This window comes from Luteimonas sp. RIT-PG2_3, assembly GCF_054902115.1.
Window position 1 is genome coordinate 57,672 of the sequence record NZ_JBUBPF010000005.1, and the last position, 56,558, is coordinate 114,229.

Genomic DNA, 56,558 nt, shown 5'->3' on the forward strand with positions numbered 1-56,558 from the left:
GCCCAGCACTGCAAAGCCCTGCTTGCCGTAGCGCGAATGCAGGGCCTCGAGGCCTTCGAACTGGGGCGTGAATCCGCACTTGCTCGCGGTGTTGACCACCAGCAGCACATCGCCGGCATAGGCCTGTTTCAGGTTGACCACCTGCTTGCCCGCCAGCGGCCGGAAGCTGCGGTCGAGCAGATCCTGCGCCGGAGACACCGTCGGCAGCGCTGCGAGGACGACAGCCAGAACAGCGCAAATCACTGATTTCACTTGGATTCTCCTGAAATAAGGGGGCCCTGCTTCCCCCCTGCCATCAGTTGGGTCAGGCGGATGCACAAAGGCGTTGACACCTACTGTTTAGGTGTTATAGTTACATACAACACCTACTGACCAACGCAGGATGTTCGCATGAACCGCAAACTCCACAACACGATAGCGGCTTTCTCGGTCACCGGCGTGATGTTCTTCGTCGGCCTGATGGCCGCGCAACCGATCCTCCCGATGGTCGATGCCAACGGCGAATCCGGCACCGCGGACAGCGTGACGTTCACGCCTGCCCACCTGCCGATCCAGGTCACGGTCCGCGACCCCGCCGCCGTCAACGCCCGCGTCCAGTCCCGGGTCGAGCGTTTCGAGGACGAGGTCGCCAAGGCCGGCTCGACCAGCCAGGCGATCGCCCTGACCGCAGGCTTCATCGCCACCGTCGCCGTCGACGCCGCGGTGGCCGGCGCGCTGCTAGAAGCACGCCAGTCCGACACCGACGCCGAAGAAGCCAAGGCCTCGGCCAGGGCCTCGGCGGCCGCCCGCGCACGCGCGGTCCGCAGCAGCATCGCGGTCCCCTACTTCTCTTTTGCACGCGGATCACAGCGCGGTGCCCGGAGCTGAGCCCATGGTCAATATCCAGTGGAGCGATGGCGCTCCCATCTATCGTCAACTGAAGGAAAGGGTGATCGCGATGATGCTCGATGGCGTCCTCAAACCCGGCGATGCCCTGCCGTCCGTGCGCCAGGTGGCCGCCGATTACCAACTCAATCCCATCACCGTCTCGCGGGCCTACCAGGAACTGGCCGACGAGGCACTTGTCGAGAAAAGAAGGGGCCTTGGCATGTTCGTGACCGATGAAGCGTCGAAGAAGCTGCTCTCCAACGAGCGCGAGCGCTTCCTCAAGGAAGAGTGGCCGATGGTCATCGAGCGCATCCAGCGCCTGGGCCTGTCCGCTAACGAGTTGCTGGGACCGGTCAAGCAGGGAGGTGTGTCATGACCCCGGTCGTCGAGATTCCGCAGGTCGTCAATGCCCGCGGCCTGCGCAAGGTCTACAAGAACAAGGTCGCCCTCGACGGCACCAGCTTCGGCATCGAGCCGGGCCGGATCGTCGGCCTGATCGGCCCCAACGGCGCTGGCAAGACCACCGTGCTGAAGGCGGTCCTGGGACTGATCCCGTTCGAAGGCGACCTCAAGGTGCTGGAACGCGATCCGCGTACCGAACGCGACGCGCTGATGAACGATGTCTGCTTTATCGCCGATGTCGCGGTGCTGCCGCGCTGGATGCGGGTCAAGGATGCGATCGACTTCGTCGCCGGCGTGCATCCACGCTTCAACCGCGCCAAGTGCGAGCGTTTCCTCGCCAATACCCAGCTCAAGCCCGGGCAGCGCGTGCGCGAAATGTCCAAGGGCATGATCGTGCAGCTGCACCTGGCCCTGGTCATGGCGATCGACGCCCGCCTGCTGGTGCTCGACGAGCCCACGCTTGGCCTGGACATCCTGTACCGCAAGCAGTTCTACCAGCGCCTCCTCGAGGATTACTTCGACGAGCAGAAGACGATCATCATCACCACCCACCAGGTCGAGGAGATCGAGCACATCCTGACCGACGTGCTGTTCATCCGCGACGGCAAGATCGCACTCGACGCCACCATGGACCAGCTGGGCGAGCGCTTCGTCGAAGTGCTGGTCAATGCCGACCAGACCGATGCCGCGCGCAGCCTCAACCCCATCGACGAACGCGCCCTGCCCTTCGGCAAGACCGTGATGCTGTTCGATGGCGTTTCGCACTCCGCGGTCTCGGGATATGGAGAGACCCGCACACCCGGCCTGGCCGACCTGTTCGTCGCGACGATGAAAGGAACCTACGCATGAACACTTCCTCCAACGGCGCGTCCTTCGGCGACGACGCCGCGGCACCGGTCGCCTCGCAGGCCGCCACGATCCACAAGACCCATCGCTTCCGCCTGCTGCTGCAACGCGAATTCTGGGAACACAAGGGTGGTTTCCTGTGGGCGCCGCTCGTCGCCGGCGGCATCTCGCTGCTGCTGACGTTGATGGTGATCGTCATCGGCGTGATCGCGATGCGCAAGGCGATCGGCAGCGGCGAGATCAAGCTCGACGACAACATCACCATCAACGGCCTGGACCTGGGCGCGCTGGTCAACCAGCTCAAGCCCGAGGACATGGCCCAGCTCTCCGACGGCATCAACCTGAGCGTGATGTCGGCTTCGATCTGGCCCTTCATCGTGCTGGTGTTCGTGATGTTCTTCTATTGCCTGGGCGCCCTGTTCGACGAGCGCAAGGACCGCAGCGTGCTGTTCTGGAAGTCGCTGCCGGTCTCCGATACCGAGACCGTACTGTCCAAGGTCGCAAGTGCAGTGCTGGTGGCGCCGTTGCTGGCCACGCTGGCCTCCGTGCTGACCATGTTCTGCTTCCTGGTGCTGATCAGCGTGGTCGTGCTGGTGCATGGCGGCAACCCGTTCACCCTGCTGTGGGCCAACAGCCATCCGCTGACGCTGGCCGCGCAGTATCTGATGGCGATCCCGGTCTATGCCCTGTGGGCGATGCCGACCGTCGGCTGGCTGCTGATGTGCTCGGCCTGGGCCAAGAGCAAGCCCTTCCTGTGGGCGGTGATGATCCCGGTGTTCGCCGGCATCTTCGTGGCCTGGTTCCAGGTGATGGGCGTGTTCGACCTCGACAGCTGGTGGTTCTGGAAGAACATCGTGCTGCGCCTGCTCGGCAGCGTGGTGCCGATCACCTGGATGGATATCGACCACATGCAGCAGGCGGGCCTGGAAACGCCCGGTGCGCTCCGCGATCTGGTCCATCCCGCCAACGTCTACCGCAACCTGACCAGCCCGGACCTGTGGATCGGCGTGGCCGCCGGCGCGGCGATGATCTTCGCCGCCATCCGCCTCCGCCGCTGGCGCGACGAGGGGTGAGCGAACGCGCTTGGTCGATGCCCTATCGGCATCGACCGCGTTCGCGAACGCCCGGCCATGGGTGAGGTTGTGGCGCCTGCGAAGCACTGCTTCGCGCCACAGACGAACGCACCGCGCGCTGCGCGGGGCTGGGCGGCCGGGCCGGACCATCCGAAGCCGGTACTCCCACGCCAGGAACGGCATCGCACAATGATCCCGGCGCGGCAAATGTCGGCACTGCCGCGCGGCGTCTAGAACACCAAGCCATGAATGGTTCGGCCAGACCATCCGAACCCGGCCACACCGCACCACCGCCCGCATCGCGACAGGATCCAGGCACAGTAAACCGCAGTTCCGCAGCGCAACCCCCGACAGCCCCAGCACCGCCCCATCCCAAGGATCCGGCCATGCACCGCAACCCTCGCGCGCTCATCGGCATGCTCCCCACCCTCCTGCTCTGCGCCGCACTGGCCACGCCCGCCTTCGCCCAGGACGCCCCCAGCTCTGGAGACAACGCACGCAATGCAAGCGCCCAGGCCTTCCAGGACCACATCGCCTATGTCGCGACGTTCGCGATGCTTCGCCTGATCGAAGCCTGCGCCGCGATGGACCCGGATTACCTGCCCCGGGCCGCCAGTGCCTACTTCCGCTTCGTCAACACGCACCAGGACGCGATCGAACGCGGACGCCTGCTGACGCTGTCGGTGCTGGCCGCCGACGACACCCTGCCGTCATACCGCGACCGCGTGCTGGCATCGCGCCTCGGACCGTTCGAATCGGGTACTGCCGAGCGCCGCCAGGCCATGTGCGGCGGCGCGCTGGCGATGCTGACCGGGGAACGCGTCCCGACCGGCGAATGGCCTCCCGCCGATTGAGGAGCGAGGGCCTTGCGGCCCGGCCTGCATCGCGGTTGCGGCGGCGTCCGTTGAACGCTCCCGCGTTTAAACCCTGCCGCCACCAGCGGCATCGAACCCCTGGATTGCCACCGATGAAGGAACCCCTATGACACGCATGTCCCTGCTCCTCTCCCCGCTGCTGTTGCTGGTCGCCGGCACCGCCCTCGCCGACGAAAAGCAATGCGCGCATTCCGCGCCGAAGTCGCTGCAACTCGACTACACCGGTGTCCGCACCGTCGCGTTCTCGATCGGCGGCAACAAGCTCAAGCTCGATGCTGCGCCCGGCGCGCGCGCTACCGTGGCGGGACGCGCCTGCGCATCCAGCGCCAACCTGCTGGACCAGCTGGTCCTGAGCCAGGAAAAGCGCGGCGACAAGCTCATCGTCACCGCCGCACGCACCAACGCCACCAGCTCGTGGTTCGGCAACAACTACGCCTACATGACGCTCAACGCCACGGTCCCCGCCAATGTCGCGGTCGAGATGTCGGTCGGCTCCGGCGACACCTGGATCACCGGCATCGCGTCGCTGCATGCGACCGTCGGCTCGGGCGACCTCGAAGCCAGCCGCATCCGCGGCGCCGCCAGCGTCAGCGTCGGCTCCGGCGATGCCAGCTTCAACGATGTCGGCAGCCTTGATGTGCGCTCGGTGGGATCGGGCGATGTCAACGCCAGCAACGTACGCGGCGCGGTCAAGGTGGGCAGCATCGGTTCGGGCGATTTCGAGCTCGATGGCGCTGCCGGCAACGTCGACATCGCCTCGATCGGGTCCGGCGACGCCGATCTCAAGCGCGTCACCGGCCACGTCACCCTGGGCTCGGTCGGATCCGGCGACTTCAGCGTCGACGGCGTGTCCGGCAACCTGACCGTACGTTCGTCGGGCAGCGGTTCGATCCACCACAATGGCGTCAAGGGCACGGTTGACATTCCACGCAAGCGCTGACTGATCAGGCACGGGCTGATGCGCACCGCCTGGCCGCACAGTCAACGATCAGGCGTTGACGCGGCAGGGACTGAGGGGCAACGCGGCGGCCGTGCCGCAATGCCAGCACGACACCCGCCACGGGCACGACCAGCACACCGGCGTCATCGGCCCCGTATCCAGCACCCTCTCCCCGCTCGGGGAGAGGGCGCGATTCAAGCGTCAGCCGCCGCCAACGCCGCCACCGGCCTGGATGCCGCCGCGCGTCAGCGCCGCCGGATCGAGCAGCTTCTTCAGTTCCGCAGCCTCCAGGCCGCTGTCTTCCAGTGCGATGTCCAGCACCGGACGGTTCTCCTTGTAGGCGCGCTTGGCGATCGCCGCGGCCTTTTCATAACCGATCACCGGATTCAACGCGGTCACCAGGATCGGGTTGCGATCCAGCGCGGCACTGATGTTGTCCTTGCGTACCTGCAGCCCGGCGATCGCGCTGTCGGCGAGCAGGCGCGACACGTTGGACAGCAACTGGATCGACTCCAGCAGGTTGGCCGCGATCAGCGGCAGCGTGACGTTCAACTGGAAGTTGCCGGTCTGCCCGGCCACCGTAATCGCGGTGTGGTGCCCGATCACCTGCGCGGCCACCATCACCGTGGCTTCCGGGATCACCGGATTGACCTTGCCCGGCATGATCGAACTGCCCGGCTGCAGTGCCGGCAGCTCGATCTCGCCCAGTCCGGCCAGCGGACCGGCATTCATCCAGCGCAGGTCGTTGGCGATCTTCATCAGTGCGACCGCGAGCGTATTGAGATGCCCCGACAGCTCGACGGCATCGTCCTGGGTGGCGATGCCCTCGAACTTGTCCTGCGCCGAATCGAACGTGGTACGGGTCAGCGTCGATAGCGCGCGGCTGACCTTCTTGCCGAACTGCGGATGCGCGTTGATGCCGGTCCCGATCGCGGTGCCGCCGATCGGCAGCCTGCGCAGGCGCTTGAGGCCATCGCTGATGCGCTGCTCGGCCGATGCCAGCTGCGACGACCAGGCACCGAACTCCTGGCCGAACGTCAGCGGCATCGCATCCATCAGATGGGTGCGTCCGGTCTTGACGACCTTGTCCAGCGACTTCGCGCGCTTGTCGATCGTGCGCCGCAGGTGCTTGAGCGCCGGCAGCAGATCCTCGACCACGGCCAGTTGCGCCGAGACGCGGATCGCGGTCGGCACCACGTCGTTCGAGCTCTGGCCCAGGTTGACGTGGTCGTTGGGATGGATGCGGCGGGTCTTGGTGGAGGCCAGCGTGGCGATGACCTCGTTGGCATTCATGTTCGACGAGGTGCCCGAGCCGGTCTGGTAGATGTCGATCGGGAACTGCAGGTCATGGACGCCGTCGGCCACCTTCAGCGCGGCGGCATGGATCGCCTGGGCGCTGGCGGCGGGCAGCAGCCCGAGATCGGCGTTGACCGACGCGGCCGCGGCCTTGATCAGGCCCAGTGCGCGGATGAAGCCGCGCGGCATCGGCCTGCCGGAGATCGGGAAATTCTGCACCGCCCGCTGGGTCTGGGCGCCCCAGAGCGCTTCGCTGGGGACCTGCAGCTCGCCCATGCTGTCGTGTTCGGTGCGGAAGGCGGGGGATGACGCAGACTTGCTCATGGATCATGGCTCCGTGGGAAAGGTTTCACGGCTGGCGAAGTCGCTGGCTGACACCGCCAAGGATACGCGAGCCACGAAGTCGCGATCCGCAGCCCGTCGCGCTGATCTCCCGGCGATCCACACCTCATGGCCGCTAGGGCCTAAAATGGTCGGCCCCGCCTGATGCCCCCGACCCCGCCCATGTCCGACGCCGCCCTGCTTGCCCTGTCCCCGCTCGATGGCCGCTATGCCGGCAAGGTCGATGCCCTGCGCCCGATCTTCTCCGAGTACGGACTGATCCGCGCGCGCGTCAAGGTCGAGATCGAGTGGCTGCTCGCACTGGCCGCGGAACCGGGCATCGCCGAACTGGCACCGTTCGACGCCGCACAGCAGGCCACGCTGCAGGCCCTGGCCGAGGATTTTTCGGTCGCCGACGCGGCCCGCGTCAAGGCTATCGAGCGCACCACCAATCATGACGTCAAGGCGGTCGAGTACTTCATCAAGGAGAAGCTCAAGGACGACGCGACGCTGGCACCGGCGCTGGAGTTCGTGCATTTCGCCTGCACCAGCGAGGACATCAACAACCTGTCTTACGCGCTGATGCTCAGCCAGGCGCGCCAGCAGGTGCTGCTGCCGTCGCTGGACAGCCTGATCCAGTCGCTGAAGGCGCTGGCCCATGCCCATGCCGGACTGCCGATGCTGTCGCGCACCCATGGCCAGACCGCCTCGCCGACCACCGTCGGCAAGGAAATCGCCAACGTCGTCGCGCGCCTGCAGCGCCAGGGCGAGCAACTGGCCGCCGTGGCCCTGACCGGCAAGATCAACGGCGCGGTCGGCAACTACAACGCGCACGTGGTGTCCTACCCGGACGTCGACTGGCCGGCGTTCGCCCGGCACTTCGTCGAATCGCTGGGCATCGAGTTCAACCCCTACACCACCCAGATCGAACCGCATGACTGCGTTGCTGAAATCAGCGACGTGCAGAAGCGCATCAATACGATCGGCCTGGACCTGTGCCGCGACATCTGGGGCTACATCTCGCTGGGCTATTTCAAGCAGGCGCTGAAGGACGGCGAAGTGGGCAGCTCGACGATGCCGCACAAGGTCAACCCGATCGACTTCGAGAACGCAGAGGGCAACTTCGGCATCGCCAATGCGCTGTTCGAGCATTTCGCCGCCAAGCTGCCGGTCAGCCGCTGGCAGCGCGACCTGACCGACTCGACCGTGCTGCGCGCGCTCGGCACCGCGTTCGGCCATACCCTGATCAGCCTCGATGCGCTGCAGCGCGGCCTCGGCAAGCTCAGCGTCAACCCGGTACGGCTGGCCGAAGACCTCGACGCGTCCTGGGAAGTGCTGGCCGAAGCCGTGCAGACCGTGATGCGTCGCCATGGCCTGCCCAACCCCTACGAGCAGCTCAAGGCCCTGACCCGCGGCCAGGGCATCACCGCCGACTCGATGCAGGCGTTCGTCGAGACGCTGGACCTGCCCGAGACCGACAAGCAGCGCCTGCGCGACCTGCTGCCGGGCGGCTATGTCGGACTGGCGGCCACGCTGGCGCGCGCGATCTGAGTGCGCCGGCCCGGGCTGACGGTGTGGGCCCGACGGTATTGGCATGATGGCCTGAGTCCGGTGCACCGACGCCGCCCACCGATGCGCCCCACCTCGCCAACCATGCAACCGCTCCTCAACATCGACGTCCCCGACCTGGCCCGCGCCGAACGCTTCTATTGCGACGCGTTCGGCCTGCGTCCGGGACGACGACTCGGCGAGCAGGCGCTGGAACTGCTCGGCGCCGCGGTGCCGATCTACCTGCTCGAACAGGCCCCCGGTCGCCAGGCGGCCGGCCCAGCCGGCAGCACGACCGGGCTGCGCGACTACCAGCGACACCGGATGCCGATGCATTGCGACCTCGTCGTCGATGACCTCGAGCAGGCACTGGCGCGAGCGATCGCGGCCGGCGCGCAGGCCGAAGGCGACATCCGCGACGAGGCCTGGGGCCGGATCGTGCAGATGGCCGACCCGTTCGGCCATGGCTGGTGCCTGCTGTCGTTCACTGCCGCCGGTTACGACGCGATCGCCCTTCCTCCGCATTGATGCCGATCAGTGTCGGCCGCACTCCCTTCTTGTAGGCTGCCCCGCATGAAAACCCTCCCGTTCGAAATCGACGCCACTGCCCACCTGCCGCTGGGCTTGCCGCCGGCGAACTTCCTGCGCGATTACTGGCAGAAGCGCCCGCTGCTGATCCGCAACGCCTTCCCGGGCTTCGTCTCGCCAATCAGCCCCGAGGACCTGGCCGGCCTGTCGTGCGAGGACGGCACGCTGGGACGGCTGATCGCGCACGACCGCGGCAGCGATGCATGGAGCGTCAGCCAGGGGCCTTTCGCCGAAGACATCTTCCCGGGACTGGGCGACCGCGACTGGACGCTGCTGGTGCAGGACGTCGACAAGTGGGATGCCGATGTCGCCGCGTTGCTGCGCCATTTCGCGTTCCTGCCGCGCTGGCGCATGGACGACATCATGATCAGCTTCGCCGCGACCGGTGGCTCGGTCGGCGCCCATATCGACCAGTACGACGTCTTCCTGCTGCAGGGCCAGGGCCAGCGCCGCTGGCAGATCGATGCCTCGGCTGCGATGGGCCGTGGCGAACCGTCGATCGGGTTCCGCAACGACGTCGAGCTCAAGCTGTTGAGCCAGTTCACGCCGACCCACGAATGGGTCCTCGATCCGGGCGACATGCTGTACCTGCCGCCGGGCGTCCCGCACCACGGCATCGCCGAGAACCCCTGCCTGACGTTCTCGTTCGGCATGCGCGCCCCGTCCGCCGCCGAACTGATGGGCGACTACATCGACACCCTCGCCGCCGAGGCCGACGACGCCATCCGTTATGCCGACCCCGACCTGGTGCCGGCCCGCGACAGCAACGAGATCGATGCCGCGGCGATGGAGCGCGTGGTCCAGGCCCTGAACGTGCTGCGCATGAACGACCCAGACCGCCTCGGCGACTGGTTCGGCCGCTTCATCACCGTCTACCGCAGCGCCGGGTTCGCGACGCCGGGCGAAGAATGCCGGTCGCGCATCGAAGTCGAATGGGACCTGCAGCAGCCCGATGTCGTGCTGCAGCGGCATCCATTCTCGCGCATGGCCTGGCGCCGTGCGGCCAAGGGCGCGCGCTTGTATGTCTCGGGACAGGACTATCCACTGTCGGCGCGCGATGCGCAGAAGATCGCGGCCCTCGACCAGCTCGATGGCCCGGTCTACGCCAGCCTGTCCGCCGCCGGTCGCGACGTCGTGATCGCGCTGTACGAGCGCGGCCACTATCAATTGCACCTCGACGCCGACGATGCCGGCGACACGGACGACGACGCCGGCTGAGCCGCCACGACGGGAACGCCGCAATGGGAGGGTCGATGATGGAAGAGATGGCAGGACCACGACGGGTGGTCGATCACGCCCAGGCGCTCGAGGCCAGCCTCACGGTCGTTGCCGGTGCGCGTCGCCAGGTGTGGATCCGCAGCGCAGCGCTCGATCCCGGCCTGTTCGACAGCCCGGCCTTCATCGAAGCGATGCGCGGTTTCGCCACCGGCCGCCCTGGCCGGGAGGTCTGGATCCTGCTGCACGATGCCGCCAGCGTCGAACGTGCGCAGGCACCGCTGCTGGCGCTGGCACAGCGCCTGCCCAGCATCTTCACGCTCCGCGAGGTCGTCGAGGCCGGTGATCGCGGCGATACCAGCGCTTGCATCGTCAACGACGCTGGCGACTACTACCGGCGTCCGCTGTCACAGCGGCTGGAGGGTGAGGCCGGCAGCGATCTGCGAGCCCGCGCGCAGCGCCTGATCGCCGCATTCGCGCCGGTCTGGGAACGTTCACGTCCCTGCACCGAGTTCCGGGCGCTGGGCCTGTGAGGCCAGCGACACCGCGTCCGTTGGCCTGAGAGGAGCCACGTATCGCGATCAGGCCTCTGGCCTGAGACGGCTACGCTTGGCGATCAGGCCTTTGGCCTGAGAGAGGCTGCTCTTGGCGATCAGGCCTTTGGCCTGATCGCGGGGACGCAAGGCCTGTCCTGCACACCAGCGGGGCGTTCGCGGCCCTGCGACGATGGTCGCAGGCGGGAACATCGACTATTTCACCCCCGAAGGGTGCTTTGCCCAGATGCCTCCGGCTATACTGTGCAGCGCGTCAACCCCTTATTTCTCGCGCCTGATTTTCTTTCCGTATCAGGTGTTTGCCCCTTACTTCGAGCCCAATACGCCAGACGTGGACAGTCTTCTGAAGCAGTTTGCGCAGTCCTCCCAACTCGGTGCCAATGCCGCATACATCGAGGACCTGTACGAGCAGTACCTGGTCAATCCCGACAGTGTCGATCCCAAATGGCAGACCTGGTTCGACAGCCTGAAAGGGCGCGAAGCCGGTGACGTGCCGCATTCGGCGGTCATTTCCGCCGTTGCCGATGCCGGCAAGCGTGCCGCGCGCGGCCTTGCGGTCGGCCACAGCGACAGCAGCGATGAGCGCGAGCGCCATATCGGCCGCCTGATCACCGCCTATCGCTCGCGCGGCCACCTGGGTGCGAAGCTCGATCCGCTCGGCCTGGTGCCGCCGATCAACCCGCCGGACCTGGACCTGGCGTTCCACAGCCTGTCCGAGTCGGACCTGGACGCCGAGTTCAGCACCGGCGGCGTGGCCGGCCAGCCGCGGATGAAGCTGCGCGACCTGCTCGCCCGGCTGCGTGCGACCTACGCCGGCGCGATCGGCGCCGAGTTCATGCACATCCCGGACTTCGAGCAGCGCCAGTGGATCTACCAGCGCCTCGAAGCCGCCGGTGGCAACTACACCCGCAGCGCCGATGAGCAGCGCCGGATCCTCGAGCGCCTCAGCGCCGCCGAGGGCCTCGAGCGCTACCTGCATACCAAGTACGTCGGCCAGAAGCGCTTCTCGCTGGAAGGCGGCGACGCCCTGATCCCGCTGCTCGACGACACCATCCGTCGCGCCGGCGAAGACGGCGTCAAGGACATCGTCATCGGCATGGCCCACCGCGGCCGCCTGAACGTGCTGATCAACACCCTCGGCAAGAACCCGCGCAAGCTGTTCGACGAGTTCGAGGGCAAGTTCGAGCACCATGGCGACGACGCCGCGCACACCGGCGACGTCAAGTACCACATGGGCTTCAGCGCCGACATCCAGACCCCCGGCGGCCCGATCCACCTGGCGCTGGCGTTCAACCCGTCGCACCTGGAAATCGTCAACCCGGTCGTCGCCGGCAGCGTGCGTTCGCGCCAGCACCGTCGCGGCGACAAGGCCCGCAAGCTGGTCGTCCCGGTGCTACTGCACGGCGACGCCGCGTTCGCCGGCCAGGGCGTCAACATGGAGTTGTTCCAGATGTCGCAGGCCCGCGGTTTCGCGGTCGGCGGCACCATCCATGTCGTCATCAACAACCAGGTCGGCTTCACCACCAGCGAACGCCAGGACGCGCGCTCCACGCTGTACTGCACCGACGTCGCCAAGATGGTCGGCGCACCGGTGTTGCACGTGAACGCCGATGATCCGGACGCGGTCGTGTTCTGCGCCGAGATGGCCTACGACTTCCGCCAGAAGTTCGGCCGCGACGTCGTCATCGACCTGGTCTGCTACCGCCGCCACGGCCACAACGAGGCCGACGAACCGGCGGCGACGCAGCCGCTGATGTACCAGACGATCCGCAAGCACAAGACCCCGCGCGAGCTGTACGCCGACAGGCTGGTCGCCGCCGGCACGCTGACTGCCGACGACGCCAAGGCGATCGTCGACGGCTACCGCAACAAGCTCGACGCCGGCGAAGTCACCACCGAGCTTGCCGACAGCAAGCCCGACGACTACGACCTGACGATCGACTGGGATCCGTACCTGTCGGGCAGCATCGACGATGCCGTCGACACCACCGTCAAGCTGGACACCCTGGGCGCGCTGGCCGATCGCATCACCACGATCCCCAACAGCATCACCCTGCATCCGCGCGTGGCCAAGATCTACGAGGACCGCCGCAAGATGGTCGCCGGCGAGCTGCCGGCCGACTGGGGCTTCGCCGAGAACCTGGCCTACGCCAGCCTGCTCAACGAAGGCGACCGCCTGCGCCTGGTCGGCCAGGACAGCGGCCGCGGCACGTTCTTCCACCGCCATGCGGTGCTGCACGACCAGAACAGCGACGCGGACTACATCCCGCTGCAGCAGTTGGTGGAGAACCCCGAAGACGCGACCATCATCGACTCGCTGCTCAGCGAAGAAGCGGTGATGGCGTTCGAGTACGGCTATTCGACGTCCGAACCGGGCACGCTGGATATCTGGGAAGGCCAGTTCGGCGATTTCGCCAATGGCGCCCAGGTCGTCATCGACCAGTTCCTGTCGTCGGGCGAGGCCAAGTGGCAGCGCCTGTGCGGTCTGGCGCTGTTCCTGCCGCATGGTTACGAAGGCCAGGGCCCCGAGCATAGCTCGGCGCGCCTCGAGCGTTTCCTGCAGCTGAGCGCCCTGTCGAACTGGCAGGTCTGCGTGCCGACCACGCCGGCACAGGCCTATCACATGATCCGCCGGCAGATGCGGATGAAGACCCGCAAGCCGCTGGTGGTCATGACGCCCAAGTCGCTGCTTCGCCACAAGCTGGCGACCTCGACGCTGGACGAACTGGCCAACGGCAGCTTCCAGCACCTGATCGGCGATGCCGCCGCGGAAGTCAAGAACGTCAAGCGCGTCGTCGCCTGCTCCGGCAAGGTCTACTACGACCTGCTCGAGCAGCAGACCGCACTGGGCAAGCACGACGTCGCGTTGCTGCGCGTCGAGCAGCTGTACCCGTTCCCGCGCGAACTGCTGGCCGCCGAGCTCAAGCGCTTCGGCAAGGCCACCGACCTGGTCTGGTGCCAGGAAGAGCCGCAGAACCAGGGCGCCTGGTACCAGATCAAGCACCACCTGGAAGCCTGCCTGGCCGACGGCCAGACGCTCAGCTACGCCGGTCGGGGTCGCTCGCCCTCCCCGGCGGTCGGTCATCTCAACGATCACGTGATCGAGCAGAAGCAGTTGATCGCCGACGCCCTGGTCAACCCGCTGATCGGCAAGACCGTCGCCGAGTAAGCAGATCCGCAGCCTCCGCTCCGAACCATCCATCGCCCAATACTGCTGTCCAGGAAGCCACCCATGGCCACTGAAATCAAAGTCCCCGTCCTGCCCGAATCCGTCTCCGACGCCACCATCGCCACCTGGCACAAGAAGCCCGGCGACGCGGTCAAGCGCGACGAGAACATCGTCGACCTCGAGACCGACAAGGTCGTGCTGGAAGTGCCGTCCACCGTCGACGGCGTGCTGAAGGAAATCCGCTTCGAGGAAGGCGCCACGGTCAACAGCCAGCAGGTCATCGCGGTGATCGAGGAAGGCGCGGCCGCGGCCGCCGCCCCCGCTGAGAAGGCCCAGGAGCCGGCTGCCGGCGCGCAGGAAGTCCAGCCCAAGGCGGAAGCCGCCAAGGCCGCTGCCGCCGCACCGAGCTCGACCACGCCTGCACCGGTCTCCGGTACCGACGCCCTGCCCCCGGGCGCGCGTTTCACCGCCGTCAGCCAGAGCATCGACCCGTCCAAGGTCGAAGGCACCGGCCGTCGCGGCGCCGTGACCAAGGAAGACCTGGTCAACTACGCCAGCGGCAAGACCGCCGGCGTCAGCGGTGGCGCACGTCCGGAAGAGCGCGTGCCGATGACGCGCATCCGCAAGCGCATCGCCGAGCGCCTGATGCAGTCGAAGAACTCGATCGCGATGCTGACTTCGTTCAACGAAGTCAACCTGTCCAACGTGATGGCGCTGCGCAAGCAGCTCGGCGACCAGTTCCAGAAGGACACCGGCATCAAGCTCGGCTTCATGAGCTTCTTCGCCAAGGCCGCCTCCAACGCGCTGCAGCGCTACCCGGTGATCAACGCCTCGGTTGATGGCGAGGACATCATCTATCACGGCTACGCCGACATCTCGGTGGCGATCTCGACCGATCGCGGCCTGGTGACCCCGGTGCTGCGCAATGTCGAGCGCATGAGCTTCGGCGAGATCGAACAGGGCATCGCCGACTTCGCCAAGGCTTCGCGCGAAGGCGGACTGAAGCTGGAAGACCTGCAGGGCGGCACCTTCACGATCACCAACGGCGGCACCTTCGGTTCGCTGCTGTCGACGCCGATCGTCAATCCGCCGCAGAGCGCGATCCTGGGCATGCACACCATCAAGGAGCGCCCGATCGTCGAGAACGGCCAGGTCATCGCCGCGCCGATGATGTACATCGCGCTGAGCTACGACCACCGCATCATCGACGGCAAGGACGCGGTGCAGTTCCTGGTCGACATCAAGAACCAGCTCGAGAACCCGGGACGGATGCTGCTCGGCCTGTAAGGCCCAGCCGCATCGGGAACCGGGGATCGGGATATCGCCAGGGCCAGACCCTGGCAGTTCCCAAGGCCGCGATTCCCGCTTCTTCTCCCCATTGCCTGTGAGCGAATGAAATGAGCGAACAATACGACGTCGTCGTCATCGGAGCCGGCCCCGCCGGCTATCACGCCGCGATCCGCGCCGCGCAGCTGGGCAAGAAGGTCGCCTGCATCGACGCCGCGCTGGGCAAGGACGGCAAGCCCGCACTGGGCGGCACCTGCCTGCGCGTGGGCTGCATTCCGTCCAAGGCACTGCTGGATTCCTCGCACCAGTACCATAACCTGACCCACCAGTTCGAACAGCACGGCATCAGCGTCAAGGACGCGAAGATCGATGTCGGCACCATGATCGGCCGCAAGGATGCCATCGTGAAGCAGTTCACCGGCGGCATCGCGCAACTGTTCAAGGCCAACAAGATCACGCCGTACTACGGCTTCGGACAACTGCAGCCGGGCAACATCGTCACGGTGAAGCAGCACGACGGCAGCGAAGTAGAGCTCAAGGGCGCCAACGTCATCCTTGCCGCGGGTTCGGATTCGATCGAGCTGCCGTTCGCGAAGTTCGACGGCGATACCATCGTCGACAACGTCGGCGGTCTGGACTTCACCGAAGTGCCCAAGCGCCTGGTCGTGATCGGCGCCGGCGTCATCGGTCTCGAGCTCGGCAGCGTCTGGAAGCGCCTCGGCGCCGAAGTCACGATCCTCGAGGCCCTGCCGGACTTCCTGGCCGTAGCCGACGCCGAAGTGTCGAAGGTCGCCGCGCGCGAGTTCAAGAAACAGGGCCTCGACATCCGTCTCGGCGCCAAGGTCTCCAAGACCGAAGTCACCGGCAAGGGCAAGAAAAAGGAAGTCGTCGTCACCTACACGGACAAGGGTGGCGAGCAGACGCTGACGGTCGACAAGCTGCTGGTTGCCGTGGGCCGCCGCGCCGCGAGCAAGGGCCTGCTGGCCGATGGCACCGGCGTGAAGCTCAACGAGCGCGGTCAGGTCGAGGTCGACGCGCATTGCCACACCGGCGTCGATGGCGTCTGGGCGATCGGCGACTGCGTGCGCGGCCCGATGCTGGCACACAAGGGTTTCGAAGAAGGCATTGCGGTCGCCGAGCTGATCGCCGGCCTGCCCGGCCACGTCAACTTCGACACCATTCCGTGGGTCATCTACACCTCGCCGGAAATCGCGTGGGTCGGCAAGACCGAACAGCAGCTCAAGGAAGAAGGCGTGCCCTACAAGGCCGGCTCCTTCCCGTTCGCCGCGGTGGGTCGCGCCGTCGCGATGGCCGAGCCGACAGGCTTCGTGAAAGTGATAGCACATGCCGAGACCGATCTCGTGCTGGGTATGCACCTGGTCGGTGCCAACGTGTCGGAACTGGTGCACGAAGGCGTGCTGACCATGGAGTTCAAGGGCTCCGCAGACGACCTCGCCCGCATCTGCCACGCACACCCCTCGCTGTCCGAAGCCGTGCACGATGCGGCAATGGCGGTCGACAAGCGCGCGATCCACAAGGCCAACTGACTGTTGGCCTGCGCGAAGGCTCCGCCCCGGCGGAGCCTTTTGCGTTTTGGAGATCCGCATCCAGGCACGCTGTACCGTCCGCCTCCTTCCCTCCCAACTGCCACGCCCCACCCGCTCCCGGATCCCCACTGCGAGACACGCATGTCACCCGAGCCGATGCCATCCCATCTCTCCGCCACGCTGTACATCGTTGCCGGCGCGATGTTCGTGGTCGGCGCGTTCGCCAGTGATCGCATCGCCTTCAGTGGCGTCGGGATCGCCTTCATCGCCCTTGGCGTCACGATGCTCGTCCGCCAGCGCCGCAAGTGAGTGATTCCTGATCCGTCCCGTCCAGAGGTGTACGCACCCATGAAATCGATCTGCGTCTACTGCGGCTCCAACGCCGGCAACAAGCCCATCTACACCGACCGCGTGTTCGCGCTTGGCGACCGCATCGCCAAGGAAGGACTGCGACTGGTCTATGGCGGCGGCAACGTCGGCCTGATGGGCGTGGTGGCCAATGCCGTGCTCGATGGCGGCGGCCAGGTCACCGGCGTGATCCCCAAGCAGCTGGCCGACTGGGAAGTCGCGCACCGTGGGCTGACCGAACTGGAGATCGTCGGTTCGATGCATGAGCGCAAGTCGCGGATGTTCGACCTGTCCGACGCCTTCGTCGCCCTGCCCGGCGGCTTCGGCACGATGGAGGAGATCTTCGAGATGCTGACCTGGCGTCAGCTCGGCATCGGCAACAAGCCCTGCGCCTTCCTCGACATCGATGGCTTCTACGAACCGCTGATCGGCATGATCGATCGCATGGTCGACGAGCGCTTCCTGCATCCCGACCAGCGCGCCGACCTCTGGTATGGCAGCGACATCGATGCGATGTTCGCCTGGATGCGGGCCTACCAGCCCGCGCAGGCGAGTAAATGGATTGATGAAAAACGCAGGACCGCGTTGCGTTGAGGGGCGTGAACTCCAAGGCGCGTGGCGACGCGTTCATCACCTCGGGCATTCACTCGATGCCTGGCGATGCCGCCCGCGTGATCCAACGTCATCAGAGGACACCATGACCAGCCTTCCGGCACAGTTCCAGGCCCTGCGCATCCACAACGATGCCGACGGTTATCGCAGCGGCATCGAAACGCTGTCGATCGACGACCTCTCGCCGGGCGAGATCGTCATCAAGACGTCGTTCTCGTCGGTGAACTACAAGGACGCCCTGGCCGGCACCGGCAAGGGGCGGATCCTGCGCGACTATCCGCTGGTCGGCGGCATCGATGTCGCCGGACACGTGGTGACATCGACGGACCCGGCCTTCAAGGAAGGCGACGCCGTGCTGATCACCGGTTGCGCGCTCAGCGAGCTGCGCGACGGTGGCTACAGCGAGTACGCCCGGCTCGAAGCCAAATGGGCCGTCCGGCTGCCGGCCGGTCTGAGTCTGCGCGACAGCATGATCCTCGGCACTGCCGGCTTCACCGCCGCGCTGGCCCTGTTGCGCATGCAGGAGAACCGGCAGACGCCGGCGCATGGCCCGATCGCGGTTACCGGCGCCACCGGTGGCGTCGGCTCGCTGGCCGTGGACATCTTCAGCAGCGCCGGCTATGCGGTGCATGCGATCAGCGGCAAACCCGAACACGCCGACTACCTGACCGCGATCGGCGCCAGCCAGGTCCTGGGCCGGGAGGCCCTCGCGACCACCCGCCCGCTGGAAACGCCACGTTTTGGCGGCGGCCTCGACAACGTCGGCGGCGCGATGCTGGTCAGCCTGCTTGCGCAGACCCGGCCGTATGGCAACGTCGTCAGCGCCGGCCTGGCCGCGAGCGCGGACCTGCCGGGCTCGGTGATGCCCTTCATCCTGCGCGGCGTGTCGCTGATCGGCGTCGCCTCCTCGGGAACCGCACGCGACCTCCGCGACCGCGTCTGGCAGCAGCTGGCCAGCGACTGGAAACCGCGCCATCTCGACCGGATCTGCACCCGGGAAGTCACCCTCGCCGGCCTGCCAGGCGTCTTCGACGAGATGCTGGACGGCCGCTCGCTCGGCAGGACACTGGTCACGTTTTAGAACCTGTTCACGATCTTGCTGCGCTTGCCATCTGGCACGCGTGCGGTGCTCGAAATGCTCATGTACCCGCACGTACACTGCGCTTTCTGCGCTCCACCACGCGCCACCTGACTGCGCTCGCGACAGATCGTGAACAGGTTCTCAGCCGAGCCTGCTGCGCAATCGCACGGGCAGTGGCTACAATCGTGGCGCATTCACAGGGGCATGGCATGGCGCGCATTCTGATCGTCGACGACTCCCCGTCCCAATTGCTGGGTATCCGTCGCATCGTCGAAAAAATGGGCCACCAGGCCCTGACCGCCGAGGATGGCGCCGCCGGCGTCGAGGCCGCACGCCGGGAACTGCCCGATCTGATCCTGATGGACGTGGTGATGCCGAACCTCAACGGCTTCCAGGCCACGCGCTCGATCACCCGCGACCCCGCCACCAAGCACATCCCGGTCGTCCTGGTCACGACCAAGGACCAGGACACCGACCGCGTCTGGGGCCTGCGCCAGGGCGCCAAGGCCTACCTGACCAAGCCTTTCAGCGAAACCGAACTGGCCGAAGCCATCCTCGCGACGATGGGTGTCAGCGATCCGGGGGATCCCGCGCCGGGCGAATGAGGTTGTTGTGGGGTGTGGGGTTGACGGCGTCGTGGGCTTGAGGGTGTTGGACGCCGTTTGCGCGTTCGCGTGATTCGAGGGCGCCGGGTCTAGACCCGGCCCACGTGGCTTCCGCAGGGATGCCCGCGTATGGAGTCAGACGTCCTGCGGCGCGAGTTCGCGCAGCTTGCCTTCGTGCAGTTCCAGCACGCGATCCAGCCGGCGCGCCAGACGGCGGTCGTGCGTCACCAGCACCAGGCTCGTGCGCTGTTCGCGATTGAGCTCCAGCATCAGTTCGAACACCGTGGACGCAGTCTTCTCGTCGAGGTTGCCGGTCGGTTCATCGCCGAGCACGCAAGCGGGTTGATTCACCAGCGCACGTGCCACGGCCGCCCGCTGGCGTTCGCCGCCGGACAGTTCGCCGGGCTTGTGTTCGAGGCGATGGCCAAGCCCCACCGATTCCAGCAACGCCTGCGCCCGGTCGCTGGCATCCTTGACCGACTTGCGATCCATCGCCGACAGGCCGGCATGCAGCAGTTCCAGCCCGGCGCGATACACGGCCCAGAACGGCAGTCCGATGGTGCCCATGACGCCGGAGCCGACTTCGATACCCAGGGGGTCCGCATCGCGCTGCAGCAGCAGCGGCAGCATCACGTTCTCGAGTGCAGTGAATTCCGGCAGCAGGTGATGGAACTGATAGACGAACCCCAGTGCCTGGTTGCGCAGGCGTCCGCGCGCGGCGTTCGACAACGCGCTCATCTGGTGTCCGGAGACGTAGACCTCGCCCGAGCTGGGCGTATCCAGCCCGCCCAGCAGGTGCAGCAGCGTGCTCTTGCCGGCACCCGATGCGCCCAGGATCGCGACCGTCTCGCCGGGATGGACCGCGAAATCGAGGCCGTCGAACACCTGCGTCCGCAGCGAGCCCTCGGCGTAGACCTTGCCCAGCGCCTCGGCGCGGATCACCGCACCATCGTTGCGGACCACGGGCTCGGGAGCGCGCTGCCAGAAGCGGCGCTTGCCGCCCGGCAACGCGGCCTGGCCCGTTCCATTGCGCGTGGCATCATTCATAGCGCAGCGCCTCCGCCGGTGCCGTGCGCGATGCGCGCCAGGCCGGATAGACCGTCGCCAGGAATGCCATCACCAGCGCCACGCTGCTGATCATCGCGACATCGCTGACCTGCAGGTCGATCGGCAGGCCGGTCACGTAATAGACGTCCTCGGGCATCAGCACCACGCCGAACAGGCGTTCGAGCCCGCGCAGGATGTGTTCGAGATTGAACGTCAGCAGCAGGCCGCTGACCACGCCGAGCACGGTGCCGATGACGCCGATCATCGTGCCCTGCACCACGAACACGCGCATGACACCGCCGGGCGCGAGGCCCAGCGTGCGCAGGATCGCGATGTCGGCCTGCTTGTCGGTGACCAGCGCCACCTGCGAGGCGACCAGGTTGAACGAGCCCATGACGATGATCAGCGACAGCAGGATGCCGATCATCGTTTTCTCCATCTTCAATGCACGGAAGATGTTGGCGTTTTCCTGGCTCCAGTCGCGCACCTGGTACAGGCCGTCGAGCTGTACTGCGAGGTCGCGCGCGACGTCCCAGGCGATGTTCATGTCGTGCAGTTTCAGGCGCACGCCGGTCACGCCGTCCCCCATCCGCAGCAGGCGCTGCGCATCCTGCAGGTTGACCACCGCCAGCCGGCGATCAAAGTCCTGGTAGCCGGCCTCGAACAGGCCGCTGACGGTGAAGCGCTTCAACTGCGGCACCGCACCCATCGGCGTGACCTGGAAATCGGTGGTGACGACGATCTTGTCGCCCACCTGCACGCCCAGCCATTGCGCCAGTTCCTTGCCCAGCACGATGTTGTACGCGCCCGGCGTCAGGTCCGACAGTTTGCCCTGCACCATGACGTCGGCCAGCTCGGACACGGTGGATTCCGCCTCCGGGTCGATGCCGCGGACTGCGGCAGGCTCCTGGCGGCCGCTGCGCAGCAACGCCTGGGTATCGATATACGGTGCCGCGCCGGCCACGCGTGGATCCTTGCGCGCGATCTCGACGGCGTGCGGCCAGTTCTCCATCGAATCGCCATAGGCGATGACGGTGGCATGCGCGACCATGCCGAGCATGCGGTCCTTGATCTCGCGCTGGAATCCGCTCATCACCGCCAGCGTGGTGATCAGCACGGTCACGCCGATCGCGATGCCGAGGATCGATGCCAGCGAGATGAAGGAGATGAAGCCATTGCGGCGCTTGGCGCGGAGGTAGCGCAGGCCGATGGCGACCGGAATGGGTTTGTACATGGGCAAGGGCTGACGGGGCAGCGGCTATGGTGCCACCGAACGACTGCGCCGCGAAGCAACGCGGGCCGGAGCGGCCAGACGCAGTTCACGTCGCAGGTCTGCCGGCAGGGTGTCGGGCCACCACGACAGCCGCTGCATGCGTCCGTCGGCATCGCGCCACCCCAGAAAGGCCAACGGCCCACGCCACTGCAGGACCAGCCGCTGCACCGGGATTCCGTCGACGGTCGACGCATCTGCGCCCGGCTGCGGTCCAGACCGCCCACATTCCGCCGGTACGGGCGCAGGCAGCCCAGCACCGGGCAGCGCAGGCCTGATCAGCAGTTGTCGCCGCGGGCGGCGGGATTCACGCCAGGCGAGCCAAGCGCCGGTGGCCACGGCCAGCAACGCGCAGGGCCAGGCCAGGTTCGCAGGCAGGTCGGACGCCAGCACGGACAAGCCGGCACAAGGCCCCAGCCCGGCCAGCGCGGCAATCAGGTAGCGCGACGGCCGCCATTCAAGGCGGCATCCCGCGGATCTGTTGGACAAGCGCGTCGATTGCGTCATCGGGCGCCACCTCGTAGCCCATGAACCAGCGCCAGAGTTTATCGTCCTCGCAGTCCAGCAGCTGTAGGAAAACGCCGCGCTGTGTGGCCGGGGCCTGCGGCCATTCGCGCTCCAGCCAGCGTGTGAACAGCTGGTCCAGCTCGCGCATGCCGCGCCGGCAACGCCAGCGCAGGCGACGCAGTTCGGCGGCGTCGTCGATGGTCATCCCGGGACGCCGCGAACCGCGCTGTCAGCCATGCCGTGCCAGCATCAACTGCTTGATCTGACCGATCGCCTTGGCCGGGTTCAGGCCCTTGGGACAAGTGCGCGCGCAGTTCATGATGGTATGGCAGCGGTAGAGCTTGAACGGGTCTTCCAGGTCGTCCAGGCGCGCGCCGGTGTCTTCGTCGCGGCTGTCGATGATCCAGCGGTAGGCCTGCAGCAGGATCGCCGGGCCGAGGTAACGGTCGCCGTTCCACCAGTAGCTCGGGCAGCTGGTCGAGCAACACGCGCACAGGATGCATTCGTACAGGCCGTCGAGCTTGTCGCGGTCTTCCGGCGACTGCAGGCGCTCGCGATCCGGCGGCGGCGCGCTCTGGGTGCGGATCCATGGCTGGATCGACGCGTACTGCGCGTAGAAATGCGTCAGGTCCGGCACCAGGTCCTTGATGACGTCCATGTGCGGCAATGGATAGATCGGCACCTCGGCCTTGGCGCAGTCGTCGATCGCGCGCGTGCAGGCCAGGGTGTTGGTGCCGTCGATGTTCATCGCACACGAACCGCAGATGCCCTCGCGGCACGAGCGCCGGAACGTCAGCGTCGGATCGATCTCGTTCTTGATCTTGATCAGCGCGTCCAGGACCATCGGGCCGCACTTGTCGAGGTCGACCTCGTAGGTGTCGGTGCTCGGATTCTCGCCGTCGTCCGGATTCCAGCGGTACACCTTGAAGTTGCGCACGCGCGTGGCGCCTGGCGCAGCCTTGAAGTGCTTGCCCTTGCGAACCTTGGAGTTCTTGGGGAGGGTGAATTCAGCCATGTCAGCGATTTACCGTGATGGGAGCTTGCCGCAACGGGCGGCTGGCTTGGTAGATCAGGAACACCGGTTGCGCATGCAGATGTGCCTGCGCGCGCGCTCCGGCGATGTCGAACCTGGGCGCCATCAGTAGACGCGCGCCTTGGGCGGAACAACCTCGACTTCGTCATCCAGGGTGTACATGTGCACCGGGCGATAGTCGATGCGGGTCTTGCCGGCATCGTCGAGCCAGGTCAGCGTGTGCTTGTGCCAGTTGTTGTCGTCGCGGTCCGGGAAGTCCTCGCGGGCATGCGCGCCGCGCGATTCCTTGCGGTTCTCCGCCGACGTGATCGTCACCAGCGCCTGGCCCAGCAGGTTCTGCAGCTCGAACGTCTCGATCAGGTCCGAGTTCCAGACCAGCGAACGATCGCTGATCTTGACGTCGGCGAACGAGGCGTTGATCTCCTGCATCTGGCGCACGCCCTCTTCCAACGTCTCCTGGGTGCGGAACACCGCGGCATGCGCCTGCATCGAACGCTGCATGCGGTCGCGGATCACCGAGGTCGGGGTATCGCCATTGGCATGGCGCAGCTTGTCGAGGTTGCCGATCGCCTTGTCGGTCGCATCGGCGGCCAGGCGCTTGTGCGGCTGGCCGGTCTTGATGGTCTCGGCGCAGCGGTTGGCGACCGCCCGTCCGAACACCACCAGGTCGAGCAGCGAGTTCGAACCCAGGCGGTTGGCGCCGTGGACCGACACGCAGGCGGCTTCACCGATCGCGTACAGGCCCGGCACGACCGCATCGGGCTCGCCGTTCTTCAACTGCACGACTTCGCCGTGGTAGTTGGTCGGGATGCCGCCCATGTTGTAGTGGACGGTCGGGATCACCGGGATCGGCTGCTTCTCGACGTCGACGCCCGCGAAGATCTTCGCGCTCTCGGCGATGCCGGGCAGCTTCTTGTGGATGTCCTTCGGGTCCAGGTGGGTCAGGTCCAGATGGATGTGGTCCTTGTGCTCGCCGACGCCACGCCCCTCGCGGATCTCGATGGTCATCGAGCGGCTGACGACGTCGCGCGACGCCAGGTCCTTGGCGTTGGGCGCGTAGCGCTCCATGAAGCGCTCGCCATTGCTGTTGCGCAGGATGCCGCCTTCGCCGCGCACGCCTTCGGTGATCAGGCAGCCCGCGCCGTAGATGCCGGTCGGATGGAACTGCACGAACTCCATGTCCTGCAGGCCCAGGCCGGCGCGCAGCGCCATGCCACCGCCGTCGCCGGTGCAGGTATGCGCCGAGGTCGCGGAGAAGTACGCACGTCCGTAGCCGCCGGTCGCCAGCACCACGCCATGCGAGCGGAACAGGTGCAGCGAACCTTCGGCCATGTCGATGGCCAGCACGCCGCGGCAGACGCCTTCCTCGTCCATGATCAGGTCGAGCGCGAAGTACTCGATGAAGAAGCGTGCGTCGTGCTTCAGCGACTGCTGGTACAGCGTGTGCAGGATCGCGTGGCCGGTGCGGTCGGCCGCGGCGCAGGTGCGCTCGGCCGTGCCCTTGCCGTAATGCGTGGTCATGCCGCCGAACGGACGCTGGTAGATCTTGCCTTCCTCGGTCCGCGAGAACGGCACGCCCTGGTGCTCGAGCTCGACGATCGCCGGGATCGCCTCACGGCACATGTACTGGATCGCATCCTGGTCGCCCAGCCAGTCCGAGCCCTTGATGGTGTCGTAGAAGTGGAAGCGCCAGTCGTCCTCGCCCATGTTGCCGAGCGCGGCCGAGATGCCGCCCTGCGCCGCCACGGTGTGCGAACGGGTCGGAAACACCTTGGTCAGGCAGGCCGTCTGCAGGCCCTTGTGCGCGAGCCCGAAGGTGGCGCGCAGGCCGGCGCCACCGGCGCCGACGACGATCATGTCGTACTTGTGTTCGGTGATCTTGTAAGCGGAGGTCATGTTGGACTCAAGCCAGCAGGGCGATACGGCCGATCGCGTAAAGGGATGCGAGGGCGCCAATCGCACACAGGAAGGTGACAAGCAGCTGCAGCGCGATCTCGACCGCGCGCGCGTGCACGTAGTCCTCGATCACCACCTGCAGGCCGAGCTTGGCATGCCAGAACATCGCGATCGCCAGCAGCGCGAAGACGATGGCGTTCCACGGCTGCGCGAGCGTCGCGCGGACGGTATCCAGGTCGGCGCCGACGAACGACACCAGCGTGAACACCAGCCACAGCACCAGCGGCACCAGCGCGACGGCGGTGACGCGCTGCCACCAGAAGTGTCCGGTGCCGGTCTTGCCCGACCCCAGGCCGCGTGCGCGCGATACCGGCGTGCGGAAATCACGCACGACGTCCTGCTGTTTGTCGCTGCTCATGCACCACCCCGCAACGCGAAGAACCAGATCAGGCCGGTCAGCAGGAAGCCGACCACGAACACCGCGTAACCCGACTTGTAGACCTGCGGGATCTCGAACCCCTTGCCGGCGTCCCAGCTCAGGTGGCGGATGCCGTTGAGCAGGTGGTAGACCAGCGCCAGCGTGAAGGCGAACAGCACCACCAGGCCGAGCGGAGACGACAGGCATTGCGACGCGTTGAGATACGCATCCCCACCCTGCGCGACGGCCAGCAACCACCAGACGAGTCCAATGGAGCCGACCGCGAGGGACACACCCGTCATGCGATGGAGGAACGACATCAACGACGTGATCTGGAAGCGATACGTCTGCCCCAGCATGAAGGGTGATGTGGGTCTTTGGCGGTTTGCCATGGTGCTAATGCTCTCCTCGCTGGCGGCGCTGGCCGCGTGGCTGGATCTTGGATGCCGGCCGGGACCGCGCGATCATTGTCAAAAGTCGATGCAGCGACCGTTCTTTTCCCAGTCTCCATACCGGGTTGGATCAGGGCCCTTGCGACCACCGATTTCCTTTGGCAGCACCACGGCCGGATCATCCTCCGCAACAGGCTTTTCTGTCTCTGCCTGCGCCGGTGGATGCTCCGGTTCGCCTAAGATATCGGGATCTTTCACCCGTTAAATTCTAAGTCCGGCGGCCATGTCCGACAAGCCAGCAAATGCACCTGATGCTTTTTTCGCCGTTCCGGACATCCATCCGGTGCAGCTGCAGGGCCCCGATGCGGGCCGTTTTGCGCAGGCGCAGTTCATGGGCGACGTCGATGCATTGACGGTCGGACACTGGCAGTGGAATGGCTGGCTGACCCCCAAAGGCCGCGTGATTGCGCTGTTTGCGCTGGCAAAGCGGGCTGACGACGACCTGTTGTTGCTGCTGCTGGATGCCGACCCGGAGGCCTTCTGCTCGGCCCTGGGCAGGTTCCAGTTCCGCAGCAAGCTCAAGATCAGCCCGCGCAACGATCTGTTGCTGTCGGGCGCTTTCCGCGCGCCGGCCGTGGCCCGTGCGGACGGGTTTTCGGCCTTGGCTGACGGCTCGCTGGAGTTCGACATGGGCACGCCGCGCCAGCCGCGGGTCCTGCAACTGGGACATCCCCTGCCCGCCCTCCCCGCATCCGATGTCTCGCTGCTGGCGCAATGGCGCGCTTTCGATCTCGCGCATGGCCTGCCCCGCCTGCCGGGTGCACAGGCCAGCCAATGGACGCCGCAGCAGCTGTCGCTGGACCGTCTGCGCGCCTACAGCGTCAAGAAGGGCTGCTATCCGGGCCAGGAGATCGTCGCACGCACGCATTTCCTCGGACAGGCCAAGCGTGGCCTGGTCCGCCTGCATGGCGCGGACAGCGCTGGCGCAGGCTCCGAGGGCACTGCCAGCGATGGCATCGAGCCGGCCGCCGTGCAGGCGACGCACGAGGGCAGCGCTGCGGTCCCGATCGTCAGTCGCGCCGGACTGGAAGCGCTGGCGGTGTTCCAGCTCGATGCGGATGCGACGCGTTTCGCGATCGACGATGTCGCGGTGCGTGCACTTGCACTGGAAGATGGCCTTGCGCGCTGACCGCGACATGGCGTCGGCGGCCTCGCGCATCGCCTGCGTCGCGGCCAGCCTGCTGCTTGCCGCATGCGCGTCACGGCCGGTCGCCACCGAGGCACCAGAACCGCTACCGGTCCTGCCGGCAGCGCCGATGCTCGAGCAATTCCAGGCCGACAGCCTGTTCGCGTTCGGCAAGGCCGGCATCGACGATGTCAGCGAACAGGGGCTGGCGTCGCTGGATGCTCTGGCAGGTCGCCTGCTGCAGATCACGCGGCCGGTCAAGGTCGACGTGATCGGCCACAGCGACCGTATCGGCAAGCCGCGCGTCAATGCCGACCTGTCGCATCGTCGCGCACGCGCCGTGCGCGAGTACCTGATCGCGCTCGGTGTTGCGCCCGACACCATCAGCGCCAGCGGACGCGGCAGCGCGGAACCGGTGGTCGAATGTCCCGACGAGCGTGGCCAGGCACTGGTCGCGTGCCTGGCGCCGAACCGACGCGTCGACGTACATATCCGCTACGAGCCCTGACGCGGGGCTGGAGCGACCCTGCAACACTGGACGCCACGGCACACCACTTCTCGCCACAGCGGCGACTGTCGCGCAACGACTCCCCGGACACGCAGCAGTCCGGGCAACCAGCCCGGCCTGACTGCAGGGCGATCGCGGCATCCGGATCGATGACCCTTCGATGCCGCGCCGATGCTCCCCGGTCGACAGTGCCGACGCTGCGATCAGGCCAGCGTATCGGCGGCGTCGATGATCGACTGGTCCGACGGAATCACCAGGAAGGCCGCACCCGCGAGTGGGGTGAAGGTATCGGCGCCGACGACGCGACGGAACGGCCGGCCGCCAAAACCACCTTCGGCGATCGCGGTGATGATGCCCTCGCCGACGCCGGCGCTGTGGCGCCCTTCGTCGACGACCAGGATGCGCTTGGCCGAGGCCGCCTGTGCGCGGATGAACGTCTCGTTGAGTGGCACCAGCCAACGCAGGTCGACCACGCGGGTCTTCCAGCCATGCTTGGCCTCGATCGCCTTCGCCGCGCGCAGGCTCATCGGCACGCCGTTGCCGAAGGAGAAGATCACCAGATCGTCGCCGTTGCCGCCGCTCTCGGGCAGGTACACCCTGCCCTCGCCCAGCAGCATGGCTTCGTCGGGCGCCGGATACGAGGTCAGCCAGCCGCCGTCGCCGGGCTCATGCAGGTCCTTGGTCATGTACAGCGCGATCGGCTCCAGCAAGGCGCAGACGCGGCCATCGACCTTGGCCAGCGCGGCCAGCGTGCGCAGCATCGTCGCGGCATCGTCGCCACGGCTCGGGCAGCCGACCACCAGGCCCGGAATGTCGCGCAGCGCGGTGATCGAGTTGTCGTTGTGGAAATGCCCGCCGAATCCGCGCTGGTAACCCAGCGATGCGATGCGCATCAGCATCGGGTTGCGGTACTGGCCATTGCTGAAGAACTGCAGGCTGGCGGCCTCGCCACGGATCTGGTCGCAGGCGTTGTGGAAATACGCCAGGTACTGGATTTCCGGCAGCGGCAGCATGCCCATGTTGCCGTAGCCCTGGGCCAGGCCGAGGATGATGGTTTCATCGAGCAGCGTATTGAACACGCGGCGGTTGCCGAAGGCCTTGTGCAGCCCCTTGGTCACGGTATAGACGCCGCCCTTCTGGGCGACATCCTCGCCAAACAGCAGCGCTTCGGGATACTTCGCGAACAGGTCGTGCAGCGCGTTGTTGATCTGGATCGCCATGTGGCGCGGCGCCTGCTTCTCGGGCAGCTTGGCCTCGCTGCCGAAGGCCGCGATGCGCTTGTCGTCCGACGCAGGCCGCGTCGCCTCGGCCTGCACCGCCGCAGGCGTATACGGCGCCAACGGCGCCATGACGTCCTCCAGCGAGGTCAGGCGCGGCCGCTGGTCGGCGTCCTCGGCGGCGGCAAAGCAGCGCTGGCGGATCTCCTCGTACATCGCCAGGATCTCGTCGCGCGACATCAGCCCCGACTCCAGCGCGATCGCCGCGCTGCGCAGCAGCGGATCGGTGGCCTCGACCGCGCACAACTCTTCGATGCTGCGCCATTCGATCTCGAAATCGGTGCCGGCGTGTCCCATGATCCGCGTCGTGCGCAGGTGCAGGAAGGTCGGCCGCCGGGTCTTGCGGCAGTGCTCGACCGCGCGTTGCACGTCGCCGTAGCCGGCCGCCAGGTCGAGGCCATCGGCCTGGAAATAGTCCAGGTCGGCGCGGTCGCGATAGTTGCGCCCGACCCACCCATCCGGCGTCTTCACCGAAATGCCGATGCCGTTGTCCTCGCAGACGAACAGGACCGGTGCAGGCAGCTTCTGGTAGGCCGTCCAGGCCGCCGCGTTGAAGGCGGTCTGCGCGGTGGCGTGGTTGCTGGAGGCGTCGCCGAACGAACAGATCGCGATGCTGTCGTCTGGAATCGGCAGGGCATGCCCGATGCGACGCGCCTGCTCGATCGCCACGGCGGTGCCGAAGGCCTTCGGCAGGTGCGAGGCGATCGTCGAGGTCTGCGGCAGGACCCACAGCGGCTTGCTGCCCCAGACCTTGTGGCGGCCGCCGCTGGCCGGATCGTCCGCGCTGGCCGCGAACGACAGCGCCGAATCCATCACCGGATCCATGCCGGGCAGCTTGCGGAAACGCTCGGCCATGAAGCCGCCGCTGCGGTAATGCAGGAACGCAGGATCGGTATGCCGGGTCAGCCGCGCGACCATCGCATTGCCTTCGTGGCCGCTCGATCCGATGGTGTAGAAGACCTTGTTCTGCACGCGCAGCACGCGCGCCATCAGGTCGAGATGGCGCGAGATCAACTGCGACTCGAACAGTTCCACGAAGCCGCGTGCGTCGAGCGCGCTGCCGGCGAGCACGGTGGCAGCGTCAGCCGGGCGCGCACTGCTGCGACCGTTCCAGCCGCGCACGAACTCCTGGAAGTTGACGTCGCAGATCTCGGCGCGGTTCAAGCCCTTCATGCGGGCGGGGATGGGATTGGGAAGGCTGGACATGCGGCGGTCTCTGGGACGTTCGAGATGGTGGATGCGGGCGGATCGGCGCGGTTGGATGATTCGGCGCGGAACAGGCCGCAGGATGAGGGGCTTCCGGCTGGCGCGCGCGTCACGGGCAGGATCAGACGGGCGTGATCAGATAGGCGTGGGCAGACGGACTGGCATCAAAGGGGCGCGCGCTCAGGCGGATTGCGCGATCAACGCAAGCTGCTCGGCGGCGGGATCGGGCATCGGCAGGAATCCTGGCGTCGCGCGCACGCGCGCCAACCAGTCCAGGACCGCCGGATACCGCGACAGGTCGAAGCCGCCGTGCGGCGCCGCGTCGGTATACGGAAACAAGGCGATGTCGGCGATGCCATAGCGGTCGCCGGTGAACCACGCATGCGCCTGCAGGTGCTGCTCCATCACCGCCAGCGCCTGCTGCCCGCGTTCGAGGCAGCGCGGCAGCTCGGCGGCGCGGCGCGGCGAATCCAGCGGCGTCCAGCCACGGATGAAACGCGCGACCGCCACGAACGGCTCATGGCTGTATTGCTCGAAGAACATCCACGACAGTGCCTGCGCGCGTTGCCAGGCATCCGTGGGCAGGTACTGCGTGCCTTCGGCCAGCCAGCACAGCATCGCATTGGACTCGACCAGGACCCGACCATCGTCGAGCTCCAGCACCGGCACCCTGCCGTTGGGATTCATCGCCAGGAACGCCGGCGTGCGCGTCGCGCCATTCGGGCTGTCGACGTCGTTCCAGCGGTAATCGCGACCGGTCTGCGCCAGCAGCAGGCGCACCTTGTGGCAGTTGCCCGATGGTGCATAGCCATGCACGGTGATCATCTGTCCGCAGTTCCTGATTTGCGCGCGAACCACTCGCTCCGCGATTGTCCCCACACTTCGACGGGCTTCTCGTGGTACGGCTCGGGCAATCGATCCATCCGCAGCAGGCGCGATCCCAACCGGTGCGATACCGACTTGGAGGCATCGTTGTCCGGATCGATGGTGTGGATGACCTCCTGCCAACCCAGATGCGCGAAGGCCCAGTCGATCGTCGCCGCCGCCGCTTCGGTCGCATAGCCCTTGCCCCAGGCGTCGCGTGTCAGGCTCCAGCCGACCTCGGTGCCCGGCCAGCCCTCCGGCTGCCAGGGGCCCACGCGGCCGATCCAGCGCCCGGACGATTTCTCGATGACCGAGAACATCGCAAAGCCCTTCAGCTGCCACATCCCCACCATCGCCGAGAACCCGCGCCAGGCCACGGAACGGGGCTCGACGCCGCCAATGAAGCGGGTGACGACCTCATCGGCGCGGAACGCCGCCCAGGCCTCGAAGTCCTCGCCGATGGGCGGACGCAGCAACAGCCGCGGAGTGTCGAGCTGAAGGACAGTCGAGGGGCTCATGTCGCGGCACGACTCCGGGCTGGCGCCGCGGCCAGCCATTGCGCCTTCGTCTGGCCCCAGATGTCGACCACATGGTCCTGGAGCGGCGGCGGCAACTGCCCGGGCCGCAGGTTCTGCGAGCCCAGCCGCCTGGCCAGCGCCTGCGAAGGATGATTGTCAGGGTCGATGCAATGGATCACATCGGACCAGCCCAGGTTGGCGAACGCCCAGTCGATGGCGGCGAAGCCGGCTTCGGCGGCATAGCCGCGCCCCCAGGCATCGGGATGGAAGGCCCAGCCGATCTCATTGCCAGGCCAGCCTTCGGGCCGCCACGGGCCAAGCTGGCCAAGCCAGCGCCCGCTGTCGCGCTCGATCACCGAGAACATCGCAAACCCCTGCAGCGCCCAGGCACCGGGCATCTGCAGGAACTTGCGCCACGCCGCTGCACGCGGCTGCGCGCCACCGATGTAGCGCACCGCCTCGTCCTCGGCGTGCAACTGCGCGTAGCGCTCGAAATCCTCGATCCGCGGCACGCGCAGGATCAGGCGTTCGGTCTGCAACTCCAGGTCTGCGGCCATGTTCGCGCTCCCATCGGGTCAACCAGGGTTCAACCAGCGAACGCGTTGATCCCGGTCAACTCGCGGCCCACCACCAACTGGTGCACGGTTTCCGTGCCTTCGTAGGTGATGACCGATTCCAGGTTCAACGCATGACGGATCGGGCAATGTTCGGTGGTGATGCCGGCGGCACCCAACAGGTCGCGCGCTTCGCGTGCGATGTCGATGGCCATGCGGCAGTTGTTCCACTTCGCCAGCGACACCTGCGTGGGCTGCATCTTGCCGGCATCCTTCAGGCGACCGAGCTGCAGCGACAGCAGCTGCGCCGACGTGATCCGGCGCGCCCAGTCGGCCATCTTGACCTGCGCACTCTGCGTGGCAGCCACCGGACGATCGAACAGGATGCGTTCCTTGGAGTAGTTCAGCGCTTCGTCGAGGCAGGCGATGGCTGCGCCGATCGGACCCCAGGTGATGCCATAGCGCGCCTGCGTCAGGCAGCCCAGCGGGCCCTTGAGTCCCTTGACGTTGGGCAGGCGGTTGGCATCGGGCACGCGCACGTTGTCGAAGAACAGCGCGCTGGTCACCGACGCGCGCAGGCTCATCTTGTGCTTGATTTCCTGCGCGGTGAAACCGGCGAAATCCTTCTCGACCACGAAGCCCTGGATGCCTTCGTCGGTCTGCGCCCAGACGATCGCGATGTCGGCGACGTTGCCGTTTGTGATCCACATCTTGGAGCCGTTGATGAGCCAGTCGCCGCCGTCGCGCTTGGCGTTGGTCTTCATGTTGGCCGGGTCCGATCCGCCGTGCGGTTCGGTCAGGCCGAAGCAGCCGATGACCTTGCCGGCAGCCATATCGGGCAACCAGCGCATGCGCTGTTCTTCGCTGCCGTAGGCGTAGATCGGATACATGCACAGCGAGGACTGCACGCTGGCGAAGCTGCGCAAGCCGCTGTCACCGCGTTCGAGTTCCTGACAGATCAGCCCGTAGCTGACCGCGTTGAGGCCGGCGCCGCCGTATTGCTCGGGCAGCGTCGCGCCAAGCAGGCCGAGTTCGGCGATTTCCGGAATCAGCTCCTTGGGGAAGCGTCCCTGGTCGAAACAGTCGCCGATGATCGGCAGCACACGCTCGTCGGTGAAACGGGCAACGGTGTCCTGCACGGCACGCTCTTCTTCACTGAGCAGGGAGCGGACGTCGTACAGATCGTAGGGATGCAAGGCCATTGGAGCTCAATCCTCCGGAAAGAGCCGGAAATGATATCCGAAAGATTCGACGCCATCCGAAAAATTGTTAGGAGCTCAGCACTTGTTTTTTTACTTATTTTATGGATGAATTGAATATATGTGACATTTGATACCAATTTTGTATACAGTTTTCATCCTGCTGAGCAAATTTGTTATTGCATCGCACAAAAACTGAACCAACCGAATACAGCGCCCTGGGGAGGGAGGATGGACACCGGTTCGTGGACACGACGCAGCACCTTGAAACTGGGCCTGTACGGCCTTTCCGCCATGGGAGGCCTGGCCTCGGCGGCACAACCACAGACCACGGAACGGACCGTCGGCACGCCGGCCGCCGCCCTGCCGGTTGTCGTCTTTGACGCGCTGGGCGAGATCCGTACGCTCTACACCCCGGAACTGGTCGAGCAGATCCTCGCCAGCGGGACGCGGGCGATCTCGATCACCCTGACCGACCCCAAGGCGGCCGAGGCCGATGCCTTCGACCTGCTGCTCAAGGACCTGGCCGAATACAACCTGTACTTCCGCCGCCATCCCGCGCAGTACCTGCCGGCGGTATCGACCACCGCGATCGCCGATGCGGTGGCGTCGCGACGCCTTGCGGTGTTCTACAACCTGCAGGACTCGTCGCCCGTCAATGGCGACCTGACGCGCGTGGCCTTGCTGCGCCGGCTGGGCGTCACCAGCATCCAGCTGACCTACAACCACCACAACCGCGCCGGTTCGGGGTGCTTCGAGAACCCGGACAACGGCCTGACCGCGTTCGGCCGCGAACTGATCGGCGAGATGGGCCGTCAGCGCGTGTTGCTCGACCTCTCGCATGCCGGCATGCGCACCATGGCCGATGCGATCGCCGCCTCGTCGCGCCCGGTGGTCATTTCGCATACCGCCTGCAAGGCCCTGCGCGCGCACCGCCGCAATACCACCGACGACAACATGCGCGCGGTCGCGGCCGGCGGCGGCGTGGTCGGCATCACCCAGATCCGCACGTTCCTGACCGATGCGCGCACCGACAACCTCGAGGTCTACTTCCAACACCTCGACCACGCCATCAAGGTCGCCGGCATCGATCACGTCGGCATCGGCAGCGACCGTGACCATCGCGTCATCCCCGACACGCAGGAAGAACTGGCCATCCTGCTGAAGGAAGAAGGCTCGCAGATTTCGCCGCAGGACTGGCCGCTGTACCTCGAAAAGCTCAACGGACCGCATCGCATGGAGGTGATCCGGGACGAGCTGCACAAGCGTCGCTATTCGCAAACAGACATCGACAAGGTCATGGGCGGGAATCTCCTGCGCCTGTACGCCGACGTCGTTGGCTGAACCCACTCCAGAGAACCTCCATGACATCGACAATCCACCTCAGGGCGCTGCTCGCAGCGCTCACTCTTTGCTTCGCCTCTTTTTCGGCTTCCGCGCAGGATGACAGCCGTTTCCTGCAGGGAAATGACCTGTTCGGACAGCCGATGTACACCCGCGGCAGCAACCCGATGAACGTCGCCGGCACCGGCACCCTGCAACGCGCGGTGGCGGAAGCCAAGGCTGCCTACGAAGCTTCGCCCACGATCGACAATGTCACCTGGTACGGCCGCCTGCTCGGCTACCAGGGCCTGGCGCGTGAGGCCATCGCGGTCTACTCGGCCGGCCTGAAGCGGCATCCCGACTCGGCCAAGCTGCTGCGCCATCGCGCGCATCGCTACTTCAACCTGCGCGAATTCGACAAGTCCATCGTCGACGGCCTGCGTTCGGCCGAGCTGTACCGCAACCAGCCGCTGGAGCGCGAACGCCTGGGGCCCGACTACTTCCCGAGTACGCCCGACGTCGTGCAGTTCTACCTGTACTACCACCTCGGCCACGCCTACTTCGCCAAGCACGACTACGCCAAGGCAGCCGAATGGTTCGGCAAGTCGCGCGAAGTGGGCCTGGGCACGTCCGATGCCCCCAGCATCACCGCCGGCGTCTACTGGCAGTACATGAGCCTGGCGCGCAGTCAGCGCTACGACGAGGCCAATGCCCTGCTCGCCGGCTACACGCTGACCCTGGTCGACCTCAAGGACAACATCGAAGCCAACTACTACTTCGACGGCATCCAGCTCTACAAGGACCTGCGCGACCCCGAGACCTACTACAGCACCCTCGACAGCGGCAAGGCCTTCAGCACATCCGACGCGATCAGCGCCGGCACCGCCTACTCGCTCGCCAACTACTGGCTGGTGCGCGGCGAACTGTCCAAGGCCAAGGAATTCCTGCGCATCGCCACCAAGGTCGACACCTGGAGCTTCTTCGCCCGCGTCCAGGCCGAGGCCGACTGGATCGCACTGTTCGGCAACGAAAAACCCTGATCCCCCTGCAACACGCTCCACCGATCGCACACAACAAAAACTCCTTACGTACACGGACATCCACATGAACACCAAGCCACTCCGGACCCACCTGCTGACCCGCGCCGTCGCCATCGCGCTGGTCGCGGCGACGCCCCAGCTCGTCTCCGCCCAGGACGCCAGCTCCACCGCCTCCAACAGCAGCGAAGCGGTGACCCTCGACAACGTCGTGGTCACCGGCTCGCGCATCCGCAGCAAGAACCTGATGAGTTCGACCCCGGTCACCGGCATCAGCCAGGAGACCATGAAGATCAGCGGCTCGCTGTCGGTCGAGGACTACCTCAATACCCTGCCGCAGCTGGTCGCGGGCAACACCAAGTCGAGCAACGTCTTCGGCGACTCCGACCAGACCTCGACCCTCAACCTGCGCGGCCTGGGCGCCAAGCGCAGCCTCGTGCTGGTCAACGGCAAGCGCTTCATCGGCTCCGGCCCCAACGGCGTCGTCGACGTCAACAACATACCGGCCTCGCTGGTCGACCGCGTCGAGATCGTGACCGGCGGCGGCTCGGCCGTCTATGGTTCGGACGCGATGGCGGGCGTGGTCAATTTCATCCTGAAGGACAAGTTCGAAGGCCTGCAGGTCGAAGCCCAGTACGGCATGTCCAGCGAAGGCGATGCCGGCGTCTGGAGCACCTCGGCCACGATGGGCGGCGCCAGCGAGCGCGCCTCGGCCTGGTTGCACGTCAACTACGAAGAGCGTGAACTGCTGCGCGGCAACCAGCGCGACCTGTCGCGCTATGCGCTGACCGACACCGGCAGCGGCTTCGCGCGCACCGGTTCGGCCAGCCGTCGCGGCGGCACCCTGCTCGCGATCCCCACGCCCAACGGCACCGGCGGGTTCACCAACCGCGACTACGCGCTCAACGACCTCGTGCCGACCCCGTACGTCGCGGCCCGCGACGCGTTCTTCGACGCCACCGGCGACTACGCGATCCAGACCCCGATGGAGCGCACCAACGTCTTCGGACGCTCGGAGTTCTTCTTCAACGACTACACCAGCGCCTACGCCGAGATCAGCTACAACAAGATCCGGTCGTCCGCCGCGCTGTCGCCGTCGGCCCCCAACGTGCGCGCCACGTTCAACGCACCGCCGATGCCGGCCAACGCCTCGTGGATCTCGCCCGAGATCCGTGCCCTGCTCAATGCCCGCCCGGACCCGAACGCACCGTTCGCCGTGCGCTTCCTGGTGCCCGACTCCTTCCCCAAGCGTGAGATCTCGTTCAACCGCGACACCTTCCGCTTCCTGGGCGGCGTCAAGGGCCAGCTCGAGTCGGGCTGGGCATGGGATGCCAGCTACAGCTACAGCACCGTCGACACCACCGAGATCCAGCTCGGCGACGTCTCGCGCCGCACGATCGTCGAAGCCTCGACCCCGAGCCCGACCGATCCGACCCGATGCGCCAACGGCAATCCGGCCTGCTCGCTGATCACCAGCCTGACCAACTGGACGCCCGAGCAGGTCGCGTACCTGCGTTCTGACAACCTGAGCACCATCCAGGCCACCGAAAAAGTGTTCTCGGCCTCGGCGACCGGCGACCTGTTCAACCTGCCGGCCGGCCCGGTCGGCACCGCGTTCGGCATGGAATGGCGTTCGGTCTCGGCGCAGGACAACCCCGCCCCGATCGTCCGCGACTTCATCTCGGCCGGCTTCGGCGAGCGCAGCGCGACCGCAGGTGAGTTCGATGTCTGGGAAGTCTATGGCGAAGCCAACGTCCCGCTGCTGACCGACAAGCCGTTCGCCGACTACATCGGCCTGGAATTCGCGGCGCGTTACTCCGAGTACTCGCTGGCCGGTGGCGTGAGCACCTACAAGGCTGGTGGCGAGTGGCGCGTGAACCCGTCGTTCCGCCTGCGCGGCGTCTACCAGCGTGCCGCGCGTGCGCCCAATATCAACGAACTGTTCGGCGGTGCGACCCAGACCTTCCCGCAGATCGTCGAGCCCTGCTCGGCAACGGCCAACCCGACCGGCGCGATCCGCGACCTGTGCATCGCGCAGGGCATCCCGGCTGACCAGATCGGCGTGTACCAGCAGAACGGCGCGGCGATCTCGGGCCTGTTGGTGTCCAACCCGAATCTGGAGCCGGAAGAGTCCGACACCATCACCTTCGGCTTCGTGCTGACGCCCTCGGCGCTGCCGGCACTGAACGTGACCGTCGACTACTACGACATCAAGATCTCCAACGCGATCGAACGCATGGCCGGCGGTGCCATCGGCACGCTCAACGCCTGCTTCCAGAGCCTCGACATCAACAGCGAGTTCTGCCAGACGATCCAGCGCTCGCCGAGCAACTACGAGATCGCCGACTTCCGCGTTCCGCTCGCCAACGTCGGCGCACTGCGGACCTCGGGCGTCGACGTCGCCGCCAACTACGCCTGGAACTTCGACGGTTTCGGCCTGGGTGGCAACGGCTCGCGCCTGGCCCTGACCACGTTGCTGACCTGGGTCGAGAAGAACACCTTCCAGGCCAACCCGGCATCGGCGATCGTCGATCGCGTGGGCACCGTCGGTGGCGACACCGCGGCGATCCCGGAATGGTCGGCCAACACGATGCTCAACTGGAGCACCGGCGGCCTCAACCTGGCCTGGGCCACGCAGTACATCTCGTCACTGAAGGACCGCAAGTACGCCAATGCCCTGGATGCCGGCAGCGCCAACCCGACGGCAGGCATCACCAATCCAACGGTGTCGTCGTACTGGTACCACCATCTGAACGCGACCTACAGCTTCGGCGACGGCTCGTTCAAGGTGTTCGGCGGCGTCAGGAACCTGTTCGACAAGGGGGCGCCGCTGCTGTCGTCGCCGATCGAGGGCAATACCGACGCGAACACCTATGACGTGATCGGCCGCTACATCCACGTCGGCTTCTCCAAGAAGTTCTGACCGAAGACGCTCTGATCAACGTTTCCAAACAACCTGCTGATCGTGATTCCGGGCCCGCCTGTCTCTCCGGGCGGGCCCGGCCTTTTCGCCGGCTCCCGCACCCTGCCCTGGAATCGTCCCGTGGACCTCAGCTACCCGTGGAACTGCTCGTGAGCACCATCGCGGTATGGGTACGATGGACGCCGTCCATCGCGACGATCTCGTCGAGGATCCGGTCCATACGCGAGAAATTGCCGGAGTCGACCTGCAGCTCGATGATCACGTCGTACTGCCCGGTGATGGTATGGAACGAGCGCACTTCATCGATCTTCAGCATGGCCGCCTTCATCTTCGCCCAGTGCTTGGGGTCGCGGATCATGAAGACAAAGGCACGGATGAAACTATTGTTGAATTCCGGCTTCAACTGGACCGTGTACTTCTCGATGGCCACCGCGTCGAGCCGGTCGAGCATCGACTGCACGGTCGGACGCGACAGCGACAACTCCCTGGCCAGTGCCGACACGGTCTTCTTCGAATCCTTTTTCAGGATGCTCAGAAGCTCCGCTTCCTTCTCGGTAAGGATCATCACCTAGCCTTTTTCAAGTAATCGGGATGAAGGGACTATACACCTTCACATCTCTTTCACAGCGGCCCCACGCCGACCCGCCATACCCATATTTACCAAGGAATCAGCGCATGGGTTTTCTTACCGCGATCACCAGACGCAAGAGCATCGAATCACTGCACGACCAGTTGGGCGCAAGGCGGGACTTCCCGCGCACGCTCGGGCTCTGGCAGCTGACGAGTATCGGACTGGGCAGCATCATCGGCGTCGGCATCTTCGTCCTCGCCGGACAACAGGCCGCCGTCAACGCAGGCCCCGCCGTCGCGCTGGCCTTCATCATCGCCGGCATCGCCAGTGCGGCGGCAGCCCTGTGCTATGCCGAGTTCGCGGGCATGATCCCGGTGACCGGCAGCTCCTACACCTATACCTATGCGGTGCTCGGCGAACTGGCGGCCTGGCTGATCGCCTGGGACCTGTTGCTGGAATACGCCCTGATCGTCGCCGCGGTCTCCAGCGGCTGGGCGGGCTATCTGCACAACCTGCTCGATGCCGCCGGATTATCCCTGCCCGACTGGGCAAGAGGCGCGCCCGGCAGCGGTGACGGACGCATCTTCAATGTCGTGGCGGCCATGGTCGCGATGGGCGTTGCGGTGCTGCTGAGCCTGCGTACGGAATGGGGTGCACGCTTCAATACCGCGATCGTCATCGTCAAGGTCATCGGCGTCGTGCTGATCATCGGCGTCGGCATCTTCCACATCAACCCGGACAACTGGACGCCCTTCATCCCCGAGCAGACCATCGACGCCAAGGGCATGGCCCAGTACGGCGTCTCCGGCGTCGTCTCGGCGGCCGCGATCGTGTTCTTCGCGGTGTTCGGCTACGACACGCTGACCACCGCCGCCGAGGAGTCGAAGAATCCGCAGCGCGACCTGCCGCGGGCGATCCTGCTGTCGCTGGGCATCTCGATGGCGATGTACATCCTGATCTCGATGGTGCTGACCGGCATCGCGCACTACTCCACGCTCAACAACGATGCGCCCGTCGCCAACGCCTTCAAGTCGATCGGCCTGGGCTGGGTCGCGGTGGCGGTCTCGATCACCGCGGTGACCGGCATCATCAGCGTGGTCTTCGCCTTCATGCTCGGTGCCGCGCGTATTTGGTTCTCGCTCGCACGCGACGGCCTGCTGCCGGCGTGGTTCGCCAAGGTGCATCCGGTGCATGGCACACCCTACCGCCCGACGCTGATCATCGGCGCGCTGACGGCGGTCGCCGCCGGCCTGTTGCCGATCGGCGACCTCGCGATGCTCGTCAACATCGGCGCCTTGTCGGCCTTCGTGGTGATCTGCGCCTCGGTGATGATCCTTCGCTACCGGCGTCCCGAGATCCAGCGCAAGTTCCGCACGCCGTGGATGCCGTTCGTCCCGCTGCTCGGCATCGCGTTCTCGGTCTGGTTGCTGGCGCAACTGCCCGGCACCACCTGGACGCGCTTCCTCGCCTGGATGGCAGTGGGGCTTGTCGTCTATTTCTTCTATGGCATCCGCAAGAGCAAGCTCTCGACATGACGACGCGCACGCATTCCACCTGGCTGCGCAGCGCGCTGGCCCTCGCGCTGATGATGCCGCTGTACAGCATCGCGGCAACCCTGGACGGTGCGCCCAGCGCTGAGACGGGAGCAACCGCGGCCGCCACCGGCCCACGCTCGCTGATCGGTACGCCATTGCGCAATCCGGCATGGTCGCCCGAGACGCTCGCCTTCCTTGAAAAGGACGTCGAGATCGCACGGGCCGCGATGAAGATCGCTCCCGAGCGCGAAGATTCCTACATCTGGCTGGGTCGCAGGCTGGCCTACCTCAACCGCTTCGATGAAGCGATCGCGGTGTTCACCCAAGGCCTGGAGAGATTCCCCGACAGCTACAAACTATTGCGCTTCCGCGGCCGAAAACTCGCGCGCAGCCGCCAGTTCGACGCTGCGCTGGCCGACTACGCGCGCGGCATCGCGCTGATCGAACCCCTCCAGGACAGTTACGAGCCCGACGGCATCGTCAATGCCCGTAACCAGTTCCTGGGTTCCTATCGCAGCAACCTGCACTACTACCATGCGCAGACCAGTTGGGCGATCGGCGACTACGCGACCACGCTGGCCGGCATGGAGCGCTCCGCGCGCGAACCACTCGTGCAGAACCAGGACCACCAGGTCGCCATCCGCTACTGGCGATACCTGGCCCTGCGCAAGCTCGGCCGGCACGACGAGGCCGCCCAGGCAGTCGCCGACACGCCGGCCGGCCTGGAACTGCTGGAAAACGACAGCTACTACGACGGCGTCCGCTACCTGCAGGGAGCGCTCGCCGAGGACGTGGTGCTGGCCAGGAAGGATCCGGTCAGCTCGTTCGCGGTCGCGATGCAACACCTGTTCCAGGGTGACGCGGCCGGTGCCGATGCGCTGCTCGAAAGGATCATCCTCGACAGTCCGCAGGGCTTCTGGCCCGCCGAAACCGAACTGCTGAAGCTGAGGTCCGCCAGCTCCCGCTGATGCATCGCGTGCGACCCTCGCGGCCGACGTACGCATCGCCATCCACCCCACCCCTCGACACCACGCGTCCCGCACCTCGCTGGACGTCATCAGCACAACCCCGTAGATGGAGACACCCATGGTTCGCAAGCTTCTGTTCATCCCGATCTTCGCCGCCCTCAGCGCCTGTGGCGGCACGGCACCGCCGGCTGCCGACGCCGACAGCACTGCCGCCAGGACGGCAGCCCAGCCCGCCGCCACCAGCCCCGACGCCATCGCCCCGGTGATGTCGCTGTCCGGCAAGCCGCTGCTGCCGCCGAGCCCGCTGCCGTCCCAGGAAAAGCTCGAGGCCGACCTCGCCAAGGCACGCGCCGATTTCGAAGCCAATCCGGACGACCCGGAGGCCCTGATCTGGGTCGCCCGTCGGCTGGGCTACCTGTGGCGCTTCCAGGAAGCGGTGACCGTGCTCGACCAGGGTATCGAGCGCTGGCCGGACAACGCCAAGCTGTACCGCCATCGCGGCCATCGCCACATCACGTTGCGCGAGTTCCCGAAGGCCCAGGCCGATTTCGAGAAGGCGGCCGAACTGATCGCCGGCAAGCCCGACGAGATCGAGCCCGATGGCGCGCCCAACCCGTCGGGCATCGCCCGCACGACGCTGGCCTACAACATCTGGTACCACCTGGGGCTGGCCCATTACCTGCAGGGCAACTACGACGCCGCGCTGGCCGCCTACCAGGAACTGCTGAAGACCTCGGCCGCCAACAACGACGACTCCATCGTCGCCGTCACCGACTGGATGTGGATGTCGCAGATGCGCCTGGGTCGCAAGGCCGAGGCCGCCGCACTGCTCGAGAAGATCACGCCGAAGATGGAGATCCTCGAGAACGACGGCTACCACCGCCGCCTGCTGATGTACAAGGGCATCGAATCGGCCGACGCGCTGCTCAACACCGACACCGCCGATACCACGGCGATCGCGACCCAGGGCTATGGCGTTGCCAACTACTACCTGGTGACCGGCGAAACCGAAAAAGCCAAGGCGGTCTTCGAGAAAATCCTGTCCGGCGCGGGCTGGCCGGCGTTCGGCTACATCGCCGCTGAAGTCGACATGCACCGCCTCCACTGACGCAAGCGGACCTGTGTCCGCACTTGCCCGGGTGCGTGACCCGGATACGACGACGCCGCAGCTTCACAGCTGCGGCGTCGTCACATGCGGTTTGCGGAACCGGTACCTGCTGCCACCTGCAGGTCCGGCGCCGGTGGTTCTGCCTGCTTAAGGCTTCCCGCTCAAGGCTTGTTGACTGCTTACTGCCTCGAGCTGGCCTCGCCCCTGGCATCGTTAGTCGCCACGCTGGTGACCACGTGGCCATCGACCACCGGCAGGCGCTCGCCCGGCTTCTGGTCCATGCGGATCGTCTGCTCGTTGCCGTTGTAACGATAGGTGACGTCATAGCCGACGGTGTGCTGCTCGCTACCCAGCGGGATCTGCTTGCCCGGCTTGCTGTCGGTGCGCATCGTGCCGGTGGTGCCGTCGGGGTTGCGATAGGTCACGTTGTAGGCCACGACCCGCGAGCTCTGCGCGGAATCGTTGACGGTGCGGCACTGGCGGTCGACGCGTTCGACCACGCGGCCACCGACGTGGCGGCGATCGACCTCGCGACCGACATAGCCGCCACCCACGGCACCTGCGACCGTCGCCAGCTTGCGACCGGTACCGCCGCCGACCTGGTTGCCGACCAGTCCGCCGATGACCGCACCGGCGACGGTGCCGCCGACGTTGCCGTCACGCTCGGGCGCGCGCTCCTGCACGACCACGTCCTCGCAGACTTCGCGTGGCGAGTTGGACGTCGTGGTCTCACGGATGGCCTCGCTGCCGATGACCGTGGCGTAGAGGTTCTGCTTCTCGGTGATCGGATTGGCCGCGAGCACGGTGGCGTACTCGAGCTTGCCCGACGCCGGAATGTCGTTGTCGGCGACGCGATCCGCGTCCAGGGCAGCATCTGCACCCGCCGGGTTCGCCTGTCCGACCGCAGCATCATTGTCATTGTTGCGGCTGTTCTGGAATGCGCCGACGGCGACGCCGCCAACCAGCATGGCGGCCACAGCAATAGCGATCGTATTGGCTTTCATGGGATGTCCTCAGGGCGCCAGGGCCCGGTTGATGATTCGCAAGCATTGCAGCAATTCCCACCTGAACAGGAGCTCATAAGTTCCCTCCCAAACTGACGGCCCAATGAACTGCGTCGGTGGGGGCACCGCCATCGCCGGACACACGGGCCGCGTGCTAGCGTTCCCGGCACCATTCCTTCCAAACGCCTGCGGGCACGGAGCACGTCATGGCCAATCCGCTGCTTGTCCCCCTGCTGGGCTGGCTGGGCCGCCTGAGCCACCCCCGCCTGTTCACGATCGCCGCGGTGCTCTTCGGCATCAATGTGCTGATTCCCGACCCGATCCCGTTCGTCGACGAGCTGCTGCTGGGCCTGACCACCCTGTTGCTGGCAAGCCGCAAGTCGAAGGCCCCGCCGAAGGCGCCGCCGGTCGACGGCCGCGCGACCCGGTCCTGAGCCTTGCCGGGACATGACACCGCTCCCATGAGCCGCAACCCCGGCAGGGGTATCGGCACGCTGGACGGCGCCGATCGACCACCCTGGGGGTTGGTCGACAGCCATTGCCACCTGGACGCTCCCGAGTTCGACGACGACCGCAGCGAGGTCGTCGCGCGCGCCCGCGCCGCCGGCGTGATGGTGCAGATACTGCCCGCGGTCGATGCCGGCCGCTGGGAGGCACTCAAGCACGCCTGCGCGCTGGGCGACGGCCTGTATCCCGCCTATGGCATGCATCCGATGTTCCTTGCCCAGCACCAGCCGGCGCACGTGGACCTGTTGCGCGCGTGGATCGAACGCGAGCGTCCGGTCGCCATCGGCGAGTGCGGGCTGGATTACTTCGTCGAGGATCTCGACCGTGATGCGCAGCAGTTCTACTTCGATGCGCAGCTGTCGCTGGCGCGCACGTTCGACCTGCCATTGATCGTGCATGCGCGGCGCTCCGTCGATGCCGTCATTGCATCGATCCGCCGCGTCGGCCGCTTGCGCGGCGTGATCCACAGCTTTTCCGGCAGCCCCGAACAGGCGCGGCAACTGTGGGAACTCGGATTCATGCTCGGCCTCGGCGGTCCGGTGACCTACGACCGGGCGCAGCGCCTGCGCAAGCTGGTCGCGACGATGCCATTGGAGCACCTGCTGCTGGAAACCGACGCCCCGGACCAGCCCGACAGCGGCATCCGCGGCCAGCGCAACGAACCGGCACGCCTGGCGCGCATCGCCGACACCATCGCCGACCTGCGCGGCCGGCCCGTGGAAGAGATTGCGGCCGTCACCAGCGCCAACGCGCGCCGGCTGTTCGGATTGGCCGCGAGCGCCTAGTAGGCGCCTTGCACCTACAGTGCGGCCGCAGCCGCCGTAGCCACGTCAACAGCGGCCTGGGCATCGCGCGCCAGCGACTGTTTCAACAGCAGCTCAAGCGCCTTGCCCGCCGCGGCGAACGCGAACGCACCAGTAATGTGCGTGGCCGCGCCGAGACCCGCGCCGCAGTCGAGCTTCAGGGCCGCATCCGGTCCCACCGCGGGACGCAGGCCGCAGACGCTGCCGTCGGGCTGCGGATAGTTGACGTTCTCCAGCGAATACACCGCCGACACGCCGAAGTAACGCTGTGCGTTCTTGGGGAAATTGAACTCGCTGCGCAGCTTCTTGCGGACCAGGGCCAGCATCGCATCGTGCTCGGTCCGCGACAGGTCGCGTACCCGTACCAGCGTGGCATCGATGCGACCGCCCGCCGAGCCGACGGTGATGACCGCCTGCTTGCGCCGGCGACACCAGGCGATCAGTTCGACCTTGCTGCGGAAACTGTCGCAGGCGTCGATGACAAGATCGAACTGGCGATCCAGCAAGGCCTCGAGGTTGCCGGCCGTCAGGAACTCCGCTACCGCCTCGACCTTTGCGGACGGGTTGATCGCCCGGCAGCGCTCGGCCATGGCTTCGGCCTTGTTGCGACCGTACTGCCCTTCCAGCGCCGGCAACTGGCGGTTGGTGTTGGACACGCAGATATCGTCGGCATCGATCAGGGTCAACGCGCCAACCCCGCTGCGGATCAGCGACTCGACCACCCACGAACCGACCCCCCCCAGACCGACGATGGCCACCCGGCTGCGCGCAAAACGCTGCACTGCACCGCGCCCGTAAAGACGGTCGATGCCCGAGAAACGTGCCGACCAGATTTCATCCATCAATTCATCCATCGGCGCATTTTAGCGCCTTGGACGCATGCTATCGTCTGGCCCACGCCAGCCAGGAGCCAGCCATGTCGACACCGCCAGACGCCAACCGTCCCTCTTCGTCGCCCGCAGGCAGCACCCCGCCAGGCGGCACGGTGAAGGCCAAGCCCTCCGCGGCCGGCCGCTACCTGTTCCTGTTCCTGCTCGGCCTGGTGCTGGGCGCGGTCGGGGTGGTCATGGGGCTGCGGGCGATCGATGCTCGCAAGACCTGGCAGGACCACTACCCGCATGCGGCGATGCGACTGATGCAGGCCCACGCGTCCCAGCTGGCCGCCAGTGCCGACGCCAACCGCTGCAGCCCGACCGATCTGCTGCCGCACCTGCAGTCGCTGCGCAGCCTCGGCAACGACCTCGAACCCGCATTTGGCGAGCTTGGCACCGACAAGCGCTTCATCGCCCACGCCGGACAGTTCCGTGCCACGCTGGACAGTGCGCTGGCCTCGCCGCCGTTGAACTGCAACAGCTTGAAGGACGTCCAGGCCAAGGTCGGCGAGACCTGCAAGGCCTGTCACCAGGACTTCGCCAACTGAGGCAACCCAGCTGCATGGCGGGTGTCAGCGCGCTGACGGCCGCGTCTTGCCGACCGCTTCGCATCACTTGCCGGACTACCGGACGGCAGACGTTACCCACGCCCTGAATCGAAGCTGCACGAATCCGCACATCGCCATGTGTGGACGCGTCGGATTGCCGGTGCGTTCACGCGGCCGCGCCTAGTGTTGGCGTCACCGAACAGCACGTCGGTCGACCCCGACACAGGAGCGAGCCATGAAGTTGCGTCTTCCCGGAACCATGATCCTCATCGCATCGCTGGCTGCGGTCGGCTGCGCCAGCACATCGCCGGGCTACGGTCCTGGTTATGGCAGCGGGTACGGACCGGCACCGAATGCGTCCAACTGCTATGACTGCGGCACCGTCATCGCGATCGAACGCGCATCGACCCAGCAGGGCACCAACGTCGCCGGTCCGATCCTGGGTGGCATCGTCGGCGCCGTGGCTGGCAAGGAACTCGCCCGTCGCAACACCGACAGCGATGGCCGCCGCAACGTCGCCACTGCTGCCGGTGCCGTCGGTGGCGCGCTGGCCGGCAACGCGATCCAGAACCGCGTCGAGAACCAGGGCTACCTGGTGCACGTGCGCATGAGCGACGGCCGCACCACGGTCATCAGCCAGTCCGATGTCGGCGGGTTGCGCCAGGGCAGCGCGGTACGCGTGCAGAACGGTCGCGTGATCGCCTACTGACCTGCTCGCATCCAAACGGAGCCCTACAAGGAAAAAGCCCGGTCTCTCGACCGGGCTTTTTCGTCATGCCATGTCCGCTTCCGCAGCCTCGCTTACTGCGGTTCCACCGCGTCCGCCTGCAACCCCTTCTGCCCTTCGACCACGGTGAAGGTCACCGTCTGGCCTTCTTTCAGGCTCTTGAAGCCCTGCCCCTGGATGGCCCTGAAGTGTACGAAGACGTCCTGACCATTTTCCCGGCTGATGAAGCCAAATCCCTTGGCGTCGTTGAACCACTTCACGGTACCGGTTTCGCGCTCTGCCATTTGCATCACTCCCTGGAACAATTCGATTGAGTCTAGGATCGATGAAACGCCGGCGTACCGACGGCTGCTTGCAATGAGGAAGCGAGGTGCAACGATGTCACGGACAATGGAACCGCCCCACACAGATGTCGTACAACACGAATCCACTCCAGCCCGGTCGTACTGACTTTAGGGCCTTGACAAACACAGCAATCGAAAATTACCCCGGCATTTGACAAAATGCAAACCACTCCCGCCATCTGCGGCCTTACGCCGAAAACCTGAAGAAAATTCATGGACTTACAGTCGATCTGGTACGCGCTTGCGGTGCTGTTGGTGCTGGTGGGCCTGGCCGGCACGATCCTGCCCGCCCTCCCCGGCCTGCCACTGGTGTTCGCAGGCATGCTGCTGGCCGCCTGGGCGGGCGGCTTCGAACAGATCGGCGTCTGGGTGCTGGTGATCCTGGGACTGCTGACCGGACTGTCGCTGCTGGTCGACCTGTGGGCGACCGCGATCGGCGCCAAACGCGTCGGCGCCAGCCGCAAGGCGATCATCGGCGCGGTGCTGGGCACCTTCGCGGGCATGTTCTTCGGGATACCGGGCCTGTTCGTTGGCCCTTTCGCCGGCGCGGTCATCGGTGAGCTCCTGGCCCGCGGTCGTTTCCATCATGCCGAGATCGGGCCCGCCGCCCGCGTCGGCGTCGGCACCTGGATGGGGATCGCGTTCGGCATCGCGCTGAAGCTGATGCTGGCCTTCGCGATGCTGGGCATCTTCGCGCTGGCCTGGTTCACCTGATCACGCTCACATCAGCGGGTTCACCTGGCATGACCATCTCGGCGAGACCGCTTGGGCGTCCCAGGTCGGCGCTCAGCGCGTGTGCGGCGCGTCAACGTCGGTTTCCCGGGCCTTGGCTTAGACTGCATCGCAGTCACCCCACTCCCGTGCCCGATGCCGATACCGACGCGCTCCGCCTTCCCTGACCGGCTTGTATTCCATCCCTACGCGATCCGCAATGCACTGGCCGCCCTGGCGCTGCTGCTGGCGCTCGGCTGGATGATCGGCTTCGCGCCCGAGCTGCATGCGCAGACACCGGCCGCCACGCCGCCCGCGCAGCCCGATCTGCTGGACCTGCCGGCGGATACCAATGTCGCCAAGCGGCTCGACTTCGCGTTCGGCAATGCCACCGACAAGATGCTGAAGCTGGTCTCGGCGGCACCGTTGCTGCTGGTCGCGATCCTGATCGTGATGATCGCGTCGTGGCTGGGCGGCTTCATCTCGCGCAGGCTGCACTGGTTGCGACTGCGCACCGACAATCCCTATCTCGACGGCATGCTGCGCGGCGCGGTCAAGATCGTCATCGTGCTGTCGGGCGTGGTCATCGCGCTCGACATGCTGGACGCGACGCCGCTGGTGAGTGCGGTCCTCGGCTCGGCAGGCGTGGTCGGCCTGGTCATGGGCTTCGCGTTCAAGGACATCGCCGAGAACTATATCGCCGGCATCCTGTTGAGCCTGCGCCGGCCGTTCGCGCCAGGCGAGCACGTCAAGATCGACGGCAACGAAGGCCGCGTGGTCGCACTCAGCTCGCGCGCCACCCAGTTGATGACGCTGGAAGGCAATGAACTGCGCCTGCCGAACGCGCTGGTGTTCAAGGCGATCATCCTCAACTACAGCCGCAACCCCAAGCGCCGCTTCGATTTCAGCATCACCATCGACGGTGCGCAGTCCATCCACGCCTCGCAGGAACTCGCGATGGGCCGCATCGCCACGATCGACGGCGTGCTGGACGACCCCAAACCGTCGTGGACGGTCGTCGAGTACACGCCAGCCGGGATTGTGCTGCGCTTCTTCGGCTGGGTGAACCAGCGCGAAAGCGACCTTGGCAAGGTCCGCAGCGAGTGCATCCGCCAGGTCAAGGCTGCATTCTCGAAGGCCGGCATCGAATCTCCGCGCACCGTGTACCACGTCGTCAATGGCACCGAAGCCGAGGCCGCCGCGACCGCCGCAGCCCCCAGCGCGGCCGCCAGCGCCGTCGCCAACGAACCCTCGCACGACGTCGGCGCCGATACCTCGGTCAACACTGACATCGACGAGCAGCTTGCCCAGGCCCAGCAAAGCAGCGACTTCCAGAACCTGCTCGAACCCCGCCAGCCCGCCCCCCAGAAGGACCCGACATGAGCGTCGCCTCCCGAACCCTGCTTCTGATGGGCAGCGCATTGCTGGCCACGCCCGCGGCCCATGCCCAGTCCACGACACCCAGCAACATCGAGGCCTGCGCCGCGATGGAAAGCGATGCCCTGCGCCTGGCCTGCTACGACGCCGCCGCCGGACGCGGCAGCCGCAGCCCGGAACAGGCCGACGAAGCCGCGCTCGAAGTCCGGCGCCAGGCGCAGGCCGAAGCGAGCCAGGCCACCGATGCCGACGAACTGACACGCCGTGAACGCGCCCGCCGCGCGATCAACGACCTGTTCGTGCACGACGCCGAGAATGCCGAAGTGCTGGCCAATGCCGGCAAGGGATCGCTGCTGGATACGCGCTGGGAGCTGGCCAAGGACTCGAAGCTGGGGGCGTTCAACCTGCGCGCCTACAAGCCGGTCTATCTGCTGCCCGCGTTCTGGAGCAGCAACGTCAACACCACGCCGCATTCGCCCAATCCCCGCAATACCGTCAGCGAGCCGCAGGAACTCGACTCGCTGGAAGCCAAGTTCCAGATCAGCTTCAAGACCAAGGTCGCCGAGGACCTGTTCGGCGACAACGGCGATGTCTGGGTGGGTTATACGCAGAGTTCGCGCTGGCAGGTCTACAACAGCGAAATGTCGCGGCCGTTCCGCGAAACCAATTACGAACCCGAAGCCCTGCTGGTGTTCCGCAACGGCTACAGCATCGCCGGCTGGAAAGGCCGCATGGCTGCAGTCGGCATCAACCACCAGTCCAACGGCCGCAGCGATCCGCTGTCGCGCAGCTGGAACCGGGTGATGTTCAACATCGGCCTGGATCGCGACAACTGGGCGCTGATGCTGCGCCCGTGGTACCGGATTCCCGACGGCAACGACGATGACAATCCCGACATCGCCGATTTCGCAGGCCGTGGCGACGCGACCCTGACCCACATCCGCGGACGCCACGAGTTCTCGCTGATGGCCCGCCATTCGCTGCGCGGCGGCGACCGCTCGCATGGCGCGCTGCAGTTCGACTGGGGCTTCCCGATCCACCGCAATTTCCGCGGCCACCTGCAGGTGTTCAACGGCTATGGCGAGAGCCTGATCGACTACAACCACAAGTCGACCTACGTCGGCCTGGGTGTCTCGCTGCTGGAATGGTTCTGAGTCCCACGGCCGCCTGAGGCCGCCCTCCGTCGCCATCTTCATGTCGCCGCCGCCTCGCCCCGGCGGCGATGGTGCGCGCCTGCATGCCTGGATCGACGGGCCGGACAAAGCCTCCATCCCATGGTCGCGACACCGTGCACCGGACTGCCACGCTGGCAATGAACGTGAATGCGTATTATTCTCATCCACTTCATCTCTCCCGCCTTTGCCCTGCATGGATCCGGCCACTATCGAACTGTTCCAGCGCGAGCGGACACGGCTGATCCGTTTCGTCGAGCGCATCGTTGGTTGCCGGGCGATGGCCGAGGACATTGCCCAGGACACGATCCTGCGCCTGCGTGACCGCAAGCTGGGCCCGGGTGACGCCAACCTGCTGCTGCGGACCGGGCAGAACTTGGCCATCGACCACCTGCGCGCCACCCGGATCCGCCAGCAGCACGCCGCGCTGGCCCCGGAAGAACCGCTGTCCGAAGACACCCCGGAACGCCACCTGCAGTCCTCGGACCAGTTGCAGGGCCTGCAGCAGGCCTTGCGGGCCTTGCCGATCCGCACCCAGCGGATCTTCCTGATGCAACGCCTGGACGGCATGAGCTATCCCAGGATCGCCGCCGCGCTGGGCGTCTCCCTAAGCACCGTCGAGAAGGACATGATCCGGGCGATGGAAGCATGCCGGCGCTGCCTGGCATCACGACAGGCGATGGACGGCGGCGCACGCGATGAGGGAAAGCACCCGGTGGTCCGTTCTTTACGAAGAACCACCTAGCCCAGCCCGCCTACCAGGTCAGCCATGTCGAGCACTCGCCAACCTCCCGATACCGCCCAGCAAGCCGCCATTGCCTGGTTCGCGCGCATGCGTGGCGCGCCCGACGAACTCGAACGCGCGCGCTTCCTGGCCTGGCTGGAATCGCCGGCCAACCTGCAGGCCTGGCACGAGCAGCTGCAGGTGTGGGAAACCCTGGCGCAACCGGCCGCCGCCGTTGGCGAAGGCGGCTGGTATCGCCCGCCGCCACCGCGCAAGCGCCGTCCACTGGTCCGCTGGGGGCTTGCCGCCAGCGTGCTGGCCTGCACCGTCGCGGCCGCTGGCACATGGCGCGATCCGGGCCTTTACCAGCGCAGCGTGGCCGACATCTCGACCACGCCGGGCGAACAACGGCGGATCACGCTGGACGATGGCTCGACGCTGCTGCTCGACGGCGACACCGCGCTGGACCTCGACATCAGCGCGCACGGGCGCTGGATCACCCTGCGGCGTGGCCGTGCCGCGTTCCATGTGGCCAACATCGACACGCCGTTCGTGGTGCGCAGCGGCAAGGCCGAGATCCACGATCTCAGCACGCGCTTCGTCGTCGACCGCCGCGAAGGCGGCGCCAATACCGTGGTCGAGGAAGGCGCGGTCCGGATCGAGGGTGTCGGCGCGCGGGCATTCGAAGTCCATGCCGGACAGCGCGTGAAATGGGGCAATGACCTGCGCCAGCCCCGTCGCCAGCAGGTCGATGTGCGCGCCCTGGGCGCGTGGCAGCAAGGCGTCCTGCTGTACCAGGACGCGCCGCTGGCCCAGGTCGTGCTGGACCTGAACCGCTATAGCGGCGAGCGCATCGTGCTGGCGAATGCCGCGCTGCGCGGCCACGCCGTTACCGGCACCTTCAGGATCGACGACACCGGCACCGCGCTGCGCGCGCTCGAACACAGCCTCGGGCTGCGCGTGACCCGGGTCCCGGGGATCGCCTCGATCATCCACTGAGAACCTGTTTACGATCTTGCTGCGCTTGCCAGCTGGCGCGCGTGCGGTGCTCGGTTGCTCATGTATCGCTACATACAGTGCGCTTTCTGCGCTCCACCACACGCCAGCTGCCAGCGCTCGCGACAGATCGTAAACAGGTTCTGTGGCCATCGCGCGGCAGGCAGGTGCGTCGCCCGCCCTAGACCCGGCCCGCAGCCCCGGACACCGCCATGCCGTCTGCTTAGGTGGAAACACCGATTGTTGCTTCGACAAGCATGAGTGATTCTCATTCGTCACTCGTTGTGCATTGCGACACCCGATGAATCGGGCTCCCTTGCACAACCCCAGGAATCCCACATGTTGCGCCCGCTCTCCTCTTCAACACCGTTGCGCCGCCACGCGCTGACCGTCGCCGTGCTGGCCGCCGCCCTCGGTGGCAGCCTGCTGCAACCGGCTCTCGCACAATCCGGCGGCACCACCGCGCAGCACGCGCTGTCGATCCCGGCCAAGCCGCTGCCGGCCGCGCTGGCCGACTTTACTGCGCAGACCGGCGTCCAGATCGTCGTCCCGTCCGGCCTGCCCTCGGGCGTCAACGCGCAGGCGGTCGATGGCCGCCAGTCCGCCACCGAAGCGCTCGGCAAGCTGCTGGCCGGCACCGGCCTGACCTGGCGCGTGGTCGACAACAGCACCATCGCGCTGGAGCAGGCTCCGGTCGGGAGCGGCGACGTGCAGGTCACCGACGCGGTACGGATCGTCGGTGGGGGTGGTGGCGGTGGCGGCAACGTGGTCAGTGAAGGCACGCGCTCGTACACGACGCCGCAGGCCAATACCGCGACGCGCCTGGGCCTGTCGCTGCGCGAGACCCCGCAATCGGTCACCGTGGTGACGCGTCAGCAGATCGAGGACATGGGCGCGCAGACCATGACCGACATCCTGGAACAGACCACCGGCATCGCGGTCAGCATCACCGATACCGAACGCGTGAACTACATGTCGCGTGGTTACAGCATCAGCACGTACCAGGTCGATGGCATCAACAATGCCTTCAGCAACGGCTATACGCGCGTCATCAGCGATCCGGCGATCTATGACCGCATCGAAGTGTTGCGCGGCGCAGGTGGACTGACGCTGGGTGCCGGCGATCCGGGCGGTACGATCAACCAGGTCCGCAAGCGCCCGACCAATGCATTCGCCGCGAGCGTCGGACTGACCACGGGACGCTGGAACAGCCATCGCCTCGAGTTCGACATCGGCGGCCCGCTTGCGCTGGACGGCCGCATCCGTGGCCGCGCAGTCGCCGTCAAGCAGACCAGCGATTCGTTCCGCGACTGGTATACCTCGGACAAGGAAATCTTCTTCGGCACGCTGGAAGGCGACCTGACCGAGAAAACCCTGCTGACCGTTGGCTACACGTACCAGAAGCCCGAGAACTCGGGCGTGACCTGGGGCACCATTCCCTACTGGCTGTCCGATGGTTCGTTGGCGAACCTGCCCTCGTCGTTCAACACGGCGGCGCGATGGAGCCAGTGGGCGACGATGCAGAAGCAATGGTTCGCACGCGTCGAACATGCCTTCAATGAAGACTGGAACCTCAAGCTCAGCTTCACCAAGGACGACCAGAAGGTCTACGGTCACCGCTGGTTCGGCGGCAACGGCTACTTCCCCAATCCTGACGGCACCGGCAAGTCGGCCTGGTGGGGCGGCGGCGACAACTACGCGACCGATCGCACCTGGGATGCCCAGCTTGGCGGCGCCTTCGCCCTGTTCGGTCGCCGTCATGAAATCAATGTCGGTTACACCAATGCCGAAGGCGAGAACCACACGCCCGCAGCGAGCGACATCCTGCCTGCCGATTTCTTCACCGTGATCCCCGACTGGCGCAACTGGGACGGCAACGTCCCGCAGTACCAGATCCAGTACGAGGACTACGACAGCAGCTATTCCGAATACAAGCAGTCGGCCGTGTACTTCGCTGCACGCATCAACATTGCCGATCCGGTCAAGGCCATCATCGGCGGTCGTTATGGCGACTGGGAGAAGTACAGTTTCACGCGCAATGACACCACCGGCAACTATGCCCGGACCGGCTACGGCATCGAGGACGTGTTCACGCCCTATGCGGCCCTGCAGGTCGATGTCGGCGAATACCTGACCGCCTACGCCAGCTTCACGGACATCTTCACGCCGCAGAACGCACGCGATTATCGCGGCGAGTACATCGACCCGATCGAGGGCAACCACTACGAGGTCGGGCTCAAGGGCGAGTTCTTCGATGGTGGTTTGAATGCGTCGATCGCCGCTTTCCGCAGCAAGAAGGACAACCTCGCCGAGATCGACGACGACGGTCGCCTCGAGGATGGCAGTTTCGATCCGCTGAACCCGCCCGAAGGCTACAACCCGGCCGGCTACCGCTTCATTCCAGGCACCTCCGAGTTGGCCTATCGCTCGACCGGCAAAGGCAACCGGATCAACGGATACGAGCTCGAGGTCCAGGGCGACATCTCCGCCAACTGGAGCGTGGCCGGTGGCTACACGCGCGTCGACATGGAAGACAAGAACGGCGCCGCGATCACCACCTACCTGCCATCAAAACTGTTGCGGCTGCGCACGAATTACCGTTTCGACGGCGCACTGGAAAAGCTGAGCATCGGCGGCGGCGTGACCTGGCAGAGCGAGACCTGGGCCAACGTCAACAGCGTCCCGACCGGCCAGGTGAATCCCGTGACGGGCCGCGCGATCACCGAATCGCGCAGGATCGTGCAACCCAGTCTCTATCTGCTGAACCTGTCGGCGCACTACCAGGTCAGCGAACAGCTGTCGTTGAATTTCAACGTCAATAACCTGCTGGACAAGGAGTACTACAACCGCGTCGGCTTCTACAGCGGCGTGACCTGGGGCACGCCTCGCGACTACAGGCTGTCCCTGCGCTACCGCTTCTGATGTTCCACCCCGGTCACGGCCTGGATTCTTCCCACAGGTCGTGACCGGGTGCTCCACCGACACCTCCCCCCTGTCATCCAGACCCTCCCAGCGAGCACTCTCTTGAACACTGCCAGCCATCCCGCCGTCCGCCAACGCCTGCAAGCGTGGCTGTCGGCAGCCTGGGTCCAGGTGCTGTCGCGTGCGCTGGCCGCCATCTTCGGCGGCTATGCGCTTGCGGCCAGCTTCACCGCCTTCCTGTCATTGGCGTTGCCGATGCACCGCAGCCAGTCCGTGCTGACCGGCATGCTGCTGGGCATCGTGCTGTACGCCTGTGCAGCGATGTGGGCGTTCGCGACCCGTACCGCATTGCGCGCCTGGGTCGGCATCCTGTTGCCGGCCGCACTGTGCTACGGCGGACTGCGCCTGTTGCAGGGAGTGGCCGCATGAAGCAGGGTTTCCGCCAATCGATGGCCTGGCTGCATACCTGGACTGGCCTGCTGGTCGGCTGGCTGCTGTTGCTGATCTTCATGGCCGGCACCGCCAGCTATTACCGCGACGAGATCACGCGCTGGATGAAGCCGGAGCTGACCGGGCAACGCGTCGAGGCCGACCTCGCCGCCGAGCGCGCGCTGGCCTACCTGGCCACCAAGGCGCCGAAGGCCGAGCAGTGGACCGTGACCCTGCCCGGCGAACGCAATCCCGCGCTGCGGATGTTCTGGCGCAATCCGGAATCGATGGTCAAGCCGCGCCCGGAAGGCGAGCGCAGGCGTGGCCGCGGACGCGATGGCCGCTTCGGCGATGCCACGCTGGACGCGAGCACCGGACAGGAGGTCAAGGCACGCGAGACGCGCGGCGGCGACTTCTTCTACCGGCTGCATTTCGACCTGTACTACATCCCGGTGTTGTGGGCCCGGTGGCTGGTCGGTTTCTGTGCGATGTTCATGCTGGTCGCGATCATCACCGGCGTGGTGACCCACAAGAAGATCTTCACCGACTTCTTCACCTTCCGCCCCGGCAAGGGACAGCGCTCGTGGCTGGATTTCCACAACGCCAGCGCGGTGTTCGCACTGCCCTACCACGCAATGATCACCTACACCGGCATCGTCACGCTGATGTTCATGTACCTGCCGTGGGGCGTCAAAGTCGCCTATCCGCAGGATGAGGACGCGTTTTTCACCGAGGCCTTCGGCGGCATGGCCGACGTCCGTCCGGCCAGTGGCGAACCGATGGCCGCCAGATCCGTCGACGAACTGCTGGCGATCGCACGCGGCCAATGGCAGGACCGTGACGTGGATGCGTTCACGATGCACAACCCCGGCGACCGCAACGCGGTGTTCGAGGCGCGTCAGACCGAA

The 56,558-nt window shown here is 66.2% G+C and carries 56 protein-coding genes (2 of these 56 cut by a window edge); 37 read left to right on the forward strand and 19 right to left on the reverse strand.

What is annotated here, in order from left to right; genetic code table 11:
• A protein-coding gene (locus ACYX7E_RS09325; protein ID WP_462080631.1) for a glutathione peroxidase crosses the window boundary here: on the reverse strand, nt 1-243 show its start. The gene continues 309 nt to the left of window position 1, outside the view; 243 of the gene's 552 nt are visible here — the first part of the coding sequence; it begins with the start codon at nt 241-243; the stop codon falls past the left edge of the window.
• A 147-nt stretch (nt 244-390) separates the two neighbouring features.
• Here ACYX7E_RS09325 and ACYX7E_RS09330 point away from each other — a divergent pair, with 147 nt between their 5' ends.
• The 6 genes from ACYX7E_RS09330 to ACYX7E_RS09355 all read left to right on the forward strand — a co-directional run bounded on the left by ACYX7E_RS09330 (nt 391) and on the right by ACYX7E_RS09355 (nt 5,003).
• Nucleotides 391-867 (forward strand): hypothetical protein, encoded by a 477-nt coding sequence (locus tag ACYX7E_RS09330; protein WP_462080307.1) that lies wholly within the window; start codon nt 391-393, stop codon nt 865-867.
• 4 nt (nt 868-871) lie between these two features.
• A complete protein-coding gene (locus ACYX7E_RS09335; RefSeq protein WP_462080308.1) occupies nt 872-1,243 on the forward strand; it encodes a GntR family transcriptional regulator in 372 nt (123 codons plus the stop codon).
• Entirely contained in the window at nt 1,240-2,118 is an 879-nt protein-coding gene (locus ACYX7E_RS09340; RefSeq protein WP_462080309.1) for an ABC transporter ATP-binding protein, read from the forward strand. Before ACYX7E_RS09335 ends, ACYX7E_RS09340 begins: the two co-directional genes overlap by 4 nt.
• Nucleotides 2,115-3,188, forward strand: coding sequence for a hypothetical protein (locus ACYX7E_RS09345; protein ID WP_462080310.1), 1,074 nt, complete (start codon nt 2,115-2,117; stop codon nt 3,186-3,188). Before ACYX7E_RS09340 ends, ACYX7E_RS09345 begins: the two co-directional genes overlap by 4 nt.
• A 386-nt stretch (nt 3,189-3,574) precedes the next feature.
• Nucleotides 3,575-4,042 (forward strand): hypothetical protein, encoded by a 468-nt coding sequence (locus tag ACYX7E_RS09350; RefSeq protein ID WP_462080311.1) that lies wholly within the window; start codon nt 3,575-3,577, stop codon nt 4,040-4,042.
• Between the two features lie 136 nt (nt 4,043-4,178).
• Nucleotides 4,179-5,003, forward strand: coding sequence for a GIN domain-containing protein (locus tag ACYX7E_RS09355; protein WP_462080312.1), 825 nt, complete (start codon nt 4,179-4,181; stop codon nt 5,001-5,003).
• Nucleotides 5,004-5,204: 201 nt separating this feature from the next.
• Here the strand turns inward: ACYX7E_RS09355 and ACYX7E_RS09360 are convergent, their stop codons facing one another.
• Nucleotides 5,205-6,623, reverse strand: a complete 1,419-nt coding sequence (locus ACYX7E_RS09360) for a class II fumarate hydratase (RefSeq protein ID WP_462080313.1) — start codon at nt 6,621-6,623, stop codon at nt 5,205-5,207.
• Nucleotides 6,624-6,803: 180 nt separating this feature from the next.
• On the opposite strand from ACYX7E_RS09360, the gene purB reads away from it, so the two are divergent.
• The 11 genes from purB (at nt 6,804) to ACYX7E_RS09415 (ending at nt 19,174) form a co-directional block, all read left to right on the forward strand.
• Nucleotides 6,804-8,171: an adenylosuccinate lyase gene (purB, locus tag ACYX7E_RS09365; protein WP_462080314.1), complete on the forward strand. Its 1,368-nt coding sequence runs from the start codon at nt 6,804-6,806 to the stop codon at nt 8,169-8,171.
• A 102-nt stretch (nt 8,172-8,273) separates the two neighbouring features.
• Nucleotides 8,274-8,696, forward strand: a complete 423-nt coding sequence (locus ACYX7E_RS09370; RefSeq protein WP_462080315.1) for a VOC family protein — start codon at nt 8,274-8,276, stop codon at nt 8,694-8,696.
• Nucleotides 8,697-8,741: 45 nt separating this feature from the next.
• Nucleotides 8,742-9,974 carry a JmjC domain-containing protein gene (locus ACYX7E_RS09375; RefSeq protein ID WP_462080316.1) on the forward strand — a complete coding sequence of 411 codons (1,233 nt, stop codon included), beginning with the start codon at nt 8,742-8,744 and terminating at the stop codon, nt 9,972-9,974.
• A gap of 38 nt (nt 9,975-10,012) precedes the next feature.
• On the forward strand, nt 10,013-10,504 hold the full coding sequence (locus tag ACYX7E_RS09380; RefSeq protein ID WP_462080317.1) for a DUF7931 domain-containing protein: 492 nt from the start codon (nt 10,013-10,015) through the stop codon (nt 10,502-10,504).
• Between the two features lie 352 nt (nt 10,505-10,856).
• Nucleotides 10,857-13,694, forward strand: coding sequence for a 2-oxoglutarate dehydrogenase E1 component (locus tag ACYX7E_RS09385; protein ID WP_462080318.1), 2,838 nt, complete (start codon nt 10,857-10,859; stop codon nt 13,692-13,694).
• 63 nt (nt 13,695-13,757) lie between these two features.
• Nucleotides 13,758-14,981, forward strand: coding sequence for a dihydrolipoyllysine-residue succinyltransferase (gene sucB / locus ACYX7E_RS09390; RefSeq protein ID WP_462080319.1), 1,224 nt, complete (start codon nt 13,758-13,760; stop codon nt 14,979-14,981).
• A gap of 110 nt (nt 14,982-15,091) precedes the next feature.
• Nucleotides 15,092-16,528 carry a dihydrolipoyl dehydrogenase gene (gene lpdA / locus ACYX7E_RS09395; protein WP_462080320.1) on the forward strand — a complete coding sequence of 479 codons (1,437 nt, stop codon included), beginning with the start codon at nt 15,092-15,094 and terminating at the stop codon, nt 16,526-16,528.
• 141 nt (nt 16,529-16,669) lie between these two features.
• On the forward strand, nt 16,670-16,837 hold the full coding sequence (locus ACYX7E_RS09400; RefSeq protein ID WP_462080321.1) for an MFS transporter: 168 nt from the start codon (nt 16,670-16,672) through the stop codon (nt 16,835-16,837).
• A 39-nt stretch (nt 16,838-16,876) separates the two neighbouring features.
• Entirely contained in the window at nt 16,877-17,470 is a 594-nt protein-coding gene (locus tag ACYX7E_RS09405; protein ID WP_462080322.1) for an LOG family protein, read from the forward strand.
• Between the two features lie 103 nt (nt 17,471-17,573).
• On the forward strand, nt 17,574-18,569 hold the full coding sequence (locus ACYX7E_RS09410) for a YhdH/YhfP family quinone oxidoreductase (RefSeq protein ID WP_462080323.1): 996 nt from the start codon (nt 17,574-17,576) through the stop codon (nt 18,567-18,569).
• A 209-nt stretch (nt 18,570-18,778) separates the two neighbouring features.
• Entirely contained in the window at nt 18,779-19,174 is a 396-nt protein-coding gene (locus ACYX7E_RS09415; protein ID WP_462080324.1) for a response regulator, read from the forward strand.
• Nucleotides 19,175-19,309: 135 nt separating this feature from the next.
• Here ACYX7E_RS09415 and ACYX7E_RS09420 read toward each other — a convergent pair whose 3' ends face one another.
• The 8 genes from ACYX7E_RS09420 to ACYX7E_RS09455 all read right to left on the reverse strand — a co-directional run bounded on the left by ACYX7E_RS09420 (nt 19,310) and on the right by ACYX7E_RS09455 (nt 25,995).
• Nucleotides 19,310-20,116 carry an ATP-binding cassette domain-containing protein gene (locus ACYX7E_RS09420; RefSeq protein ID WP_462080632.1) on the reverse strand — a complete coding sequence of 269 codons (807 nt, stop codon included), beginning with the start codon at nt 20,114-20,116 and terminating at the stop codon, nt 19,310-19,312.
• Between the two features lie 97 nt (nt 20,117-20,213).
• The gene (locus tag ACYX7E_RS09425; RefSeq protein WP_462080325.1) at nt 20,214-21,455 is read right to left on the reverse strand and encodes a lipoprotein-releasing ABC transporter permease subunit; all 1,242 of its coding nucleotides are present in this window, start codon (nt 21,453-21,455) and stop codon (nt 20,214-20,216) included.
• Between the two features lie 493 nt (nt 21,456-21,948).
• On the reverse strand, nt 21,949-22,197 hold the full coding sequence (locus ACYX7E_RS09430) for an FAD assembly factor SdhE (RefSeq protein WP_462080633.1): 249 nt from the start codon (nt 22,195-22,197) through the stop codon (nt 21,949-21,951).
• A gap of 30 nt (nt 22,198-22,227) precedes the next feature.
• Nucleotides 22,228-23,013, reverse strand: coding sequence for a succinate dehydrogenase iron-sulfur subunit (locus ACYX7E_RS09435; protein ID WP_462080326.1), 786 nt, complete (start codon nt 23,011-23,013; stop codon nt 22,228-22,230).
• Nucleotides 23,014-23,136: 123 nt separating this feature from the next.
• The gene (gene sdhA / locus ACYX7E_RS09440; protein WP_462080327.1) at nt 23,137-24,927 is read right to left on the reverse strand and encodes a succinate dehydrogenase flavoprotein subunit; all 1,791 of its coding nucleotides are present in this window, start codon (nt 24,925-24,927) and stop codon (nt 23,137-23,139) included.
• 7 nt (nt 24,928-24,934) lie between these two features.
• Nucleotides 24,935-25,345 (reverse strand): succinate dehydrogenase, hydrophobic membrane anchor protein, encoded by a 411-nt coding sequence (sdhD, locus tag ACYX7E_RS09445; protein WP_462080328.1) that lies wholly within the window; start codon nt 25,343-25,345, stop codon nt 24,935-24,937.
• Nucleotides 25,342-25,737, reverse strand: a complete 396-nt coding sequence (gene sdhC / locus ACYX7E_RS09450; protein WP_462080329.1) for a succinate dehydrogenase, cytochrome b556 subunit — start codon at nt 25,735-25,737, stop codon at nt 25,342-25,344. The genes sdhD and sdhC overlap by 4 nt, the downstream gene beginning before the upstream one ends.
• A gap of 78 nt (nt 25,738-25,815) precedes the next feature.
• On the reverse strand, nt 25,816-25,995 hold the full coding sequence (locus ACYX7E_RS09455) for a DUF1674 domain-containing protein (RefSeq protein WP_462080330.1): 180 nt from the start codon (nt 25,993-25,995) through the stop codon (nt 25,816-25,818).
• Between the two features lie 85 nt (nt 25,996-26,080).
• Here ACYX7E_RS09455 and ygfZ point away from each other — a divergent pair, with 85 nt between their 5' ends.
• Entirely contained in the window at nt 26,081-26,926 is an 846-nt protein-coding gene (gene ygfZ, locus ACYX7E_RS09460; RefSeq protein WP_462080331.1) for a CAF17-like 4Fe-4S cluster assembly/insertion protein YgfZ, read from the forward strand.
• Nucleotides 26,916-27,431 carry an OmpA family protein gene (locus ACYX7E_RS09465; RefSeq protein WP_462080332.1) on the forward strand — a complete coding sequence of 172 codons (516 nt, stop codon included), beginning with the start codon at nt 26,916-26,918 and terminating at the stop codon, nt 27,429-27,431. Before ygfZ ends, ACYX7E_RS09465 begins: the two co-directional genes overlap by 11 nt.
• A 203-nt stretch (nt 27,432-27,634) precedes the next feature.
• Here the strand turns inward: ACYX7E_RS09465 and ACYX7E_RS09470 are convergent, their stop codons facing one another.
• The 5 genes from ACYX7E_RS09470 to ACYX7E_RS09490 all read right to left on the reverse strand — a co-directional run bounded on the left by ACYX7E_RS09470 (nt 27,635) and on the right by ACYX7E_RS09490 (nt 33,052).
• Nucleotides 27,635-29,914 (reverse strand): thiamine pyrophosphate-dependent enzyme, encoded by a 2,280-nt coding sequence (locus ACYX7E_RS09470; RefSeq protein WP_462080333.1) that lies wholly within the window; start codon nt 29,912-29,914, stop codon nt 27,635-27,637.
• Nucleotides 29,915-30,094: 180 nt separating this feature from the next.
• Nucleotides 30,095-30,739 (reverse strand): glutathione S-transferase family protein, encoded by a 645-nt coding sequence (locus ACYX7E_RS09475; protein ID WP_462080334.1) that lies wholly within the window; start codon nt 30,737-30,739, stop codon nt 30,095-30,097.
• Entirely contained in the window at nt 30,736-31,296 is a 561-nt protein-coding gene (locus ACYX7E_RS09480; protein WP_462080335.1) for a GNAT family N-acetyltransferase, read from the reverse strand. Before ACYX7E_RS09480 ends, ACYX7E_RS09475 begins: the two co-directional genes overlap by 4 nt.
• Entirely contained in the window at nt 31,293-31,853 is a 561-nt protein-coding gene (locus tag ACYX7E_RS09485) for a GNAT family N-acetyltransferase (protein ID WP_462080336.1), read from the reverse strand. The genes ACYX7E_RS09480 and ACYX7E_RS09485 overlap by 4 nt, the downstream gene beginning before the upstream one ends.
• 29 nt (nt 31,854-31,882) lie before the next feature.
• Complete coding sequence (locus ACYX7E_RS09490; protein ID WP_462080337.1) at nt 31,883-33,052, reverse strand: acyl-CoA dehydrogenase family protein; 1,170 nt, start codon at nt 33,050-33,052, stop codon at nt 31,883-31,885.
• A gap of 228 nt (nt 33,053-33,280) precedes the next feature.
• Here ACYX7E_RS09490 and ACYX7E_RS09495 point away from each other — a divergent pair, with 228 nt between their 5' ends.
• From ACYX7E_RS09495 to ACYX7E_RS09505, 3 genes are all read left to right on the forward strand, one after another.
• Nucleotides 33,281-34,393, forward strand: coding sequence for a dipeptidase (locus ACYX7E_RS09495; protein WP_462080338.1), 1,113 nt, complete (start codon nt 33,281-33,283; stop codon nt 34,391-34,393).
• Between the two features lie 20 nt (nt 34,394-34,413).
• Entirely contained in the window at nt 34,414-35,412 is a 999-nt protein-coding gene (locus ACYX7E_RS09500; RefSeq protein WP_462080339.1) for a tetratricopeptide repeat protein, read from the forward strand.
• A gap of 64 nt (nt 35,413-35,476) precedes the next feature.
• Complete coding sequence (locus ACYX7E_RS09505; protein ID WP_462080340.1) at nt 35,477-38,332, forward strand: TonB-dependent receptor plug domain-containing protein; 2,856 nt, start codon at nt 35,477-35,479, stop codon at nt 38,330-38,332.
• 127 nt (nt 38,333-38,459) lie between these two features.
• On the opposite strand, the gene ACYX7E_RS09510 is transcribed toward ACYX7E_RS09505, so the two are convergent.
• Entirely contained in the window at nt 38,460-38,897 is a 438-nt protein-coding gene (locus ACYX7E_RS09510; RefSeq protein ID WP_462080341.1) for an Lrp/AsnC family transcriptional regulator, read from the reverse strand.
• A gap of 110 nt (nt 38,898-39,007) precedes the next feature.
• On the opposite strand from ACYX7E_RS09510, the gene ACYX7E_RS09515 reads away from it, so the two are divergent.
• From ACYX7E_RS09515 to ACYX7E_RS09525, 3 genes are all read left to right on the forward strand, one after another.
• Nucleotides 39,008-40,438, forward strand: coding sequence for an amino acid permease (locus ACYX7E_RS09515; protein ID WP_462080342.1), 1,431 nt, complete (start codon nt 39,008-39,010; stop codon nt 40,436-40,438).
• On the forward strand, nt 40,435-41,406 hold the full coding sequence (locus ACYX7E_RS09520) for a tetratricopeptide repeat protein (RefSeq protein ID WP_462080343.1): 972 nt from the start codon (nt 40,435-40,437) through the stop codon (nt 41,404-41,406). Before ACYX7E_RS09515 ends, ACYX7E_RS09520 begins: the two co-directional genes overlap by 4 nt.
• A 118-nt stretch (nt 41,407-41,524) precedes the next feature.
• Nucleotides 41,525-42,514: a tetratricopeptide repeat protein gene (locus ACYX7E_RS09525; RefSeq protein WP_462080344.1), complete on the forward strand. Its 990-nt coding sequence runs from the start codon at nt 41,525-41,527 to the stop codon at nt 42,512-42,514.
• Nucleotides 42,515-42,693: 179 nt separating this feature from the next.
• Here ACYX7E_RS09525 and ACYX7E_RS09530 read toward each other — a convergent pair whose 3' ends face one another.
• The gene (locus tag ACYX7E_RS09530; protein ID WP_462080345.1) at nt 42,694-43,518 is read right to left on the reverse strand and encodes a glycine zipper 2TM domain-containing protein; all 825 of its coding nucleotides are present in this window, start codon (nt 43,516-43,518) and stop codon (nt 42,694-42,696) included.
• A 206-nt stretch (nt 43,519-43,724) separates the two neighbouring features.
• Between ACYX7E_RS09530 and ACYX7E_RS09535 the strand changes: the two genes are divergently transcribed.
• Together ACYX7E_RS09535 and ACYX7E_RS09540 are read left to right on the forward strand one after the other, a co-directional pair.
• A complete protein-coding gene (locus tag ACYX7E_RS09535) occupies nt 43,725-43,952 on the forward strand; it encodes a DUF6116 family protein (protein ID WP_462080346.1) in 228 nt (75 codons plus the stop codon).
• 27 nt (nt 43,953-43,979) lie between these two features.
• A complete protein-coding gene (locus ACYX7E_RS09540; protein ID WP_462080347.1) occupies nt 43,980-44,810 on the forward strand; it encodes a TatD family hydrolase in 831 nt (276 codons plus the stop codon).
• 14 nt (nt 44,811-44,824) lie between these two features.
• On the opposite strand, the gene ACYX7E_RS09545 is transcribed toward ACYX7E_RS09540, so the two are convergent.
• Complete coding sequence (locus tag ACYX7E_RS09545) at nt 44,825-45,670, reverse strand: tRNA threonylcarbamoyladenosine dehydratase (RefSeq protein WP_462080634.1); 846 nt, start codon at nt 45,668-45,670, stop codon at nt 44,825-44,827.
• A 74-nt stretch (nt 45,671-45,744) separates the two neighbouring features.
• Between ACYX7E_RS09545 and ACYX7E_RS09550 the strand changes: the two genes are divergently transcribed.
• Together ACYX7E_RS09550 and ACYX7E_RS09555 are read left to right on the forward strand one after the other, a co-directional pair.
• Nucleotides 45,745-46,248, forward strand: coding sequence for a hypothetical protein (locus ACYX7E_RS09550; protein WP_462080348.1), 504 nt, complete (start codon nt 45,745-45,747; stop codon nt 46,246-46,248).
• 235 nt (nt 46,249-46,483) lie between these two features.
• Nucleotides 46,484-46,957 (forward strand): glycine zipper 2TM domain-containing protein, encoded by a 474-nt coding sequence (locus tag ACYX7E_RS09555; protein ID WP_462080349.1) that lies wholly within the window; start codon nt 46,484-46,486, stop codon nt 46,955-46,957.
• A 92-nt stretch (nt 46,958-47,049) separates the two neighbouring features.
• Here ACYX7E_RS09555 and ACYX7E_RS09560 read toward each other — a convergent pair whose 3' ends face one another.
• Nucleotides 47,050-47,259 (reverse strand): cold-shock protein, encoded by a 210-nt coding sequence (locus tag ACYX7E_RS09560; RefSeq protein ID WP_462080350.1) that lies wholly within the window; start codon nt 47,257-47,259, stop codon nt 47,050-47,052.
• A gap of 273 nt (nt 47,260-47,532) precedes the next feature.
• Between ACYX7E_RS09560 and ACYX7E_RS09565 the strand changes: the two genes are divergently transcribed.
• From ACYX7E_RS09565 to ACYX7E_RS09600, 8 genes are all read left to right on the forward strand, one after another.
• Entirely contained in the window at nt 47,533-48,033 is a 501-nt protein-coding gene (locus ACYX7E_RS09565; protein WP_462080351.1) for a DUF456 domain-containing protein, read from the forward strand.
• 153 nt (nt 48,034-48,186) lie between these two features.
• A complete protein-coding gene (locus ACYX7E_RS09570; RefSeq protein WP_462080352.1) occupies nt 48,187-49,413 on the forward strand; it encodes a mechanosensitive ion channel family protein in 1,227 nt (408 codons plus the stop codon).
• Nucleotides 49,410-50,561 carry a phospholipase A gene (locus tag ACYX7E_RS09575; RefSeq protein ID WP_462080353.1) on the forward strand — a complete coding sequence of 384 codons (1,152 nt, stop codon included), beginning with the start codon at nt 49,410-49,412 and terminating at the stop codon, nt 50,559-50,561. The genes ACYX7E_RS09570 and ACYX7E_RS09575 overlap by 4 nt, the downstream gene beginning before the upstream one ends.
• 214 nt (nt 50,562-50,775) lie before the next feature.
• Nucleotides 50,776-51,324 (forward strand): RNA polymerase sigma factor, encoded by a 549-nt coding sequence (locus ACYX7E_RS09580; RefSeq protein ID WP_462080354.1) that lies wholly within the window; start codon nt 50,776-50,778, stop codon nt 51,322-51,324.
• Nucleotides 51,325-51,348: 24 nt separating this feature from the next.
• Nucleotides 51,349-52,302 (forward strand): FecR family protein, encoded by a 954-nt coding sequence (locus ACYX7E_RS09585; RefSeq protein ID WP_462080355.1) that lies wholly within the window; start codon nt 51,349-51,351, stop codon nt 52,300-52,302.
• Between the two features lie 336 nt (nt 52,303-52,638).
• Entirely contained in the window at nt 52,639-55,221 is a 2,583-nt protein-coding gene (locus ACYX7E_RS09590; protein WP_462080356.1) for a TonB-dependent siderophore receptor, read from the forward strand.
• A 102-nt stretch (nt 55,222-55,323) separates the two neighbouring features.
• Nucleotides 55,324-55,650 (forward strand): DUF3649 domain-containing protein, encoded by a 327-nt coding sequence (locus tag ACYX7E_RS09595; RefSeq protein ID WP_462080357.1) that lies wholly within the window; start codon nt 55,324-55,326, stop codon nt 55,648-55,650.
• Nucleotides 55,647-56,558 carry the 5' portion of a PepSY-associated TM helix domain-containing protein gene (locus tag ACYX7E_RS09600; RefSeq protein ID WP_462080358.1) on the forward strand. 732 nt of this gene lie beyond the right edge of the window, so 912 of the gene's 1,644 nt are visible here — the first part of the coding sequence; the start codon lies at nt 55,647-55,649; its stop codon lies beyond the right edge, outside the window. Before ACYX7E_RS09595 ends, ACYX7E_RS09600 begins: the two co-directional genes overlap by 4 nt.

Coding starts and splice junctions, on each gene's coding strand:
- ACYX7E_RS09330 (WP_462080307.1), top strand. CDS start 391: ATGAACCGCAAACTCCACAACACGATAGCGGCTTTCTCGGTCACCGGC.
- ACYX7E_RS09335 (WP_462080308.1), top strand. CDS start 872: ATGGTCAATATCCAGTGGAGCGATGGCGCTCCCATCTATCGTCAACTG.
- ACYX7E_RS09340 (WP_462080309.1), top strand. CDS start 1,240: ATGACCCCGGTCGTCGAGATTCCGCAGGTCGTCAATGCCCGCGGCCTG.
- ACYX7E_RS09345 (WP_462080310.1), top strand. CDS start 2,115: ATGAACACTTCCTCCAACGGCGCGTCCTTCGGCGACGACGCCGCGGCA.
- ACYX7E_RS09350 (WP_462080311.1), top strand. CDS start 3,575: ATGCACCGCAACCCTCGCGCGCTCATCGGCATGCTCCCCACCCTCCTG.
- ACYX7E_RS09355 (WP_462080312.1), top strand. CDS start 4,179: ATGTCCCTGCTCCTCTCCCCGCTGCTGTTGCTGGTCGCCGGCACCGCC.
- ACYX7E_RS09360 (WP_462080313.1), bottom strand. CDS start 6,623: ATGAGCAAGTCTGCGTCATCCCCCGCCTTCCGCACCGAACACGACAGC.
- purB (WP_462080314.1), top strand. CDS start 6,804: ATGTCCGACGCCGCCCTGCTTGCCCTGTCCCCGCTCGATGGCCGCTAT.
- ACYX7E_RS09370 (WP_462080315.1), top strand. CDS start 8,274: ATGCAACCGCTCCTCAACATCGACGTCCCCGACCTGGCCCGCGCCGAA.
- ACYX7E_RS09375 (WP_462080316.1), top strand. CDS start 8,742: ATGAAAACCCTCCCGTTCGAAATCGACGCCACTGCCCACCTGCCGCTG.
- ACYX7E_RS09380 (WP_462080317.1), top strand. CDS start 10,013: ATGGAAGAGATGGCAGGACCACGACGGGTGGTCGATCACGCCCAGGCG.
- sucB (WP_462080319.1), top strand. CDS start 13,758: ATGGCCACTGAAATCAAAGTCCCCGTCCTGCCCGAATCCGTCTCCGAC.
- lpdA (WP_462080320.1), top strand. CDS start 15,092: ATGAGCGAACAATACGACGTCGTCGTCATCGGAGCCGGCCCCGCCGGC.
- ACYX7E_RS09400 (WP_462080321.1), top strand. CDS start 16,670: ATGTCACCCGAGCCGATGCCATCCCATCTCTCCGCCACGCTGTACATC.
- ACYX7E_RS09405 (WP_462080322.1), top strand. CDS start 16,877: ATGAAATCGATCTGCGTCTACTGCGGCTCCAACGCCGGCAACAAGCCC.
- ACYX7E_RS09410 (WP_462080323.1), top strand. CDS start 17,574: ATGACCAGCCTTCCGGCACAGTTCCAGGCCCTGCGCATCCACAACGAT.
- ACYX7E_RS09415 (WP_462080324.1), top strand. CDS start 18,779: ATGGCGCGCATTCTGATCGTCGACGACTCCCCGTCCCAATTGCTGGGT.
- ACYX7E_RS09425 (WP_462080325.1), bottom strand. CDS start 21,455: ATGTACAAACCCATTCCGGTCGCCATCGGCCTGCGCTACCTCCGCGCC.
- ACYX7E_RS09435 (WP_462080326.1), bottom strand. CDS start 23,013: ATGGCTGAATTCACCCTCCCCAAGAACTCCAAGGTTCGCAAGGGCAAG.
- sdhA (WP_462080327.1), bottom strand. CDS start 24,927: ATGACCTCCGCTTACAAGATCACCGAACACAAGTACGACATGATCGTC.
- sdhD (WP_462080328.1), bottom strand. CDS start 25,345: ATGAGCAGCGACAAACAGCAGGACGTCGTGCGTGATTTCCGCACGCCG.
- sdhC (WP_462080329.1), bottom strand. CDS start 25,737: ATGGCAAACCGCCAAAGACCCACATCACCCTTCATGCTGGGGCAGACG.
- ACYX7E_RS09470 (WP_462080333.1), bottom strand. CDS start 29,914: ATGTCCAGCCTTCCCAATCCCATCCCCGCCCGCATGAAGGGCTTGAAC.
- ACYX7E_RS09475 (WP_462080334.1), bottom strand. CDS start 30,739: ATGATCACCGTGCATGGCTATGCACCATCGGGCAACTGCCACAAGGTG.
- ACYX7E_RS09480 (WP_462080335.1), bottom strand. CDS start 31,296: ATGAGCCCCTCGACTGTCCTTCAGCTCGACACTCCGCGGCTGTTGCTG.
- ACYX7E_RS09485 (WP_462080336.1), bottom strand. CDS start 31,853: ATGGCCGCAGACCTGGAGTTGCAGACCGAACGCCTGATCCTGCGCGTG.
- ACYX7E_RS09490 (WP_462080337.1), bottom strand. CDS start 33,052: ATGGCCTTGCATCCCTACGATCTGTACGACGTCCGCTCCCTGCTCAGT.
- ACYX7E_RS09495 (WP_462080338.1), top strand. CDS start 33,281: ATGGACACCGGTTCGTGGACACGACGCAGCACCTTGAAACTGGGCCTG.
- ACYX7E_RS09500 (WP_462080339.1), top strand. CDS start 34,414: ATGACATCGACAATCCACCTCAGGGCGCTGCTCGCAGCGCTCACTCTT.
- ACYX7E_RS09505 (WP_462080340.1), top strand. CDS start 35,477: ATGAACACCAAGCCACTCCGGACCCACCTGCTGACCCGCGCCGTCGCC.
- ACYX7E_RS09510 (WP_462080341.1), bottom strand. CDS start 38,897: ATGATCCTTACCGAGAAGGAAGCGGAGCTTCTGAGCATCCTGAAAAAG.
- ACYX7E_RS09515 (WP_462080342.1), top strand. CDS start 39,008: ATGGGTTTTCTTACCGCGATCACCAGACGCAAGAGCATCGAATCACTG.
- ACYX7E_RS09520 (WP_462080343.1), top strand. CDS start 40,435: ATGACGACGCGCACGCATTCCACCTGGCTGCGCAGCGCGCTGGCCCTC.
- ACYX7E_RS09525 (WP_462080344.1), top strand. CDS start 41,525: ATGGTTCGCAAGCTTCTGTTCATCCCGATCTTCGCCGCCCTCAGCGCC.
- ACYX7E_RS09530 (WP_462080345.1), bottom strand. CDS start 43,518: ATGAAAGCCAATACGATCGCTATTGCTGTGGCCGCCATGCTGGTTGGC.
- ACYX7E_RS09535 (WP_462080346.1), top strand. CDS start 43,725: ATGGCCAATCCGCTGCTTGTCCCCCTGCTGGGCTGGCTGGGCCGCCTG.
- ACYX7E_RS09540 (WP_462080347.1), top strand. CDS start 43,980: ATGAGCCGCAACCCCGGCAGGGGTATCGGCACGCTGGACGGCGCCGAT.
- ACYX7E_RS09545 (WP_462080634.1), bottom strand. CDS start 45,670: ATGGATGAAATCTGGTCGGCACGTTTCTCGGGCATCGACCGTCTTTAC.
- ACYX7E_RS09550 (WP_462080348.1), top strand. CDS start 45,745: ATGTCGACACCGCCAGACGCCAACCGTCCCTCTTCGTCGCCCGCAGGC.
- ACYX7E_RS09555 (WP_462080349.1), top strand. CDS start 46,484: ATGAAGTTGCGTCTTCCCGGAACCATGATCCTCATCGCATCGCTGGCT.
- ACYX7E_RS09560 (WP_462080350.1), bottom strand. CDS start 47,259: ATGGCAGAGCGCGAAACCGGTACCGTGAAGTGGTTCAACGACGCCAAG.
- ACYX7E_RS09565 (WP_462080351.1), top strand. CDS start 47,533: ATGGACTTACAGTCGATCTGGTACGCGCTTGCGGTGCTGTTGGTGCTG.
- ACYX7E_RS09570 (WP_462080352.1), top strand. CDS start 48,187: ATGCCGATACCGACGCGCTCCGCCTTCCCTGACCGGCTTGTATTCCAT.
- ACYX7E_RS09575 (WP_462080353.1), top strand. CDS start 49,410: ATGAGCGTCGCCTCCCGAACCCTGCTTCTGATGGGCAGCGCATTGCTG.
- ACYX7E_RS09580 (WP_462080354.1), top strand. CDS start 50,776: ATGGATCCGGCCACTATCGAACTGTTCCAGCGCGAGCGGACACGGCTG.
- ACYX7E_RS09585 (WP_462080355.1), top strand. CDS start 51,349: ATGTCGAGCACTCGCCAACCTCCCGATACCGCCCAGCAAGCCGCCATT.
- ACYX7E_RS09590 (WP_462080356.1), top strand. CDS start 52,639: ATGTTGCGCCCGCTCTCCTCTTCAACACCGTTGCGCCGCCACGCGCTG.